Origin of the sequence: Pseudomonas sp. SJZ103 (genome assembly GCF_007828335.1) — a bacterium.
Taxonomy (GTDB): domain Bacteria; phylum Pseudomonadota; class Gammaproteobacteria; order Pseudomonadales; family Pseudomonadaceae; genus Aquipseudomonas.
The window spans coordinates 57672-110209 of the sequence record NZ_VIUN01000001.1 but is presented as its reverse complement, the minus strand read 5'-3'; the positions used below and the strand labels follow the sequence as shown (position 1 = coordinate 110209).

Here is a 52538-nt window from a genome sequence, read left to right as displayed (position 1 = left end):
GAAGCATCGACCTGCCAGACGTGATTGGGATGCTTACTGGAAAGTGACACCGCAGGGGCGTCGTGCAGCAACTGCTCCGGGTGCAGCCTGTAGGTGCGTAAGGCGCGGCTGATGGCGCCATTAGTCAGTGGGTGAAACTCCCCCGAGACTTCATCCACACGGCCTGCCAGGATCAAATTGTTGCTGCGCAAGCGTTCAACAGCTCGCTCAATGGTGGATAACTGTTTGTTGTTGGCTCGGATGGACTCCAACAACACGGCTGAAATCATGCGAGCCTCATCCAAGGGTAAGGCGCTGTTGCCTGCATCACTGCGACGTTTACGGGGTTTACTCACCATGACCTCCTTCAGCTTACGCTGCAGCGTTTGAAGGGAAACACCCAGCTCGGCTGCACCAGCCTTGTAGATAGCGGTGCGCTGACCGTGCGGGGCATTGGCTGCCCGTTGGGCGATCTGAGCCAGTTGCTGGGTCTGTACCGGATTCATGAGTTACGCCTCTGCCCGACTCATCCACACAGGATCACTGCCCCGGTGTTGAGGCAGATGGAACTCGCTACGTACTGTGGCCAGGGTTGTTTCCAATTGGAGAACCAGATCTGCCATGTACGCGCGGTGGTCTTGACCGTTTTCGGCGGCATGCTCCGCCATCCGGGAAAAACCCTCGCGCAACTCACCTAGGATCTTGGCTTCCACTTCAAACTGAAGGGCGACGACCTCGGTACGCAGGTCTTTGATGACCTCGTCCGGTGTTGCGGTCTGGATGCGTTTGCGGTGTTTCTCTAGTTCCTGCTTGGTGCTGTCCAATTCTTTTGCTTTCTTCGCCATGACTTCGCCCTGGGCGTCGTAGTCGGCGTTAACCTCGTCCAAGCGCTGGGCGAGTTCGGCTTTCTCCTTGGCGTGTTTGGCAATTATCTCTTCTGCCAGGTCAACAAAGGCATCCTTGTCACCGGTCTTGGCGACTTCAATCAGGGCTGCTTGAGCGTCTTCAGGCAGGCGCCGGTACTGACGCATTTCGCGGTAGCCGATACCCATGCGGGACATGGACTCAAGGGCGTCCTCGCCAAACTGGCGCAGGTTGTTTATGTCTTCGTTTACCTTGGGTGCAGAAGTGCCGAGCAGGCTGCAAAACTCTTCCCAAGTGCCGCTCAAACCGCGACCGTCGCGGTCGTGCATTCCCGCTAAGCCCCGGTACAGCTTGTTTTCTTTCACGTAGGCCATCTTGGAAACCGCGACCGTCGCGGTGAACTTGCCTATGGAGTCGGCCATTTGGGCCTGGCCGAGCAACTGATTGACGATATCCCGCTCTTCGCTATGTGAGGTCATTGCGGTGGCCATCGAGTTTTGAGTGGCGGTCAGCATTTCGCTATCCAAAGCAGGCAATTCAATTGGGTCAGTAATTTGGGCTTTTGCACGTGCCATGGTTGTCTCCTTAGTTCATCGAGCCAGCGGCAATGCGCTGATTGATTTCTTGCATCCGTTGGGTCAGCCGCGCCATGTGTTCGGCGTGTGCCTGGGCGATCTGCAGCATTGCCACCGAATGGGCAAACCGTCCGTTGTCCAGCTTCACAGCCAACCCTTCTTCAATCAGGGTCTGCATCGCACGAGTGATGTTGCTCGGGCTGTCCTTGGTCAACTGGGCCAACTCGGTATTGCTGAGGCCGGTAACGGTGTGCCCCTTCAATGCTTTCAGCACGCCCAGCACGCGAGCGGCTCCTGAGGCGGTGCGGCTCATGACTGCCCCTCCAGTTCAAGTTGTGGGTGTTGGGATTGGCTGACGTTACCCCGGTGCCAGGCAAGTCCTTCCATAGCTGCCTGAATTGCGGCCAAGGTCTCGTCGGCTTCGCTGTTCTTGGCGTAGAAAGCCAACAGCTTTCCTGCGGCGGTCGTCAGCAGTTCCTGTAGGACCTGTGTGTCCTGGGCGGTGCAGTTACGCCCGGTGGGCATTTCTATAGTCAGTCGCCCTGCACTTGCCGCGATCCAGCGAGTGACGAAATCGCAGTTACAAACACGCTCATAGGGGCGAATTAAGTTGGCGGGCATGCGGCCAGTTTGTAACCATTTATAAAGTGCCCAATGATCAGGGAGGCCCATCTCATCAGCGATCCGCTGCACGCTTTTATTGTGAGCATCGATTGCAAAGTCCTTGCACAGCTCTAGAGCGTGGCGCAGCGATGTAGGACGAACGTTTTTCCAGCGGCGGCGATTCATTGGAAACCCTCCTGCAGACGGCCTTCCAAACAAATGGATTTTTTGCAACTAGCCAAACGGGTTGCGCCAGCTGCAAAGTTTTGCGGTACATTCGCAAACTGAGACATGGCTATGACCGACCGTATTGAGGCGCTTGAAGCGCAAATAAATGCTTTGGCGCAGGGCTGGTTACGCCTTGCGGCAGTTCTTGAAGTTGAAGGTCTTGTGACGGCTGATTGCCTTGAAAAGGCGCTGAGGCCGATTTGTTGGCCAGGCCAGTCAATTGAGGCTGAAGCAACGAAGACGCTTGGCTGGCTGTGCGATCAATTGGCTGAAGCCCGCGTGGCTCGCCAATCGACAACGCGGCAAGCCGGAAGCCGAAGCGGTCGATACCCATCTGCACGACAGCCATTACGCTGCCAACGCCGATGAAGGTTTAAGCCCAAGTTTCACCGCAATATCGTGAGCCTTGCCGTAATGGGCTTTGGCTTGGCCATTGAGTACGCGGTACACCTCATTACGGGTGTAGCCGTTCTCGGTAGCCCATTCAGTGATGGTTTTGCCAACCCGACGGAAGTTTTCTTTCACCTGGTCGGCGGATAGGGCTTTGGCATGGGTGGCCATGGTGGTGGCTCCTGTGATGCAAAGATGATTAGTGTTTGTGTGGATGATTTTGTGATCTATAGATCACATAGTCAAGGACTATTTGTGACGGATACATCACCTTTTTTGCGGCTGAAAGAAGAGCGCAAGCGGCTAAAACTGACTCAGGCTGCAGCAGGAGCAGTTGCGGGCGTAACGAGAGAGACTTGGAGTCGATACGAGTCGGGGTCGGTGTCGCCAGGCATGGAGGCCCTGGAAGCCTTTGCTTTGGAGGGGGCTGACGTTCAATACGTCCTGACTGGGTTGCGTGGGTCAATCCCTCCCTCAACCAGAGAACGCCTATTTCTTGATCAATTTCGACGCAGCTCTGAAGAACGTCAGGACGAGGCTCTTCGCGTACTACTTGGCGCTCAGCCTTCTACAAACGCGCAACAAACATTTCAAACTGTGGGCCAATACATCCACGGATCGGTAAACCAGTCGGGTCTGACCCTCAACGTTGGTGGAAGCAAAGGGAAGAAGTGACATGGGGCAAAATTTCCAGGGAGGTGTCGGCCAAGCCGCCGAGGGAGATATCAACAATTTCGGAATCAGCATCAGCCTTGCTGACGCGAACAAAGCTGAATCCCGAGGTTTGGTAACAGCCCAGCGCAAAGAACTTCACGAACTACGAGCAAAATGCGAAGAGCTGGGCGATGACCCTCGGGACGTTTGGCGTACCGTTCATGCTCAACTCGGAGTTACCACGATAAGCGAAATCACTGCCGAGCAATTTTTTGATGCACGGAATGTGATCAGAACAAGGTTGGAGTTTTTGCAAGAAGAGGCTGACAAACGTCGCTTGGTAGGCAAGGTCCTACGGGTAGTTGCGGAGAAGGACGCGAAGGCCGAAATGAACAATTTTTGTGAATTGAGCTTCGGCCGCACTCAACTGAATAACCTTCAGAAATCACAGCTTCAACAAACATTAGAATTTGTTCAACACTTTCAACCGATGAGGCAAGCTGAGGTAGCTCCAATCGTGCCCAAGGAAATTTCTATCAGGGAGTTTCTAGTTCTGCATAAACAAAGCGCTGCCGCTTTGTTTTGTTTTGGTGTACTGGTTGGGGGGATTTGGTTTTAAGAAAGGCTTCCGAATCTGGTCGAAAGCCATTAGGTAATTCGTGCAGGGAGCATGACTGTTGAAAACATTTCTAAGCGTGTTGGTATTGGCGATGGCTGTCACTGCTCATGCAGAGCCTTTCAAAGGGGCGAGCCCAGAATCGTTTGAGCATGCGACCAAGCAAATGAGTGCCTTGAGCAAAGCTATGAGCGATGGTGCCGCTATATTGAAAGGTGGTGATCTAACTGCCGTTGGCGCTCACAGTCAGTACATTTCATCGATGGTGGACTCAGCCAAAAAACAGTTCGGCAACACTGCCTTTGAACCGCTAGGAAGCTGCTTTGTGGCGAGTAACGCTTCCCGCACTTGGTGGAGTGCGCAAGTGGCTGCGGCCCACCACGGAGGTGTCGAAAAAAAAACGGGGGCAATCAAAGGCGCTCTTGATGAGTTTCATGAAAAACGAGATGACTGCCTTCGATCTGCCAATCCTGAGTCTTCAGCGAAGGTAAATGCAGGGCGCGATACTGATCTAAAGGAAAAAACTGGCGGGGACCGAGAGTGCCTCACTGTTTTTACCGTTGATCCCGAAACAAAGGAAGTAGTCGAAAAGCCCAAGCCGTCGCATTGCATGGGTTGATGGAATCACTAATTAGAAAGGAGCGTTGCAAAGAATGTTCGATGACCTGATGACTGATAAATGCTACGTAATTGATGAAAATGGCAAGCGAACTGGCCCTTTCAATACTCGATTCACAAATGGCGACCAGATCCGTACATTTGATCAAACTCTGGATGCCAAAGAAGGTGACACCCTTATTCAGCCCCTTCCGAATGGAAAGGAAGTAAGTTTCACAATCAAAGACGTCAAATATGTGTCTGGTATAGAGGAGGGAAGCTGGCTGATTTCTTACCTCAGAGGCAGCGCTAAGCCAAAAGAACCAAAGATTTCAAATCCTATCTATAACTTTCATGGTGCCAACAACGTTCAGATTGGTGATAACAACATCCAGAATATCCGAAGCGCAGTAGAAACCTTGGTACACGGCATCAATACAGCGCAGGCGACGCCTTCAGAAAAAGAGCATGCTAAAGGACTGTTGCGTACGTTTCTTGAAAACCCGACAACATCTGCGGTACTGGGTGCTGCGACATCCGGCTTAGTTGCGCTGCTTGGTTAACATCTCTTTAAACCCGATTAAAAGCCTTCCTGTACCACGCCGCCGATCATGGCGGCGTGTGTATTTCTGGCGCCTGAAACCTACGGCGCCTTTACAGGAGGCGTCCCATGCGACCCGAAACCCCTCGCGGTATCCGCAACTCCAACCCCGGCAATATCCGCCATGCCAAGGGCGTGCGCTGGCAAGGCATGGCCGTCGCCCAGGGCGATACAGCCTTCGTGCAGTTCACAGCCCCGCGCTGGGGTATCCGTGCGATCGCCCGCGTTTTGATCACCTACCAGGACAAACGCCTCGCAGCTGACGGGAGCCGCATCGACACCGTGCGCGAGTTCATTGAACGCTGGGCACCACCGTCCGAGAACAACACCAACGCTTACACCGCCACCGTGGCCCGTGCCCTTGGGCTTCACCCTGACCATGACAAAGTGGACGTGTATGACTTTGAAGTGATGCGCAACCTAGTAACCGCCATTGTTCGCCATGAAAACGGCCCTGGGCCATTGCCAGGCGGTCAATGGTATGGCGATGCAATCATTGCCGATGGGCTGGCACTCGCAGGCATTGAGCGCGGGGCGAAGCATGGGGTGGCGGCATGAAACCCATCTGCGACTGGCGTTGCTGCTATCGGCTCTACAGTGTCCAGATCACCATCCTGATCGCGCTGCTGGGGTTCGCTCAGCTTGAGTTGCTGCCTATGTGGCAGGCCCAGCTTTCGCCTCGTGCTTATGCCGCCCTCAACAGCGCTTTGGCGTTGGTAGGTTTCGTCGCTCGCCTGATCAAGCAAGGCCCTGATCAGGGGGCGTCATCATGAAACTGAACCTGTTTGGTCGGCTCTTTTCAGCGCTGCTTGCTGGTTTCGCCTGGGCGCCTCGCTGGCCCTTATCCAGTTCCGCAGTCGGCAGTTGGACCAGGGCGTCCGTCACCCCGTCGTATCGGCACGGCAAGACCGGCATCGTCGCGGCCAAACGTCGTGCACGTAAATCACGCAACCGCCAGAGGCATCATCATGGGCGCGCTTGAGCAGTTGGTTTGGCCTTTACCGGCTCGGCTCGCTGCTGTCGGGCTCACCTGCCTGCTAAGCGCCTCGGCTGCCGGTTCAATCGCCTATGGCTTCGGCTTTCGTTACGCCCAGTCCTTGGGCGCCACTGCTTTGTCAGACCTCAAATCCAAGCACGCGGAGCAAGCCCTGGAAGCAGAAAGCGCCAACCGCCTGCAGCTGCTGCAGCAGGTCGCCCGAGCCAGCGAAAGTGAGTCACTGCTGTTCAACCTGATGGATCAGTACGCGAAAGAAAAACAACTGCTCCAGGAGCGCATCCCCCATGTCACGACCCAATACCGCCCTGCGCCTGGCGCAGCTGCTCAGCCTATCCCTCGTTGCGTGTTCACTGCTGGCTGGCTGCGCGACTACAACACCGCCCTCGGTGTGCCTGCCCCAAGAGCAGGCGCCACTGCCACCCAATCTGCGCAAGCGCCCTGGGCAGCCCCCGGCACTGACGCCGAACTATTGGAAAGCGGCGTCACTCCCGCAGACATCCTTGCCCACGCCCAGGACTACGGCGTGTGGGCTCGCAACAACCTTGCCCAACTCAACGGCTTGCTGGATCTACAGAAAAAGGACTGACGCTCTATGGATGTAGCCGAACACGCTACAGAGCAGGACGACGATGAGTCGGAAGCACGAATCTACGCCTGTGGGCTGCAACGCCGATCCGGGCCTTCAGCCTACCGCTGTGACGCATGTGGCGATGCGATCCCGGAGGACCGCCGCCAGAACGAACCAGGCACCGAACACTGCAGCGACTGCGAAGGCGCTTTACAACACATGAACAGACGGGGTTTTCGATGAACCTGGAACAACTGAACTTCAGCTTCACCGCCATGCAGTGGGTAGTCCTCACGGTGATCGGCATTTACACCTGGCTCACCAATCGCCAGGCGGCCAGTACACAGGAGCTGCTTGTGCTGCGTACCAGGATTGTCGCCCTGGAAGAACATGTCCGGCACTTGCCTGACCAAACTGCTGTTACCGACCTGCTGGGAGATATGAAGGCGGTGCGGGCCGAACTTTCTGGAATGAAAGATGCGCTCGGCCCTTTAGCCCGTTCGCTGGACCGGATCAATGATTACCTGCTGAGAGAAAAGACATGACTCCATACTCCGACTTCATCCGCCAGGATGTCCGCTTAGTGTTGCTGCGCTTGCTCGTGGAAATGACCGCTTACCGTGCCAACAGCTCCGTGCTGACCATGGCCCTTGATAGCTACGGACACTCTCTCAGCCGCGACCAAGTCAAAACTGAGCTGCACTGGCTGGCCGAGCAAGGGGCGTTAAGCCTTCAGGATGTCGGTCCGGTGATGGTGGCCACGCTCTCCGAGCGGGGGCAGGACATTGCTGCAGGACGCGCTCGCGTGCCCGGTATCAAGCGGCCAGGAGCGTAACCATGGCGGGCAAGTCCTCCATCAGTCGTCTGCCGCCCTTGGTCAAGGCGCACATCCAGAAACTGCTGCGCGAAGATCGCATGACACTGGATGACATGCTGGCCGATATTCAGAGGCGATTTCCCAGCGAGAAAGCCCCCAGTCGTAGCGCCTTGGGCCGCTTCAAGTTGGGCTTCGACGAACTCACCGACAAGGTCCGCCAGCAGCGGGAGATGGCCGAAGCTTTTGTCGGTGCCTTTGGCGAGGATGCATCGGATAAAACCGGCGTGTTGCTGGTCGAGGCGATTTCGACCCTGACTTACCAGGCGGCGATGGGTGCCCATGAAAAGGACGAGGTCACCATCGCCGAAGTCTCCGCCTTGGCCCGTGCCGCCAAGGCCACCATGGAGGCGCGGACAATGAGCGTGAAAGAACGCCAGGTCATCGAAAAAGTGGCCCGCGAACGCCTGCTCCAGGAACAAGCGGCTGAGCTGGACAGCGCTGTGAAAGCCAAAGGCATGACCGAAGATCAGGCCATGTTCTGGCGTCAGAAATTCTTGGGCGTGAGGCAATGAAACCATCGTCTAGCACCGTCCGCGTCATCGAATGGGACGAGTTGCCCCCCAGCGTTCGCCAGATCCCCGAGGGCTATAACCCTTTGGCAGAAGGCATCCTGATGGCCCACCAGTCTGCCTGGTTGGCATTGGACGCTCAGATAAAACTCTGTGAAAAAGGACGTCGTACAGGCATCACCTTTGCTGAAGCGTTGGATTCAGTGATCACTGCCGCATCTCAAAATGTGGCCGGTGGCATGGATTGCTTCTACATCGGCGACACCAAGGAAAAAGGCCTGGAGTTCATCGGTTACTGCGCCAAGTTCAGCCGAGTGATCGCAGAAGCTCAAACCTCAGGAGTGAGTCAGATTGAGGAGTTCCTGTTCGATGACCAGGACGACGAAGGCAACACCCGTAAAATCAACGCTTACCGTATTCGCTATGCGTCAGGTTTTAAGATCGTTGCACTTTCGAGTAACCCCGCCGGTGTCCGTGGCTTGCAGGGCAAAGTGATCATCGACGAAGCAGCGTTTCACCGTGACGTGTCCGCTGTGCTGGATGCCGCTACTGCCTTGCTGATCTGGGGCGGTCGTATCGTCATCATCAGTACCCACAACGGCAAATCCAACCCTTTCAATCAGATGGTCAACGACATCCAGGACAAGCGTTATGGGGACAGTGCTGAGGTGTTTCGGGCAACGTTTGATGACGCGGTGGCCAACGGTTTGTACGAACGTGTGTGCTTCATGGCCGGGAAACCGGCCACAGCGGAAGGCAAGGAAGCCTGGTACAAGAAGATCCGCAATGCCTATGGCCCGCGCAAAGCACAGATGCGCGAAGAGCTGGACGCGATCCCACGGGACGGCAACGGTGTTTGTATTCCTGGCGTGTGGATCGACGACGCTATGCGAGCGGGCCGAGAAGTACTGCGCCTGGCTCTGCCGGACGACTTCACCCAGCAATCTGTCCAACGGCGCGACGCCTATGTTGAGGACTGGATAGAGCGGTACTTGGCTCCATTGGTAAAGCAGCTCCCACTCGATCTGCGCCACTACCTGGGCATGGACTACGCCCGCCATCGCGACTTCTCCATTGCCTGCCCGATGTCAGTCGACCAGTCACGCCACCGAGACGTGCCCTTTGTCATCGAGATGCATCGTGTCCCCGCGCGTCAGCAAAAACTCGTGTTGTTCTACACCCTGCGCGGATTACCCCGCTTCAGCGGCGCGGCGCTCGATGCGTCGGGTAACGGTGAAACGCTCGCCGAAGAGACCGCCGACGAGTTCGGCCACAACCTGATCAAACAAGTGAAAATCAGTCGAGCCTGGTACGGCGCCTGGATGCCGAAGTTCGTCGGCCTGTTTGAGGACAACACCATCACCATGCCCCAGGACGACAACCTGCACCAGGACGTGCGCGCCATCGAGCAAGTGGACGGTATTCCTATGATCGTCAAAGCTCGCTCCCAAGATCTAAAAGACCCGGACCTGTACCGCCACGGCGACTTCGCGGGCGCGGGCGCGCTCGCCAACTTTGCCACGCTGGAAGTCACCTCCGGCCCGGTCTCCGTCAAATCACGTCGCCGCCGTCAGGGCAAACGCATCACCCAGGGGTTCGCATGAACAAGAGAGGCTTGTGGGTCAGCCCCACCGAATTTGTCAGCTTTGCCGAAGCCAAGCGCAGCTCGACGCTCAATCAACATATCGCCACTCGTGGCCGATCCGACGCGGGCAGCTTTAGCGGCGCCAACCTGCCAAACCCTGACCCGATCCTCAAGGCTCAGGGCAAGGACATTACGGTCTATCGTGACTTGCGTAGCTCGGCTTTGGTTGGGGGCAATATCCGCCGCCGCAAAGCATCGGTACTTTCACTGGAACGCGGGATCAAACGCGGCGCTGCGCCCATCAAGGTTGAGCGCTTCATCCGCGACTGGCTGACGGATCTGGATCTTGACCGCATCATCCGCGAACTGCTCGACGCACCGCTGTTTGGATACCAGCCCGTCGAACTAATGTGGCGGCCATTGGGTATGAACCTAGTACCGGAAGACCTGCTCGGCAAACCTGCCGAATGGTTCTTCTATGACAAGGACAACGAACTGCGCTTTCGATCCAAAGAAGCAGGCCAGGACGGCGAGTTGTGCGACCCGCAGCGGTTTATCGTTGCCCGCCAGGACGCTACCTATGCGAACCCGTATGGCTTCCCTGACCTCAGCATGTGCTTCTGGCCCGCGACTTTTATGAAGGGAGGGTTGAAGTTCTGGGTGCAGTTCACCGAGAAGTACGGCAGCCCATGGGTTATCGGAAAACACCCGCGTGGTGCCACTGACGGCGAGACCGATCTGCTTCTCGATAGCTTGGAGGCCATGGTGCAGGACGCCGTCGCGGCGATCCCTGATGACTCCAGCGTGCAGATCATTGAAGCCGCTGGCAAGGCTGGCAGCGCTGAGGTTTACCGCGAGCTATTGGAATATTGCCGCAGTGAAATCAACGTGGCCATGCTTGGACAAAACCAGACCACAGAGAAAGACAGCACCCGTGCAAGCGCTACGGCGGGGGCTGAGGTCACTAAGGATATTCGTGACGGCGATGCCGGAATTGTTGCCGCATCACTGAATGCTGTGATTCGACGCATCGTTGATATTAACTTTGGCGAACAGGTGATCGCTCCCGTTTACGAGCTGTGGGAGCAGGAAGAGATTGATAAAGTACTGGCTGAGCGAGACAAAAGCCTCAGCGAGTCAGGCGTCACCTTCACCTCGCAATACTTCAAACGCACCTACAACCTGCAGGACGGCGATATCGTTGAAACGACGCCTTCCGATATCGGCCCAGAGTTCGCTGAATCCACGCTCAAACCGATCCTTGACCAAGTTGCACTCGACCAGGCCATAAACGGTCTGCCTGCGTCGTTGCTCCAGGAGCAAAGCGAACGGGCGATAGCGCCGCTGATTGAAGCACTGCAACGTGGCCGTGCCGACAGCGAAGCGCTCGGGCTGTTGGCCGAGGTTTATCCCCAGATGGATACCCAAGCCCTTGAGCAGACGCTGGCACGCTTGATGTTCATCGCGGACACCTGGGGCCGTTTGAGCGCCAGCGCCGACCGGGAGAACTGACATGGCCAGCGCCGCAAAACCAGTGAACCCGGCTGACCTCAAGGCCATTTTCGGCCTGGAGCCAGAAAAGGCTATGGAGTACCTGAAGTCCAAAGGGTATGCGATCACTTGGAACTGGCAGGAAATGCTCGATCAGGCACATGACCAGGCCTTCACTGTGGCCAAGGCCATGCGTCTCGATCTGCTGTCCGATATTCGTGGCGCACTGGAGAAGGCGCTCCAAGATGGGCAAACGCTTAAACAGTTCATTGCCGCACTGCAACCAACGCTGGAATCTCAAGGTTGGTGGGGCCAGCAGGTAATCGTTGATAGCCAAGGCGTGGGTGAGCTGGTGCAGCTCGGTAGTCCGCGCAGGCTTCGAACGATCTACCAGACCAATCTGCAGAGCGCCTACATGGCTGGCCGTAAGGCCGATATGGAAGAAACCACGGACACCCATCCGTATTGGATGTACGTCGCCATTCTGGATGGCAAAACAAGACCCAGCCATCGAGCGTTACATGGTCAGGTGTTCCGTCACGATGATCCGATCTGGGCGGCGATCTTTCCACCGAATGGTTTCAACTGCCGCTGTCGTGTCGTTGCGCTTACGGAGGCGGCGGTGAAGCGTCGTGGTCTGAGGATCGTTTCAAGTGAGGGCCGTATGTTCACCGAAACGGTTGAAACAGGCACGGATAAACGAACTGGCGAGATACGCACAGCCGAGGTTACGGGTTTACGCACCACAGATGCAGCAGGCAAGGCAATTACCTTCCGTACGGACCCAGGGTTCAATCATGCGCCAGGTGCTGGCCTCGCTGACATGCTGAAACGCAAGCAAACAGCTGCGTAGGGGATTTGAAATGATCACTGTTGAATTGGATCACGAACGTCTGCAGGCCGCCCTACGCCGAGTTGAGTGGGCCGTGGGGGATGTCGCGCCGCTGATGCGCGGCATCGCCGCTGAATTGGTTAGCCAGACTGAGGAGAACTTTGCGGAAGAGGGCCGGCCCGACTGGAAGGACCTTTCGGATACCACCACTGAGCGGCGTGCGAAGTCAGGCAATTGGCCTGGGCAGATCCTGCAGATAAGTTCGGCAGGCTTGGCTGCGTCGGTCACCAGTCATGCAGATGACAGTTCGGCGCTGGTTGGTAGCAACAAGACTTATGCCGCCATGATGCATTTCGGAGGTAGCAAATCGGCCTTCCCACATCTGTGGGGTGATATTCCTGGAAGACCGTTTCTTCCGATGGACACTGAGGGGCGATTGCAGCCCGAGGCAGAGCAAATGATTTTGGAGTTGGCGTTGAATTACATCCAAAACGCCACGCAGCTGTGAACGCTTCTGGAGCTTGTGCGTGCCTTGAGGCGTCTATGGTGTAGGTCTTGCCAGTAAAACCGCCATAAACGCTTTATAAAGCTGCGAGTCCGCTAAAGATGCAAGAGGCTCAACAGCAGTTAGTAATCCCACTCGTAATAGTCGTCGATGTCTGTTTCAAGCTGCCCGTCGATAACCCTGGTATCACTCCAGCTGTATTTGCTCGGTTTGATGTAATGCACCAGTAACGACTCGGGAACGAACTCAATGCTCGGTGTCGCATAAACCTCTTCCATTGGGTAAAAGCCGTGTTCATCCTCAACTGGCGGGAGTGGCTCAGTCGAGAGCACATGGGAGAACAACACAAGATTGAGACCGCCTTCGTGTTGGGCCGATGAAAAGATCACGCCATCAATACGGGGAAAATGTTGGGTGGCTAGGTACTCAGCGATCACCTGCGTTTGAAGATACTCATGCTCCTGCTTTGGAACTACAGGTTGGCTGATAATGCTGTGAAAACCTTTTAAAAACTGTCTACGTTCAATTTTTCGACGGTACTCTGGGTCGAAAAAACTGAGAGCTTTCTGCTCATAAGCGTCCTCAAGAGCTTTGAAGTCCAACACTCGAACGAATTTTGTGAGTTTAAACTCACCACTGATGACTACGCCGCCTGCAGGCGGTCTGAGTTCTGCAATGCAGGTCTCTCTCGTACCTAGCGCACCATAAAAGACGGGTACTCCTCTAGGGCTCATTCGTCCATCGCTGGCAAATTCTTTTGGTGGGGTTCCCAGTTGATTAATAGGGTCTGACAGAACGTCCGATCTGTCTTTTGGCAATGTGCAGTCGCGAGCACGAAAAATAATGTGGTTGTCGGAAGGATCTAAAACCCGGATGACCTCGTTTTTGTGTTTGCCAATTGCTTTGAAATCTTCAAGCCCTTTGAACAGCCAACGCAAAAACGTCTTCGCCTCCAGGTTAAAGAACCGACTTTTGTGCATGACTCCTGTACGGAACTCATTCCAGCTACGCTCAGCCGATAGTGGCGCCAGTTTCTTTCGTTGAAAAAGCTCGGAATCAAAAAAACCAGCATCTTCAGGAAAAATGCTCAACAGTTTGTCCTGCACCCTTTCTACAAGCGGAGCCACATTGTCGAGCTGAAGAACCTCACCTATGTAGAAGTCCAGTGTGTCTCCCTTTTGCTCATAGTGGTTAACGCGATCCCGGTCCTGATCCCAGATCCTTTCTTCTTCTCCTACTTTGATATTTTGTTCAAGAATTCGCGATATTTCGTCTACGAGTACTTCCAGATCAATAGATTTTCGCTTCTTTCCACAGATTGAGCACTCGACGCTGACGCCCGTTTTTTTGATGCGCGCCTGTAGGTAGCGATCTCCAACGCATCCAAAGCAGACAGCCTCCATTTCTACAGTCATTGAGCTTTCCTTTAGTTTGTCAGTGTCATCCGCAAGATCGACTCATCATCTCACCCTCTATTGGCACGTCCAAGTAGAGAGCAAGCACTCTTTAAACCCGATTAAAAGTCTTCGGCCACCCACTGGCCCAAGCTGTGCGCATCACCTCCACGCAGCGCACAGTCATGAAACCACTGCACATCTTCAAACCCGGAAAACACACCGCAATGAGCGGCGCCAGCTTCGACTTCAGCGAGTCGGATCTGGCTGCCACCGTGCGTGCGTATGACCCGGCCCTGCACGAAGCGCCGATGGTTATCGGCCATCCGAAACACGACGCCCCGGCTTCCGGTTGGATTCAATCACTCGCAGCGACCCCGGAAGGTCTGATCGCAGTTCCTGCACAGGTGGACGCTGACTTTGCCGAGCAAGTGGCCAAGGGCAGCTACAAGAAAATTTCCGCGTCTTTCTACCACCCCGACGCTGCCAACAACCCTGTGCCAGGCGTGTACTACCTACGCCACGTTGGCTTCCTGGGCGCTCAACCACCATCGGTAAAAGGGTTGCGCCCCATCGAACTGGCCGACGGTGAGCAAGGCGTCGTCGAGTTCGGCGACTACGGGCACGAAGTCAGCTCTGATCTGTGGCGCCGCTTTCGCGAGTGGCTCATTGGCAAGTTCGACAAAGAAACCGCCGACCAGGTCGCGCCATCCTGGGCAATCGACAGCCTCGCCGAAACTTCACGCCAACCAGATCAACCCCTTCAAACCGCCTTTTCCGAACCCACTCGCGCCACTGAGGTAACCAACATGTCCGAGCAAGACAGCGCCGCCCTGGAGGCGGAAAACAAACGCCTGCAAGCAGTCATCACCAAACGCGACAAAGCAGACCGCGCCGCCGCCCAGGCTGCCATTCACACATCGAACGTTGAATACGCCGAACAGCTCGTTGCAGCGGGCATGAAGCCCATTCATGCATCGGCGGTGATCGCGGCGCTGGACTACGCCGACTCCAGCGAGACCCCACTGGAGTTCGGTGAAGAGGACGAACGTGAGCCGTTGAGCAATGGCTTGAAAGCCATCTTCAACGACTTAGCGGGCGGCGTCAGCTTCGCCGAAGTGGCCACCAAAACTCGCGTTGGAAAGACCGTCAACCAATCCACCAACCCCTTGCTGGCAGACGCTGAAGCCCGCGCTCAACGATAGGAGGCCCCATGGCCACGTTCAATCAGCCCAAAGACCTGGGCGACTTGCTGCTGGTAGAGGTCGCTCCTGGCTGGACCAAAGAAAAAGCCACCTTGCTGGGGGGCGTCAATTACGCGTTCGGCCAGGTGCTGGCCAAGGTGGCTGGCAAGTTCCAGGTGCTCGACCTTGCAGGCACCGGTACCGCAAAAAAGGCAGCTGCGGTACTTGGCGAACACATCGACGCAACGGCAGGTGACACGACAGGTGTCGCGATTGCTCGCGGTGCTGTTGTTGCCACCGCCGAATTGGTTTGGCCGGAAGGCATTACCGAAGCCCAAAAATCGACCGCCCTGGACGAACTCAATGCCTTGGGCGTTGTGGCTCGTGCGGCCCTTTGACTAGGAAGTACTCCATGAATCTGCAAGACATGTTCAGCGTTGCCAACCTCACGGCGGCCATCAACAAACTCCCGGCCATTCCGGGAAAAGTCGGCGCCATGGGCTTGTTCGACGAGAAAGGCGTCAACAGCACCAGCGTAGTGATCGACGAGCGCGAGGGGCGTCTGGTCCTGGTGCCCAACACGTCACGTAATGAAGATCCTGCGCCGGTGAAAGCAGGTAAACGCAAACGCCGCAGCTTTGAAACCCTGCACCTGCCGATATCTCGGCCTCTTTTGCCAAGCCAACTGCAAGGGGTTGCCGCGTTTGGTCAGGAAGGTGCTGCTGCGCCAGTTGCGACCGTGATCAATGACAACCTGCAGGAGCTGAAAAACAGCATTGAGGCCACCCGCGAGTTCCAACGTGTCGGCGCGCTGCGCGGCAAGCTGCTGGATGCGGACGGCGAAACCATGTTCGACCTGTACAAGGAATTTGAAGTCACTCAGAAGAAAGTGACTGTGGCCCTGAGCAATGCCAGCACCAACGTGCGCAAGGCATGCCTCGACGCCAAGCGCCATTCCGAGTCGAAGCTCGGCGGTGTGATGGTCACCGGTTTTCGTGCGTTGTGCGGGCCGGATTGGTTCGATGCACTGATTGACCATGAGAAGGTCAAGGCCGCATTTGCCAATTATCAGGAAGCCCAGGATCGACTCGGTGGTGATGTGCGCTCTGGGTTCACGTTCGGCGGCATCGAATTTATCGAATACGACGTTACGGTCAGTAGCCAACGGTTTATTCCAACGGATATCGCCCAGGTCTTCCCGTTGGCCCGTGGCGTGTTCCGCATGTTTAACGCACCAGCCAACTACAACGAGACCGTGAACACCCTCGGCCAACCGTTCTACAGCAAGGCCGAGCCACGTCGGTTGGGTAAAGGCTGGGACCTGGAAGCTCAGGGCAACCCATTGGCCATGTGCTTGTTCCCTGAAGCCTTGGTCGAGATGAAGTTGGGCTGACCTATGCGCTACTGCACTCGCACTGACGTCAGCAACGCCATTCCTGAGCGCACGCTGATTCAGCTATCCAATGATGATCCGGCGGCTGAAACCCCCAACGAGTCTGTCATCGAGGACGGCGTACGCCAGGCAGAGGAGTTGGTCGACGGTTACCTACGTGGCCGCTACAACCTGCCCCTTGATCCGGTGCCGACGGTGTTGCGGGATGCGGCGGTGTACCTGGCACGGCACTGGCTGTATCAGCGTCGGCCCGAAGGCATGGTGCCAGATGCGGTCAAGGACAGCCGCAAGGACACCATTAAGCTGCTGGAAAGCATCCGCGACGGCGTAGTGACCCTGGGTATGCCGACCGGCCAAGCCGCGCCAGAGCCTGGTGAGATCAGGGTCCGGGCGCGTCGCCCTCAATTCACGAATGACCACTGGGAACGTTACTGATGAGCCAGCCCAGGGCAAAAACACAAACCGAGCAGCTGCTGGACGCTTTTGTAGCGCGGTTGAAAAAGGACTTTGACCGCGAGTTGGCCATTGAGCTGTTCCCCGAGAACCCGGCCCAGTACCGACTCAACCATGCGTGTGGCGCGATCCTGGTGGCCTATGGCAAATCAACGTTCGCGGCTTCGGAGTCCACTGACGCGGTGTTCCAGGCGCGCAGCATGAGCTTTCAACTGACGCTGGTGTTTCGCCAGCTGCATGGCACCAGCGGCGCGATCAGCTACCTGGACCGGATTCGTGAATGCCTGACTGGCTGGAAACCGCCGCACTGCGACATGACGTGTCGGCCAACCGCCGAGAACTTTATCGGCCAGGTGCAGGGACTTTGGCAATACGGCCTGAGCATCGCCACTCGCGCCGTGCAACTACAAAGTATGGGCCTTGAAGACGGCCCGCCACTTAGAAAAATCCGCTTCGAGGAACTCCCATGACATTGACCCGATACCGCTACACCGGTCCCCAGAGCTGCGCCTCATTGCGCGTTGGCGAATCGCGTGAGCTGCTCGAGGTGCAACTGTTACCCGGCCAACAGGTTGAGCTGCCCGATGATCACGAATACACCTTGGTGCTGCTGGAGCTGAAGCACCTGGTGCTTCTGCCTACGACATCTGCCGAAAAGAAAGGAGCAAAAGCCAATGCCAGCTAACTATCTACACGGCATCGAGACTATCGAAGTCGAACGCGGCCCTCGGGCTATTCGCGTGGTCAAGTCTGCGGTCATCGCTTTGGTCGGTACCGCGCCAACTGGGCCGATCAACGAGCTGACGCTGTCGCAGACCGAAGTGGACGACGCCCAGTTTGGTGCGGATCTGGAAGGTTTCAGCATTGCTGAAGCGCTTGCAGGCATCCATGCGTTCGGCGCCGGGACTGTGCTGGTAGTCAACGTGCTTGATCCGGCCATCCATCGCACTAATGTCGCAGGCCAGGCTCGCCAGTTCGGTGACAACGACCTGCTGCAACTGCAGCACGGTGCGTTGCAAACACTGGTGTTGAAGTCCGAAGACGGCGCCACCTCCTATGTGCCTGATACCGATTACTCTGTAGACCTCATGGTGGGTCACGTCTCACGGTTGCCGTCGGGTGCCATTCCTGCCGCTGCCAAGGTCAAGGCTGACTACACCCATACTGACCCGAGCAAGGTCACTCCGGCTGATATCATCGGTTCGGTGACCCTGGCCGGTCGGCGCACGGGTCTGAAGGCGTTCCCGGACAGCTACAACTTGTTTGGCTTCTTCCCCAAAGTCTTCATCGCTCCAGGGTTCAGTACTTTGAGTTCAGTGGGCGCGGAGCTGATCGCCTCTGCAACACAACTGGGCGGCGTTGCCTACATTGATGCTCCCATCGGCAGCACCGTACAGCAAGTCATCGCGGGGCGCGGGCCACTTGGCGTGATCAACTTCAACACCAGCAGCGACCGAGCGCGCCTGTGTTATCCCCACGTGAAAGTCTATAACGCACGTACCAACAGTGACCGACTGCAGCCTCTGTCGATCCGTGCCGCAGGGCTTCGGGCAAAGGTCGATAACGACAAGGGCTACTGGTGGTCCAGCTCCAACCAGGAGCTGGTTGGGGTCATCGGTCTGGAGCGACCACTGACAGCACGGGTCGATGATGCAAACAGCGAAGTCAACTTGCTCAATGAAAACGGCGTGACGACCGTGTTCAATTCGTTCGGTACCGGCCTGCGTCTCTGGGGCAACCGAACGGCGGCATGGCCCACCGTGACCCATATGCGCAACTTCGAAAACGTGCGCCGGACCAAGGACGTGGCCGACGAATCGATTCGCTATAGCTCATTGCAGTTCGTTGATATGCCGATCACCAACTCGCTGATCGACAGCCTGACTGAAAGCGTCAACCAGTTCTTCCGCAAGCTGATCGGCGACGAAGCCCTGCTCGGCGGCGAGTGCTGGTATGACCCGACACGCAACCCGCAAACGCAGATCGAACTGGGCAACCTGTTGCTCAACTACAAGCTCACCGTGCCGGTGCCTTTTGAACGCGGCACCTTCGAAACCGAAATCACCGGGGAATACCTGGTCAAACTGGGAGCCGAATAAATGGCAGGCTTTAGCGCGCACCGGATCGCCAATGCGAACGTGTACCTGGACGGCAACAGCTTCTTCGCCAAGTGCGAGGAGATTGACCTAGGTACGGTCAAGTCCGTGATGTCGGACTTCCAGGGGCTGGGCCTGGTCGGCCTTATTGAGTTGCCCGATGGCATCGACAAACTTGAAGGGAAAATCGTCTGGAACAGCCTTTATTACGACGCTGCGAAGAAGCTGGCCACCCCGTTCAAGAGTGTTCAGTTGCAGTGCCGTTCGAACGTCCAGGTGTTCAACAGCGCGGGCATGGTAGATGAAATTCCGCTGGTCACTTTGATGACGGTGACATTTAAGGAATATGCCCTGGGCAGCTACAAGCCACGTGATCCGAGCAAATTTGAAACACCGTTTTCGGCCACTTACGTGCGCCAGTTGCTGAACGGTGAAGAAATTGTGCTGCTGGACTACCTGTCCAATATCTTCCGCGTTGGCGGTGAGGATCAGTTCTCTAAATTCCGAAAAAATATTGGTCAGGCGTAGCTACGACTTTGCGAAATCCATGGCGGCTTTTGCGCCAAACACTACGGCCTTGCTCAACAACTCACCGGCTAGCTCTTTGACCTTTCCTTTGACACTGTCCTTGGTGGCACTGACCAATTGGTCGCCCAAGGACGGGCTTTTAATTTCTAGGTTGGCAGGCATGGCGTTGAGAATTTCCAAGGTGCTTGCGGTCAAAACACAGTCCCGAACTGTACCTCCGCTCAGCGTGCTGCCTTTCCTGAGGTATCCGTGGTAGTCCAGCCACGAAATGGTCGACGTGAAAAACTTAACATATCCGCCCTTCATGAATTCGCTGTCGTCGACCTGCTCGTCGTCATCCACCAACTGTTCAGCGAAATCCTGAACAGACAACTCCACCGGAACAGGGAACGTCTCGTAGAGTTTTGCAAAAACAACCCCGACCAGAACGTTGAAGCGCTCGATATTCGTCATCGACATAGTTTATCCCTCAGTTTTTTTGGTGATGCCTCTGACGTACGCGCGTAGGTGAGTACGAGCAGCACTTTCTTCGACTATGCCCCCAGTAAGCGCTGTTGATCGTTGCTCACCATTGGGCAAAAAAACCGTAATCATTTCGCTTGTCACGATGTAAGGCGCGGAATACTCAACGCCCTCGTGTTCAATTGTTACTTCGTCTTCCATCAGGGTCACCATTCGCTGCTATTGCTGTTGCCCGAATCCTCTCTTTAAACCCGATTAAAAGCCAGCGCCTCGGTCAGGAGCGACACTCAGGGCTCTCATAGAGCAACCGATCATTCGATCAACCTGGAGTATCAAACGTGGCCGACCAAATCAGTTTCACCCTCAAATACCCATTCAAATCAGGCACGGGCGATCAGCTCAAATCCTTGCCAATCAAACGCCTCAAACGCAAAGACATTAGTGCAGCCCAGGCGGTAGCTAAGGACGAAGGCGCCATGGAAGACATGCTCTGCGCGAAGATGCTCGGCATCACCCTGGAAGACCTACTGGAATTTGATATCGCTGACTCCAAGTCAGCCACTGAGGTGTTGCGGGAAATGTCCCATGGCCGAGACATTGCTGCATTCCTGGGACGAGGCGCTGCTACTGGTACTGAGGATGCAGCCGTCTGAGATCGACGAGCTGGAGATGGAGCGGTACTGGTTTTGGGTTGATGTCTGTCAGCGGGAGATCAACCGCCGGATTGAGCTTTCCGAGCAAATGAACCGCTGATCAACGCCACCAGGCCAACCACCACTCCCGCCAGCAAGGCGCCGCCCGCTGCAATAGGGGCGGCTGCCAGGGCCAGCAACGGCAAGCCCAGGCAGAACATCAGTACCGCCGCCCACACGGGCAGGTTTGCCAGGCAGAGCCAGGCAAGCCAGATCACACCGACGCCGATGGCCAGTGCATAGAGGGTTTTGGCGGTGAGCAGAGCGGCTTTTTCAAACATGCTTGCAGCGTAGCAAATTATGGCGAATGAAGTCCTGGTCGGGTTAAAGATTGGTGCTGTGGTATCCGGCAGCCTGCACGCCGCGTTTGGCTCGGCTAAGTCCACTGTGCAGCAGCTGGGCCGCGCTACCGATGGCTTGACCACCAAACAGAAGCTGATGGGCACAGAACTGGCGGCGTCCATCGCCAGGGGCGGTACTGGTGTCGAGCGGCTTCGCCGACAATACGACCAAGTCGGCCGCATCATTGAGCAGCTCAAGACCAAGCAGGAGCGCCTCAATACCAGTATTGCCCGTGGCGAAACGCTGAAGAACAAACGCGGGGATCTGCGTGGCCAGGCGATGGAGACCATCGGTACTGGGGTTGCCCTGGGCGCACCTGTAGTGCAGTCGATGCGTACGGCTATCGATTTTCAAGACCAGACTCGTGACATCGCCATTACAGGCGGCTTCGACGAGGCTGAGGAAAAGCGCCTTAGCGATGTAATGCGTGGGGCTGCGTTGAGGTGGAATCAAACTCAAACTGACGTAGCCAAAGGGACTGGCGTCTTGATCGCGGGGGGCATATCAAACGCAAAGGAACTCGCAAATTACGCTCCAGTAATGGCCAAGACCGCAACCGCGACCCGAGCCAGCATGGACGACCTCGGCTCTGTAGCTATCGCACTGAACGATAACCTGGGTATTGGCGCCGCTGGCTTAGAGCGTTCAATGAACATGCTGGCGTTTGCCGGAAAAAGCGGCCAGTTTGAACTTGCGGACATGGCAAAATGGTTGCCACAGTTGACACCTCAGTTCGCTGCGCTGGGGGTTACAGGCGAACGAGCTGTTGCTGAAATCGGGGCGTCACTGCAAATAGCCCGGCGTGGAGCAGGCACGAATGATGAGGCCGCTAACAACTTCAAAAACTTCCTTTCGAAGATAACCGCCCCCGACTCGATTAAGGCCTTTGAAAAGGCGGGCATTGATCTTAAAAGCAGTATGAAAAACTTAGTCAGCGAAGGTTTTTCACCCGCTGAAGCAATGATCAAGATATTGACGGTACATCTCGGAAAGAAAGCGCCCGCAGCTGCTGCAGAATATGGAAAGGCGCTTGATCTAAAGGACGATCAGGAAAAGCAGGTCGCCCTAGCTCGGTTGGATGAAGCCTACAAACTCGGAGAACTGTTTGCTGATCAACAGGTGCTTTCGTTTGTTCGTCCTGCCCTCGCAAACCAAAAAGACCTTGGCAGTATCAAGGCTGGTAGTAAGGATGCTGCGGATAAAGGTGTACTGGATGAGGACTGGAATAAGCGAATGGGCAGCTCTAAAGAGCAGCTGAAAAGCTTAAGGAACAATCTCTCAGACATAGGTATTTCGGTAGGTAATGCGTTGTTACCTGCCTTGGTAGATGTTACCAAGGCTCTGGTGCCGTTGATGGCATCGTTCTCCACTTGGGCAACCGAAAACCCCGGCATCATCAAGGGGGTTGTCGGCCTCGTCGGCGGTCTGCTTGTGGGCAAACTGGCCTTTATTGGTCTCGCCTACGGCGCCAACCTGGTGATGTCGCCATTCGTGGCCATGTCCACCACCATCACCACGGTATCTGCCAAATGGACCTTGCTGCGTGGCATGTGGCAGATGGGCAAGTTCGCGCCCCTGGTCAGCGGCCTGACCCGTATTGGCAGCGGCTTGCTCACAGTTGCCCGGTACAGCGGCCTGTTCTTGCGTGGCGTCACTATGGCCCTCGGCGCACCGTTGATGATGGTGGCGCGTGGTGGTTTGTTCCTGGGCAAGATCCTCGGCGGAACATTGCTGTTCGGTTTGAAGCTCGCCGGGCAAGCCGTCCTCTGGTTGGGCCGAGCCTTGCTGATGAACCCAATCGGCTTGTTGATCACCGGCATTGCCCTCGGAGCTTATTTGATTTACCGCTACTGGGAGCCCATAAAGGGCTTCTTCAGCGGCTTGTGGACCGAGATCAAAGCTGGCTTCAACGGCGGACTGTCCGGCATCACCAGTTTGATCTTGGACTTCTCTCCGCTCGGGCTGTTCTACCGCGCCTTTGCTGGCGTGATGAGCTACTTCGGGATTGAGCTACCCGGCAAGTTCAGTGAGTTCGGCGGCATGCTGGTGACAGGGCTGGTCAGCGGCATCAGCAATATGGCCGGGGCGCTGAAGGATAGCGTGGTAGGCATCGGATCCTCGGTGAAAGGCTGGTTTACCGAAACCCTCGGCATCCAGTCGCCCAGCCGTGTGTTCATGGGGTATGGGGCGAACATCAGCGAAGGCGCCGCCATTGGCATCACCTCGCAATCCGACCTGGTGCGCAGGGCCGCCTTGGGAATGGCAACACAGTCTAAGGTCGACATGCTGCCGCCCAACCCGGCTGATGTGTCCAGGGCGAGCATGATGGGAGGCTTTGCAGGAGCGGGTCAAGGGACTGCACCTGGTGCGAGTGTTCAGCCTACTTACCACTTCTCTCCGCAGATCAACGTGCCCGGTGGTTCTGATGTACGCGACCAGGTAGGACTGGCTCTGCAGGCAGGTTATGCCGATTGGGTCAAATTTATGGAGCGCTACAACCACGATAAACGTCGCCGCAGCTACGGCTCACCTGATGAGGGCTTCGCCTGATGTTCGCGATCCTGGGAGACATTGAGTTCACCGTTGCAGGCGGCATCAGTGGCCTGGAGCAAAGCGGCACCGCTGACTGGGCGGAACATGCTCGTATCCAGGGCAAGCCCTTACTGGAGTGGATTGGCGAAGGCCTGGACGCTTGCAACCTTACGATGGTTTTGCATCCGATGCTGGGTGATCCCGAGGAGCGGCTACGGGCACTGCGTCAGGCCAAGAGCAAGCATGAGCCGCTGGCATTAGTGATGGGCAGCGGCGAGTACTTGGGCGCCTACGTCATCACCGACATCAGTAACACAATGCGACGTGGGACTGCTGTGGGCCAGATCGCCGCCGCAACAGTCCAGGTCAGCCTGAAGGAGTACACCGGAGCGTTTAACCGCAACGTACTCCGACCGGGACTGCTTGACCCTGCGTTGAGTGGAACAGCTGCAGCAGCCATGGGATCGCCGGGGCTGATTTCTAAATTGACTCCGCCAGCCAGCCCCACACAGATGGCTATTGCTCATGCGAAAACGGTGGGCAACGTCTTGCGTGCGGGGATGAACGTGTACGACTCCGTCAAAAGCGGCAGCCCGTCCATGATCCTTGGGCAGGTGCCGCAACTGCTCGGCATCACCGCTCGGGCGATTGAGCCGCTCCAGGGCTTCAAGGGCGCTGCCGGTCTGCTCGATGACGGCGCCGATCTGTCACGGCTGAGCGACAACGTGCTGGGGAGCGTGATGGGCGCTCAATCCAGCCTCAACCCGGTTGACCTGGGCAACATCGCCGACCGCTTCGCCAGCTCCCGCGAGTCTCTTGGACAGGCGGCGGCCACCCTGAATAGCGCCAGCACTCGCCTTGCAGGCCTGGCAGCTCAAGTCCTGACCCGGAGAGCCTGATGTTTATCGCCCATGTAACCACCGAGGGAGAGCGCTGGGATCAGTTAGCCTGGCGCTACTACGGTGACGCTCACCGCTATTTGCCCATTGTCGAAGCAAACGCCCATGTGCCCATCACCGCTGCGCTTCCAGCTGGATTGACACTGGCAATCCCTATGCTGGAACCCGTGACGTCGACCGAGGATCTCCCACCATGGATGCGTTGATTCCCAAGTTGGTACCCGAGGCACGCTTTGTACTCACCTACCAGCAGCGCAATATCACACGTGATGTTAGCGAGCACTTATTATCGTTGACCTACGACGACTTCCTGACGGGGGAAGCTGACAGCCTGGAGGTAGAACTGGAGGATACCGAGGGCAAATGGCGGGACGCCTGGTACCCAGGGCACGGCGATACACTGAAACTGTCCATAGGCTGGGAAGGCGAGCCGTTGCGGGCGGTGGGCAGCTTTGAAATAGATGAGGTCGAATTGAACTGTCCACCGTCGACCATCAGCATTCGTGCCCTTGGCGCAGGCATTCAAACAGCGCTGCGCACCACTGAGCACAAAGCCTACGAAAACATGACGCTGGACGCTGTCGCCAAGCAGATCGCCACCCGTCAAGGGCTGGAGCTTATAGGTCGTATCGAACCGATCAAGCTGGATCGCCTGACTCAACAGGAGTCGGACTTGGCCTTCCTGCGTAACCTGGCTGGCGAGTACGACTATGCCTTCAAGGTGACCGGCAGACGCATGGTGTTCCACGCAATCAGCGACCTGGCCAAGGGCGTGTCGGTGGCCAGTCTGGTGTTAAAAGACCTTGCCAGTGTCCGACTGCGTGACCAGATCACTGTGGTGCCTAAGGCCGTCGAGGTGAAGCACAAAGACCCGGCCAAAAAGCAGTTGATCGCCTACAAGATGGAAAACGGAGAAACCGTAGCCGTGCCCAGCAGCTCCAGCAAGACCACCACCAGTGCCGATACGAAGAAGCAGCATAAGCGCAGCGCCTCGGCAGAAGTCTCCAAAGCGAAGGCTAAAGCTGAGCTGGCCAAAACCAACAGGGAACGCACCACCGGCAGTTGGAGCTGCATTGGACGACCGGACCTGGTGAGCGGCAATGTCGTTACTCTGGTTGCGGCGGGCATGCTCGGTGGTAACTACTTGATCACCGCATCACACCACCGGGTGACCCGCTCTGGTTATACCGTGGATAAAGAGGTCTGCCGCATCTCGGCACCCTTGATCAATCTGACCCTGGCCAATACCAAGCCTGACCTGGCGTTGTCGACCTACGGCATGCAGCATGAAGTGGTGGCCTGATGGGCATTGAGCAGAATACGGTGAGGTCAGTGCCGTGGACTATCCATCCTGCCGCGTGCGGGTCCGCCTGGATGACCGTGATGGCATTGAGAGCTATTGGCTCCACGTGCCCCAGCGCAATACGCAGGGTACAAAGCGCCGTCCGCTGATGCCCGAACTAGGGGAGCAGGTCGCGGTGCTGCTTGATGCCGATGGTGTTGGTGGTGTGTACCTGGGCGGGATCTACTCGACTGCTGAGCCGCCGCCAGTCGTAGACGAAGATACTGATTATGTCCGCTTTAGTGACGGGACGGTTTCAACCTACGACCGTGCAGCTGGGGTCATGACGCTGGATTGTGTGGGGGCATTGCTCGTGAAGTGTGGACGAAACATCACGGTTGAAGCTGGCGGGTCTGTGGTAGTGAAGGCACCTTCCGCGACGTTGAATATTCCGCAGGTCACGTTGAATGGCAACCTGCAGGTTGATGGTGACATTAAGGCAACAGGAGTAATCATGGATGTGGGTGGAAACTCCAGCAACCATAGCCATTAAATGGATCTGCGTTTCCCAGGAGGAGTTAGGTCACGGATTTTCTGAAGCTCGATTTCCTCTGTTATGCAATAGCGGACTGCCATATTCAGTATTCTGAAAAGCGAAAGTGCGACTTCTGGTTCTTCGCTTAAGTTAACGGTTCCTGGGTGTACTGATTCGTTTCCAAAAACGCGAATCGTGTCAAATGCGGTCAATGCCCGCTTGGGAAACCCTAAATCAACCAGCTCTCCTATCTGACTGTGAATACTTCCCTCCTTTTGCAAAAGCCGCTGACACAGTTTCTGTACGCACAACCGTAGTAAGGCAGCAGCGGCACGAGGTGATTGATTGAACACCTGCCGCGCCTCTTCGTAGTCCACTTTTATATCTGCTGGCATATCTGCTTCAGCCGCTGGAGCAGTTGAGATGTTCGGATATGCAAGCACATAGTTCATTTTTAGCTCAGAAAATGGGCTTTCGTCCTCGCCTGTTTCCGAAACCCAGAGGCTGTACAGCTCACAACCCTGACATACAGCCCTTATGGTGAACTTTGTAGGGTATGACTCCGATGTTAGATATTCCCATGTCATTGAGGAGTAGGCGCTGCAATGTGGGCAACTGAAGCTAGGAGCCTCGAAAATAGCTGGTTGGTAATGTTGGCTCATGGACAGGGCTCACTGAATTGAGGATTTATTTGTGGATCCTTTATAACTGAGCGCCTCTTTAAACTCGATTAAAAGCTACGGGTCGCTGATTTACTCATCATGGGCTCATGACGACGCCCACTCCCTACACCAGCATCACCGCCGCTCACTGGCAGCCCGCCCTCGGTACATCCGGCGAGGTGGTCGAGGGCCTGCGCGACATTGACCAGGCTATCCGTATCATCCTCACCACGCCCAAGGGCAGTGACGCCCACCGACCTGAGTTCGGTAGCGATCTTCACCTATATATCGACTGGCCCACAAACCGAGTCACCCCGCACCTGGTGCGTGAAGGCGTCGATGCCATTCGCCGTTGGGAAACCCGCGTTACTGTCGTCCAGGTACAGGTCAGCATCGACGCCGAACATGTCACCTTGCGAGTGCAATGGCGAGTGGCCGACGGTGTACCTCAGCTGACCGAGGTGCCTTATGCGCGAGCTGCCTAAACCCGAATTCGTCAAGATCGACCCTGCGGCTACTGAGGCCGAGTTGATTGCCAGCTACGAGCTGGAGTCCGGCAAGTCGCTGTTTCCTGCCCAGATCGAGCGCCTTTTCCTTAACCAGGTGGCCTATTCGGAAACCCGCATTAAGGCTGCGATCCAAAATGCTGGGGAGAAGCTCCTCGTGCGCTTCAGCGGTGGGCCAATCCTTGATTACCTGGGCGACCTGGTTGGTACTCCACGCCTGTTGGCCGTTGGCGCAGTCTGCTCCTTCCTGTTCGTTGCATCGCAGGCTCAGTCGCAGGATCGCTTGATCCCGACAGGCACCCGGATCACCACCCAGAACGGTGCCGTGGCTTTCCTCACTCGTCAGGACGCAGTAATCAAGGCTGGAACACTGTCCGTGCAAGTACGTGCTATCTGCGAAACAGTGGGCGTGATTGGTAATGGCTGGGCTATCGGCCAGATAAACACCCTGGTCGGCCAGCCTTTCCCAGGGCTTGCCGCGAACAACGACACCGTCCCTGCAGACGGAGTAGAGGACGAGTCTGATGATCACTACAAAGAGCGCATCATCCTTGCACCTGAGGCTTACACCACAGCAGGCAGTCGCGGTGCCTACCGGTACCACGCACTGTCAGTTCACCAGTCCATAATTGATGTGGCAGTGCGTGGTCCCGACGACGGCCTGCCAGATGGTGAGGTTGCGATTCACCCGCTGACTGAAACAGGTATGCCCACGGCGAACCTCCTGGAACAGGTCGAAAGCTATCTGAGTGGCGAAAAGCTACGCCCTTTGTGTGACACGGTACGAGTACAGATGCCGGACCGGATCGACTGGCGTATCAGATCGTATATCACCCTGTACTCCTGGGCCGACAAGGAACCGACACTGGCGGCGGTGAAAAAGGCTGCCGAGACTTACGCCCAGGAGCTGCGTGTGGGGCTCGGCATCGACATCGTACCTGAGCAGCTCAACGCCAGACTTCAAGTCATGGGCGTATACCGCTCGGCTCTGGAGCTACCGGCTAACACGCTGGACCTGCAGCGTCATGGATGGGCGGATTGCTCCGGCGTAGAGATCCTTTATGCGGGCTCCGTTGATGGCTGACCTAACTTTACCGCCCGCCCTGGCAGGTGATGAGCGCTTTGCGCTGCTATGCAAGATGCTTGCAGAGCGCCATGCCAGCATTGATCTGACTCCGATGCTGGTCTACCTCGTCGACCTGGTCAAGGCACCCTTGCTGCCTGTGTTGGCCGACCAGTTCAGCCTGCTCGATGAGGCGGTTTGGATGCTGGCTGAGTCGGAGGATGCTCGCAGGAACCTGATCAAAAACGCGGTCGAGCTGCATCGCTACAAGGGTACGCCCTGGGCGATTCGGGAAATCATTCGCTTGCTGGGTTTCGGTGAGGTCCAACTGCAGGAAGGGCTCGGCGGACGCACTTACGACGGCAGCATCACCTTCGACGGGCTTTATGTATATGGCGACTCCCGTGCTTGGGCTGCCTATCGCGTGATCTTCAATGACCCGATCACCAATGACCAGGCGGACCTTATCCGCCGCATGTTGTCCTCCATCGCGCCCGCAGGGCGCCGTCTTGCCTCGCTTGAATATCAAGCTGTGGCCATCCGCTACAACGGCGCCGCTCGCTACGACGGGCTGTATAACCATGGGAGCAGTGTTTGATGGCTAACTTGCCTGAAGCAGAAGATTTTTCAGAAGGCACGTATCAGATCGAGACTTCTGATCGCGTAATTGGTGGCCCTGGCGGAACTGCTAACAAACAAGCAGAGCAGCTAGGTAATCGAACTGCTTGGCTGAGAGCCGCGCTGGATAAAATTGTCAGCGGTACGACCTCTGTGGGTAAGGCCACGCAATTAGCCAACTCAAGGGTCTTGAAGTTCAAGGGGGCACTCAGCGGTAGCGGCTCATATGACGGCAGCGCCGACACCGAGATAACGCTGACACTTGCAGACAGCGGCTTTGCTGCAGGTAGCTACACCAAGGTGACTACCAATGCCAAAGGGTTGGTTGTAAGCGGAGAAAATCCGACAACTCTCGACGGTATTGGGATTACTGATGCTGTCCGTTCAAGCGCTACGGAGGTCTTCGGAAAGGTATCCGATTTGGCTGATAGCTGTTTTGTAATCCTGACCGACAAGACCACCGACAAGCCAGCAGCCATTTCTTATGGCGCTGGTCTGCATATCAAATATCCCGGCTTTAAACAGGGGTTTGAACTGGTCAGCGGCATTACTAACGAGTGGTTCGGTGTTCGGCGCGTGCTTGAGGATGGCACGGGAGTCTATCGAAAGGTTTGGACCGACGCGGACTTCAGCCCACAGACTTATGCCCCTCTCGCTAGTCCGGACCTGTCAGGAACACCACGGGCCCCCACCGCCACTGTTGGGACGAATACAGAGCAAATTGCGAATACCGCATTTGTGCAGGCCGCCATTGCTGCATTGGTCAATGCTGCTCCGGGCGCACTGAATGACCTCAATGAACTGGCGACTGCGATTGGCAACGACCCTAATTTTGCAGCCACCATAATGAACGCGCTTTCAACTAAAGCGCCGCTGGCGAGCCCTCTGCTTTCTGGAAAGCCAAAAGCACCTACACCGGGTGCTGACGCCGACAGCGACCAGATTGCCAACGTGGAATATGCCAAGGGCATTCGCTCGGCTGTAGAGGGTGGAGTATCCGAGGCTCTGAACACACTCGCCAAGCTGGCTGGTGCTCTCGCGCTAAAAGCACCGCTGGACAGCGCTTTGCTGTCAGGCAAACCGAAAGCCCCAACCGCTCCTTTGTTCGGTGAGGGGTCCAACAATGAGCAAATCGCCAACACCCGGTTTGTTCAAAGCTTGTTGGCGGCCCTATTTCCAAAGCGCGTTTTTTTGGCAAATGACTTCATTCGTATTCCCGATACGCCGGGAGGGTTCATTATTCAGTTCGGCAGTGCAGTGGTAGCTCCCGAGGGTACTACTGACGTGACACTGCCTATTTCCTTCAACAATATCCGGGGGGCTATCGCAGGGATGGGTGTATCGGGATGGAACACCAATGGTAACTACAGCGCGTATGCGGGTCTTAAATCTCAATCAGTCATCACTCTAACTCAAGACGTTTCCAGCACCAGTGGCGCGGGTAATCAGACTCTGTATTACTTGGCATGGGGTAATTGAAGATGCGCTTTTTTTACTGCTACGAGTCAGCGGGTTGGTTTAGCCCTGAGTACAACGAAGTCATTCCAGCCGATGCTGTCGAGGTTGATCAGGACGAGCGTCAAGCCTTGTTCGCGGGGATTGAGACGGGCCTCATCGTTGTGAAGGGCCAAGGCGGAAGGCCAGAGCTTGCTGAGCGCCCTGGCCCATCCGATGAACAGCTTAAGGCGCGTGAGCGGGTCTGGCGTGACGCGCAACTGGTCAAGACTGATCCGTTGGTGATGCGCCATCGAGATGAACTGGAAATGGGAGTTGCTACCACTCTGTCAACCGAACACTACGGCCAGTTGCTGACTTATCGTAACGAGCTGCGTAAATGGCCGGAGTTGCAGAGGTTTCCGACCACTGATAATCGGCCTCAAAACCCAGGCTGGTTGAAGTGATATGGGAGTGGACTAAGAGAACACTAGGGCGCGAATTTCGCGCTCTGCGGCACTGAAGCAGAGATGCAAAGTTGAAAGGAGGGCAGTCGGCCAAGGTGTTACAGCACTTCAGCCAACTGCCAACTCGCAGAACCAGCCTGCAAGCCAGCCAAGGCCCTCCCGCTCACGTGAGCGACGGGGAGCCTACCAGAAGCGCAAAGGTTTTGCAGATGATGCAAGAAATACGTTGTGGCCATTGCGGCCGAAAGCTCGCCGCCGTGTGCGGATTCACAGAATTACAGATCAAGTGCCCGCGTTGCCGGACACTCAACCACTTGAAGGCCGAGAGCCTCCTGACACCGCCGTTGAGCGCCCCAAGCCTTCAGGAGGCAACATGTCTGCGCAACCGATCATCCCCTGGATAGGCGGCAAACGCCGTCTCGCCGACCGCATCTTCCCGCTGTTTCCGGCACACAGTTGCTACGTTGAACCGTTCGCAGGCGGCGCCGCATTGTTCTTCCTCCGGCCTGTACCGGCAGAGGTGGAGGTGCTGAACGACGTCAACGGTGACCTGATCAACCTCTATCGAGTGGTGCAAAATCACTTGGAAGAGTTTGTCAGGCAGTTCAAATGGGCCTTGTCGAGCCGCCAGGTCTTCAAGTGGTTGCAGATGACCAGGCCAGAGACCCTAACCGATATCCAGCGGGCTGCCAGGTTCTATTACCTGCAGCAGTCCGCCTTCGGGGGGCGCGTCGATGGCCAGACATACGGAACGGCTACCACGACACCACCAGGGCTCAACCTGCTACGTCTGGAGGAAGCCTTGTCCGCCGCCCACCTGCGGCTGAGCAGCACTTATATAGAGCACTTGGGCTGGCAAGAGGTGATGAAGAAGTACGATCGTGAACACACATTGTTCTACTGTGACCCACCGTACTGGCAGACGGAGGGATATGGTGTCCCGTTCGGGCTGGAGCAATACGAAGCCATGGCCAAGCTCCTGGGCGAACTCAGGGGCAAAGCGATCATCAGCCTAAACGACCACCCAGATATCCGCAGGGTGTTTGCAGGCTTTCACATGGAAACCACCGACATCAAATACACGGTCGGTGGTGGCAAGGGGAGTGACGCGAGGGAGGTCTTGATCTTCAGCTGGGACATTCAGGCCGAACCTGCCGGTCTGTTTTGATATTCTGTTGCAACAGGTGCAAAAAAATCTGAAGTTGTTTATCTCAGATTAGAGCGCGAGTTTTTCGCGCTCGGCATCAGCTCAACTCATCGAACGGCTCATGGCCAAACACATCCTCCACGGGCTCCCCCGCCTCATATTCCGAATAATGGGGCGCTGCAAACTCTTCGTCCATGGACGTGTCCTCGATAGAAGTAAGGGTCAGGCACAAAAGACCAGTGGCATCGTCAATGCAGCCATGTAGCCGCTGCTTTCCAACCTGTATGTAGCCGCTGCCCTGGGCTTGAAAAAAGGTCTGCTCAAGCACCAGCACATCACCGGTACGCAGGCTACGAGCCTGTGCAATCGGTAACTGCAAACGCCCAAGGGTCACGGCAATAGCCAATTGGAACCGCGTCGGCATCGGCCCGGCAGCGGTGCGCCACGGCCCGGCGTCACACAACGCCAGGAAAGTTTCAGGGGCCAGCCACAGATAGCCCACGACCCGCGACGCCCCCAAGGTTACGCTGAGCCGACAACCAAACCCCTTGGGCCGATCGGTCTCCAGCAATCGCATATACCCCAATAACGCACTCACCTGCGGGCTCAGGTGATGCTGGAACAAAGCCCAGAACCAGGACTCCGGATCGTTGCCGGACGGGGCCAATGTCACCGGGCATTCGCCCAGCAGGCTGAGCAACGGCCCCGCTTCCGCGAGCGCCAGGACACCACACACGGTTTCGAAGCAGAACGCCTCGGCCCCTGCTGGGGCCCGTCCAGGTTCCAGTCGCAGCTCGCCGTCCTCGCCGGCGACCTGAAACGCCAGGCACAAGCCGCGCCCCAGCCGACGGCGTGCGGCAACCGTGTTGCTCTTGATCAAGGGAAAGCTCAAGTGCGGCACTCTCATGCGCAGCCGGTACTAGGCACAAGCAGGTTGACCGGCAACCCCAGCACTGCCGAGAACCGGTCCTCACACTGTTGCCGCACGCCGCTGAGCCAACGTGCCGTGGCGTCATGTTCCGCTTCCAGCTCGATGCTCCAGGCACTCTGCTCACGGCGAACGCTGGCGTTGATCCGCCCCAGCCGAGGCAAGTACAACACCGCCTGCAGCGGCCATTGGGAACCGGCCTGTATACGAGGGGCCAATTGTTCGGTGAGGGCCTCGACCATGGAGGCACCGGCCGACGCCTTGATTCCCGATAAGGAAGCTCCCGATCCAGTGCCTTCATCGTTATCGGCAAACAGTTGAGTGAACAGTCGCACTTGGTCCCAAGGCACTACGCCCTTAGCGCCCGGCTCCCGCTCCTCGCGCACCTCACGCGGACGTGGCCGCTCAAGGGGTTTATTTGAAACCTGGGTCATGTCGGCTCCTGAGCCAGAAGTAGGGATAACTCCTGAAGTTTCTCCACCTGCCGCAGACACTCGGTGACGTGCCTCTGAGCACTCCCGACGCGGCTTTCCTTTTCGTCCTGCTGGCCTTGTAATTGCGCCAGTTGGCCTTGGTCCCGCCGGGTACCGGCAGATAATGTTCGCTCCTGTGCGCCCCACGATTTCAAGGCCTTCAGGCTCAGCACCTGACCCTGATGCTGACTGAGCAATTCAGCACTTTGCCGAGCCTCCTCCTGCCGAGTCTGCTCAAGCGCATTCTTAGCCTGCTGGATATGTGCGAGCAGGGCCTGCTGGGCACGCTTGGCCTCACGCAGGGCGCGCTCGGCGCGGTCAGCCCTATGCCTGCGCAGGCGCCGCAGCGTCTCGACTTCGCCGAGAAGCACATCAGAATGGGACATGGGCGGTCAGATCCTTAAGCAGCTCCAGCGTCGTCAACATCGGCGTAGGCTCGCGCAAGTCCTGGCGCAGGAACCCGTCGACCGCCTGACGGCTGTCCACCGCCAAATCGGTCAGGGCATCGCTGCCAGGTTGATACTCCCCCAGCTTGAGCATCAGCTCGATCTGTTGGTACGCCGACAACAACCGTCGCAATGCCGTACCCGCCTGGATGTCCTCCGGCTCTGCGACGTTGCTCAAGATCCGTGAAAGGCTTGCCAACACATCCACCGCCGGGTAGTGCCCACGCTCGGCAAGCTTGCGGGACAACACGATATGCCCATCGAGCAGCGAGCGAACTTCATCGGCCACCGGATCGTTCATGGAGTCCTGCTCAATCAGCACCGTATAGATCGCGGTGATCACACCGTCACGCGTCAACCCGGCACGCTCCACCAGCCGTGGCAGCAGGCTGTATACCGAGGGAGGCAAACCTCCGCGCCCCAGGGGTTCGCCGGCAGCCAGGCCGATTTCACGCTGGGCCCGGGCGAAACGGGTCAAGGAGTCAATCAGCAGCAATACCCGTTGCCCCTTGCGCCGAAACCCTTCGGCCAATGCCGTGGCCGTGAACGCGGCCCGCGCGCGCTCCATGCTGGAACGATCGGAGGTGGCGCACACCAGTACCGCCTTGGCACGCAACTGGTCATCGAGCTCATGGTCAAGAAATTCACGCAGCTCCCGCCCCCGCTCGCCGATCAGCCCGAATACGATGACATCGCACTCGACGTTACGCGCGATCTCGGCCAGCAAGGTGGTCTTGCCACAACCGGCCCCGGCGAACAGGCCTACACGCTGGCCCTCGCCAATCGTCATCAGGCCATCGATCGAGCGCACTCCGGTGGCCAGTGCACGGTTAATCCTCGGCCGCTCGGTGGGCAACGGCGCTTCACACAACACCGCACTGGTATCCGGTAAGTCAGCCTCGACAAACGCACTCACGCCCTGCCCCGTAATCGGCCGTCCGAAACCATCCAGCACCTGGCCCAACAGGGCCTCGCTGACCTGGACTCGATGGGATACCCCAAGGCGCTCCACTCCAGCCCCTACCCGCACGCCTTCCAAATTACCCAAGGCACTGAGCACCGCATCCTGCTGATCGAAGCCGATGATCTCGGCGAGCATATAGTCGCCCGGACTTTTTTCCACCTGGCACAAGTCACCGATACGCGCCTGGGGTAGCCGGCACTGCAGCAGCATGCCGTTGACGCGCTGGATTCGGCCACGCATCGTCACCGGCGCAAAGCTGCTCAATGACTGGGACTGGCGCTGCTGCCAGGCTTCAAGACGCGCTTGCAGATCTGCACTCACCAGCGCACCTCGTAACGCTGCGCGCCGTCGAAGACCACCTTGCTGTTGTCGATCAGCACCAATCGCAACCCTTCCACTTCGTCGCCCACAAACAGTCGGCCGCCCTCCTCCAGGACCACGTGACCGTTCGGCCCGCCGACGATCTGCACAATCCTGAATGGCAGCGTGCTATCACGCACACGCACACGGCTGATCACCGGCACCGAGCTGTCGAATTGCTCACCAAAACGGCTGAGCATGCGCGCTACCAGCTCCACGTCGTCCTGAGAAACATCTCCGCTGAGCGCCACCTGGCCATTGATCACTTGCAAGATGACCCGCTGACTCAACTCACGCTCGCTGAGCATCTTCAACAGCTGCTGGCGTACTTCAAAAGACGAGGCCAATTCCTGCTTCTGAACCACGGGCTGCATCAGCGAAGCCTGTGCCTCACGCTCCCCTGTGGAGACCATGCCCACTGCCACGATAATTACCGTCACCACCAACACCAGGCTGATCAGGCGCTTTTGCTGCGAGTGCGAGATTGACGATAACTTCATCCCTTGCGCAGGCTCATTGGCCGGTAGCGGCGCTACCGTCGCAGGGGCTGTGGGTTGGGGCCAGGGCTGCTCGGCCAAGGTGACGCACAGGCGCACCCCTCCCACTGAAAACGGCACATTCAGTTCCAGTTTGGCGATCTGCGCCAGTACCTGGCCTTCGGGGTCTCGCAACAGCCCGGCTTCGGCCTGCACCAACCAGTTGGCGTCGATAAACCGCAGGCGCGCATGCTGCTCGACGACGCCCGGGTCGTTCAGCATCAGGTCAGCGTCCGCGTGAGCGCCAATGCTCCACTGCTCCCCAAACAACGGCAACGCAGCGCCCTGACGCAGCCCGTCAAGCACCCTTAACTCAAACATCAGCGAGACCTCCACGCTGGCCATGGCCAAATACTCATGCCACCGCACCACGCATCAGCTCGTCCTGGCCAAGGTCAATGCGCCCCCGCACTTTGACCTTGGAGGTGCTCCCCAACTCGGCGAATGAGAGCACCGGGACATGGTTGAACTCTTCCAGCAGCAAGGTACGCAAAGGACTACGCAGGTCCTGCGCCACCAACAGCACACTCTTGCTCTTGGCCCTTAAGGTAAAGGCCTGGCTGAGCAGGGTGATCAACACAGCGCTATGGTCGTCGTCCAGCGCGAAAAAAACCCCGGTCTGGGTCTGGCGCAATGCCTCGCGCAGGATGTTTTCAGAGTGCGGTGAAAGCAGCCAGGCATGCAGGCCGTCGGCCTCGCTGTACTGGTGAAAAATCTGCGCCTTGAGCGCAATACGCGCGTAGTCGGCCAATGCTTCCGGCTCACGCTCATGCTGGCCATACTCGATCAGCGATTCGACAATCAACCGTACGGCCCGCAGCGGTACACCTTCGCTGGCCAGACGTTGCAGCACTGATGAAAACCGCGATAGCGGCATGATTCGCTGCAGTTCCTGCACCAACTCCGGCTGGTTGTGCTCCAGCCAGCTGAGGATCGACTTGCTCTCCTGGATCCCCAGGAACTGCGGTCCACTGAGCATCATGGCCTGCTTCATGCGTTCGATAATCAGACTGGTCGCAGTAAAGCGTTCCAATTGCGGGTCATCGAGCAGTGGATCATCCGGTGCCAGCCAGACCCAGTCCTGTTCATCACGCTCAGCCAGCCCGGGTATTCCATGCTCAGGCTCGACCGTCAAGGCGTTACGCTCGACGGCCAGATAGTTGACAACCGAGGCCTTGACCATCGGCACTTCATGCACACAGAAACGCATTTCGTCGGCGGCCAGCGAGTCATCGAGTTCGACTTCGAATGGCGGCAGGGTCAGGCCAATATTGGCAACCAGTGCATTTCGGGACTGGCGAATCCCATGAATAAGCTCCGCCACCTCAGGCGCCCCACGCAAAACCGGGGGGAACAGCAACAGGTAAGGGCGCGACGGATCGAACCCGCGCAAGTCCTCTTTTCCGTTCTCTTCGGGACGCACGGCTTCGGCGGCTGCGGCCGCAGGCTCTGCTTGTCGCTGACGCTGGCGCATCAGGTAATACCCCAGGGTGCCGGTTATCAGCGAAATAAGGATAAATACCCCGGTCGGCATACCGGGCACTATCGCAAACGCGAGCATGCCCACCGAAGCGATTATCCAGCTCTTGGGCTCGCTGGTCATTTGCCGGGCAATTTCGGCGCCCATGTTACTGATACCTTTGCGCCCCTCCGGCGCCACGCGGGTGATGATCATGCCGGCGGTCAGGGAGATCAGCAGCGCCGGAATTTGTGCAATCAGGCCATCGCCGATCGTCAGCACCGAATACAACGCCATTGAATCAGCAGCGCTCAAGCCGTGCTGGAACATGCCCGTAGAGAAGCCGCCCAACAGGTTGACCACGACGATGATCAACCCCGCGATAGCGTCGCCCTTGACGAACTTCATGGCCCCATCCATCGCGCCGAACAACTGGCTCTCACGGGACAATTGCTCGCGCTTGTCCCGCGCTTGTGTGCCGTCAATCAGGCCAGCACGCAAGTCACTGTCGATGGACATCTGCTTACCCGGCATCGCGTCCAGGCTGAACCGCGCCGCGACCTCGGCAACCCGTTCCGAGCCCTTGGTAATCACCAGGAAGTTAACCAGGGTCAGGATCAGGAAAATCACCATCCCCACTGCCAGGTTGCCCCCCACCACGAAATTACCAAAGGCCTCGACGATGTCGCCGGCATCCTGCTCCAGCAGGATCAGACGCGTGGTTGCAATCGACAGGGCCAGTCGAAACATGGTGGTCAACAACAGGATCGACGGAAACGACGAAAACGCCAGGGGGCCCGGCAGGTAAAGCGCAAGCACGATCAACAGGCACGAAATGCAGATATTCAGGGCGATCAAAATGTCCACCAGCCAGGTGGGCAGCGGCACAATAAAGATGAATACGATGGCCATGACCACCACCGCGCCCAACACTTCGGCGCGCTGTGCCACTTTGAGCAATACACGGTTGATGGCCGACAGAGCGGTCACGTCATGGTCCTCGGCTCAGCGGCAAATCGTGTAGGCCCGCGCAAATGCCGGTCCAGTTCATCCACCACCACCACAAGCCGAGCCAAGGTATCCCGTCGTACATGACTGTCAGACCACAAGGCCAAGGGCAACTGCTGGAGCAACGGGTATAGCGTCTGGAGGGCTACCACTTGCCGGAGGGATGAGCTCCCTCCCAGATCATTCGCCAGTCGCAGGACCTCAGCAGCCTCAATGCCGCTGCCGGCGTAAGCCAACAGACGCTGCAACAAGCCTACCGCGTCATGTTCGATGCCCAAGCGCCCGATCAACGCATTGCACCCGGCCAACACGGAGCTCAACTGCCCGCAGTCCCGCAGGCCCAGCAGCAAAGTGCGCAACAGGGGCGTGGGCATTGACGACACCTTGGCCGCAATGTCATCCGCCAAAGCCTCACACATCACCTTGAGCCCGACGTGGAACTGCTCACCACCGTATACACCCAGCAAAGCCTGCATCATCGTCGACAGGGACTGGCGCGTGACCACACTGCTGTAGTAGAGCACACGCAGTGCCTGGCGCTCCTGAGGGTCGAGCCCGGCAGACTGCAATGCCAAGGCGATGTTCAGGCCTGCCTGGATCTCCCCTTTGAAACGGGCTTCAAGCTTGGCAATGGCATCGCGCGCCAACGTAGCCTCGGACTGACGGACCTCGCTGCCTGCCTCGGTCACCATATGCTTGAGCACCACGAACGCGCGCGCCGGGTCCCCGTCCGCAAGCTTCAGCAATTTTTCGAGAGTAGGTTTGTCCTGCAATTGCTGTCTGAAGAGTGCTAAAAGGAAAGGCAGCTTCTTCTTGGCCGGATGGCCCAACTGGTCATAAAGTTGCGCAAGCTGCGCGGCTGGGGGCACGCGCACCGTCATCTTCCGCTCGCTCAGCGCTCGGCTGTTGAGCTCCACCTCCTGGCCGAACAGATGTGCAAGCTCATCGATGCCCTTCGCGGGTGCGGGCACTGAGGCATGGCTGATAGCCGCCTGATCCAGGGGGCGGATTGTTTGCACATCGTTGTTGGATTCGACTTTCATGGACACGCCAGTACAGGAAGAGTGTTTCCCTGTGTGGCAATGTCTCCCCATGCAGTTCCATCGAAATCCTCTCTCAATACGAATTTGATAAAACTTGCAAAAGCCTTCAGCGCTCCGTGCAAATCATTGCAAAAAAAACCTTTTATTCAGAATATTTATATATATAAATCATAAAGTTACGATTTTTTTCCGATTGGCACAGGGAGTGCTAAAGGGACCTGTCGACACCCGCTCGACTGCGTCTACCCTAAGGAAAAAAAACATGAATCTCCCCATTGAAGCTTTAGCTCACCTCGTTGGCAGCTCGCCTCAATTCATGCATCACCTGACAGACGACCAGCAGAAAAAGCTCAGGCGCTTCATTCACAAACGCGTACTCAACCCGGAAGATGCGGATGATCTTCTGCAACTGACGTACCTGGAAGCCTGGCGCAACCGCGAGCGTTTCTGCGGCAACGCCTCGCTCAGCACCTGGATGTGCGGCATCGCACAGAACCTGATTCGCAACCACTTCAGGCGCATGTATGCCAAACCCGTGCATTGCGAATTTGATGAGTCGTTGTGGCATGGACAGGAAGAAAACAACAACCTGGATTGGGAATTTGAGATCAACCGCCGCCTTGAGAACACCCTGAGCGCCATTGACCACCTGCCGGCGGAAATGCGCAGGACGATGTACGCCTCGCTGGAAACCGACGGCAGCTACCAGGACACAGCCGACGTATTGGACATCCCTATCGGCACCGTTCGCTCACGACTGTCGCGAGCACGCGAACAGCTCAAGCGCACCACCCAGAACCCGTTTCAATCGTAAATCCGGCTGACTGGCCAAGCGTTGGGCGACAGGGATATCTGCCCAACCGAATCAGACCTTTTTCGTGCGTGCCAGAAAGATCACCAATAGTCCTGACAGCGCCGCACTGATCCCGCCACGACCGAACATCAGCCCAACTGCCAGCAGGGTCAACGAGCTGGTTTGCCCGGCAGTCGAGGAATTGCTTGACGTCATGGGGGTCACTTCACAGCAGACGCGAATCAGCAACCACTCGTCGCCCAAGTCGCGCGTTTCCGATAAACAATTGAAAGCGTAGATAAAAACTCAAAATAAATGCTTGACGCATTCCCGTTCTACGCGAATAATGCGCGCCACTTGGCTACATAGCTCAGTTGGTTAGAGCATAGCATTCATAATGCTGGGGTCCGGGGTTCAAGTCCCTGTGTAGCCACCAAGTACCTGTTTATAGATGTCTACAGCAGTCTATAAACAACCCCAAGAAGCCCGCCTAGTGCGGGCTTTCTTGTTTCTGGCTGTTCACCTCTGTCTACCCCTATACCTTCCCACCGTGTATCCCCCTGTGTATCCTTGGTAAAAAATAGAACTCAGGGGATACATGCCCATGAAGCGTTCTGAAATCAAGCGCCGTCCCTTGTCTGACACCGTCCTGGCAAGCCTGGAGCCCGACACCAAGGAATACCGGGAACAGGACGGCAACGGTCTGTACTTCCGCGTAAAACCCGACGGTCAAAAGTCCTGGCAACTGCGCTACAAAACGCCAGCTGGTAAATGGAGCTGGTTAGGTCTCGGGGGTTATCCAGAGGTCAGTGGCGCATTTGCAAGGCAGAAGGCTTCCGTACTGCGCAGTGACGCAGCCGACGGCAAGAACCCAATGGCGACTAAACAGGCTCGCCTAGCTGCTGAGCTAGCGGCAAATAACAATACGTTCGAGCCACTCGCACGGGAGTGGCATAGCTCGCGGCTCAACTCCTGGGATACCGGTACCGCCAAACGGGTCTTAGGTGCGTTGGAGCGCCATGTGTTCCCCACCTTCGGCAATCGCCCATACACAGGCATTCTGTCGATGGAGTGGATGGAACTGCTACGCGGAATGGAACGACAAGGCATCCTTGAGCAGATGAGCCGAGTCAGAGCCTACTGCAAAGACATCTATGACCTGGCTCGGGTAACCGGCCGAGCGATAAACAACCCACTTGATGGCGTGCATAAATTCCTTTCGGCAGGTAAGCCCGAAAACTATGCCCACGTCAGCATTGAGGAACTACCCGCCCTCCTCCGCGCCATTCGCTCCTACCCTCACGCCAAAGATGTGCAACTGGGCTTGCGCTTGCTGACACTCCTCGCTGTTCGCCCCAGTGAACTACGTGAAGCGTGCTGGGACGAGTTCGACCTTGATAAAAAACTTTGGACAATCCCAGTGGAACGCAAAGGCCGTAAGAAAGGCCTCGAGCACTTAGTACCACTTAGCCGTCAGGCCGTTGAAGCCCTCAAAGAGCTGCACGTCCTGACCGGCGCTTACCCATTACTCTTTCCTGGCAGAAGCGACCGCACCAAACCTCGAAGCGACACGGTATTTCTTATGGCTCTACGCCGTCTCGGGTATGAAGGTCAACAGACAGGCCATGGGTTTCGGCACATCGCTAGCACCGCCCTAAATGAACACCGATTTGATGCTGACCACATCGAGGCTCAACTCAGCCACAAGGCACCAGGTGTGCGCGGAATTTACAACAAGGCCCAGTACCTGGGGCCACGTACAACCATGATGCAGTGGTATGCCGATTACCTTGATCGACTGGAGAAAGGTAACGTGATCGAAGGGCATTTTGGCAGGGTCGAATAATGATGCGTTTCCGTACCCCCTCAAAAAACGGTGTTCCAGGTGTTCCAGGTGTTCCGCAAACGCTGAAAGCCACGTATTACGTGGCCTCCAGACGTGGAACACCTTTTTGTTTTAGCTGGAACACCTGGTGTTCCACACAAAAAAGGTGTTCCACCCATAAAGCGCCAAAAATGGAACACCTCACACCCTCCATACCCGGCTGTAGGCCGCTCGCACTGCGGTTCTTGAGGGATTTGTGTATCACGCGGTCATCAAGTTATCTGAGGGGTGCGGGGGTGATCAGTGCCTTATAGGGAGCTTCTTGGGCATCCGTTGGAGATAGATCCTGACGACCTTCCAAGTCGACTTACGGAGTGCGCTCTGTATCCAGAGTTCGCGGAGCGCTTCGCAGATGCTTTTGATCTGATCGATGAGGGGCGGTATCTCTGGAAAGAATTTTACGTCAGTGATCAAGGCTGGCATCCAGTTGCGAGCCTGGTTGCCTCTAGAGTGAGCTACATGGCTTTCAACATCCGACAGAGCTTCAACAGCTATCCCAGCCATGGATTGGCGAAAGCTATAAGGGATAGCCGCCTCGGTGTCGATACTAAGGGCTTTTCCGACACCCAGCTTGTGGCCGCCCTCGCGATAGATCGCGCTTGTCGATCAATCCAAATCCTTTGGGAATGGATTAACCGGATTGAAGACGATGTACGCAGGAGAGATCCGGTGCATGCCGCTCGACAGTTGATGAGATGGCCACATATTTACCTGGAAGCGGTCAACGATCATCGGCAGAGCTGCCCCCATTTAGAGATTGAAGCTAGAGAATCCGCCGCCATTTACATGGGTGACGCTCGGAACTACATGACTATCGCAATCGCATATCTGAACCCGGACCTCACCGAAGAGGAAAGGGTGGCAGTTAGTCGCGGCGCGGTGACTGCGGATCGCTATGCCAGATCGCGAAAAGGCACTCTTAAATCTGCCGAGGTCAGAAAATACGTGCATGCAGATCGGGACGCGGCCATCTGCAAAAAAGGCGAAGAGAGAAAAAATTCAACCGGAACGGAGCATGGTGTTGCGCCCTGGATGGTCAAGTATGGTTTCGGCGCCGGGCTTGGCGCAAAACAGGTCTACAACATCTTGGTCGCTGGCCGCGTCCTGACTCGGAAGAAAAAAAAGAAGAAGTGAGCTAAGCACATTTCCCATTGAGTAAATAGATTCGCTCTTGTTGATCACAGAGACAACAGGAGTCAGCCATGAACACCCGTGTCGCACATGTTTCAATTACCGTAACTACCAAAACCGAGCTCCCCCCTTCGCACTTAACAAGTGCTTCTGACGACCTTCTCTCGGCGGGCCAATTGGCATATGCCCTCCGTATACCTGGTCGTACCCTCGCAGAGTGGCGACATCGCGAACACTGGATTCCCTTTACTAGGGTTGAGGGTCGTCCACTTTATAGCCGCAAAAAAGTGTTGGCCTGGCTCGAAATGAGAAGGCGTGATGTCTTGGCGCTTGAGCAATTGGAGCTCGACGATGTGAGGGCAGGCAAATGACCAAAGCTCAAGACAGCCACGTTGTTGCAACGCCTTGCAGACTAGACCCACTCACGACGTTGATTCGAATAAATGAAGTCGTAGCAATGGTGGGCTTGGCAAGGCCCACGATTTACAAACTTATGCGCCAACCGGAAAGCGGCTTTCCTCTCCCCGTCAAACTCAGCGAAAGCACCGCCCGTGGAGCGCCGGTAGCCTGGGTTTTGAGTGAGGTTCAAAGCTGGGTGCGAGCACGCATCGCGCTACGCGCCAAGGAGGCCGCATGAGAGCGTCTGTAGCCCAAAAGGCGGCGTTACATCCATTCTCCCTACTCCGGCAAATCGGCCTATCTCCGGCGACCATGCAACGCCTCATCCGGTATCGAAATAAGCACGAAAGCCTGGGCCGGGCTGTCGTCGTCATGACCTGGCCTGACGGCACTTGGGGCGTACTCGCTATGCACACCGAGAAGTTCAGCCTCGTCGCTATCGACAGTGACCAAAAAGCAGCGGCCTATGAGGATGCTCGCTCGATGAATGAGGGCGGTTATCTACCGCTGCTTAACCTGCGCTGGGAATTTCATGCTTGAAATGAAAACGCCCCCGGCTGCAACCGGGGGCGTTGGAGGTAAATCTAGATGCCCAATCAATGTATTTCGCCCCCAGCAAATCTGCAAGATTCGCTTGTGGTTGCACGTCGGAAAACTGAGCGCTATGCTCTGGCCGTCGCTGCAAATTCAGCGACCGGGTTTAGCGGCCCGAGTTTAAGAAGGCGCACAGGCGCCACCATTTCGATTGCAGGCGCTTTTTTTGTGCCCGCACTCCTGCGTTATGGCGGCTGTGCACGGGAGACCTTCGGGTCTGCCGGGTTCCTTCTTACCCGGTCCGCTAACCCGTGCATAGCTGCCACCCATATTCGTTTAGCGGCGATTCGTGGCAGCTTCTACTTAAGAAGGAGCTCCACCATGCACGCCCTCAATCCGTCCAAAATCCGTGCTGCTGCCCACCGGGCAATGGCTCGCGCCGCTCTACATGCAAACTCCAGCCTCCGTTCTCGCCTCGCCCGTTACAACTCTCACATGGAAAAAGCACGCGCCCTGGAAGCCACAGGGGGTGTGAAATGAAATCGAAATGCCTCGCTCTGCCAGAAGAGCTTTTGACCGTCTCCGGCGACGTCGAAGCAGGCATACCAATCGATGCGATCAGCTGCGCCATCATTCGCGCCGACTCAGTCTTGGCCTTGCTTGAGGAACACTTCATAGAGGGCAGACCGCCGCTCCCATCAGCGATAGTGGCGGGCACTCTTTGGGATGTACGCGGCGCACTGGCTCTCATAAAAACACTGGCCGAACACGGCCATGATTCCACTCGCAAAATGCCTCGTGATGGAGGTGCCCAATGACCTCGCCAGCCGAACACAAAACACCGGGCCATACCCAGTTCACCAAGGTGAATAAAGAAGGTCGGATGCTGTTTCGCGTCAACGCAGGCATATCAATCGATGAGGCTTTAGAGGTCGCATCACACCTGCAATTTTTCGCCAATCAATTCGCGTTCGACGCCGCCATGACCGATAACTGCGAGCGGTTAAGTTGGGCGTCTTATTACCTCGGCGAGATGGCAAAAGCACTCATCGATGACGTCACGGACGGGCTATTTCTTGCGAGGCCTGACCAATGACCGAGCGCCGCGCTAAAACAGGCAAACGCCCCAGTTTCGCCCAGGTGAAAGCCGCCTCCCTTAAGGCTATTGACCGAGTGTTGGCTCACTGGCTACCCAACGGGAAACGCGAAGACGGCGGCAAGGAATATTCAGCGCCGAATCCAACTCGCGCCGACAAGCACGCCGGATCGTTCAAGGTGAATTTAGCCAAGGGCACCTGGGCGGATTTTGCCACCGGCGACAAGGGCGGCGACCTGATTGATTTGGTCCGTTATCTGGATGGTGGAACAGAGGTCGAGGCGTGCAACAAACTCGCCGAGTTTTTGGGTGTAACCAACGACTCAAATAGCGTCTCAACAGCTGCGAAATCGGCGCCAAGCAAAACACCGGATTGGGTGGCGATCCGCCCCATTCCTGATGAGGCCATGGCGAAAATTTTGGTCAAGCATCGCCAGCATGGAACGCCCTCAAAGGTTTGGATTTATCGAGACGCCGACGCCCTGCCGTTGATGGTGCTCTATCGCTTTGACCTGCCTCCAGATGACAGCGGCAATCCGCGTAAGGTGTTTGCACCTCTGACCTGGTGCAAAGGCAAAAATGGTGTCCTCCAGTGGCGCTGGCAAGGTTTGCCGGAACCGCGTCCGCTGTTGCATCTCGACCACCTCAAGCAACGCGACGTGGCACCCGTCGTGGTGACCGAGGGCGAGAAATCTGCCGACGCCGCCGCACACCTAATGCCCGGGTACGTGGCCACCTGCTGGCTCAACGGAACGAACTCTTGGCGCAAGTCTGATTTTAGTCCGTTGATTGGGCGCGATGTGCTGCTGTGGCCTGATAACGATGCGCCAGGGCTCAAGTGCATGGATGAGCTGGCCGAGCACCTGCGCACGCTGGGAGCGGCCTCTGTGCGCGTTCTGGCGCTCGCGGTGTTCAGTCAGCGACCCGGCCTCAATGGAGAGGCACCGACCTTTGCCAAGGGCGGTGTGTGGGCCGACGGCGATGATGCTGCCGATGCACAGGCAAAGGGTTGGACGCCCGCCCACTTTGCCGAGCTGGAGCGCACAGGAGAGCTTTTCTCTCTGCCCCTCACGACGCCTCGCGACAAGCCGTCCAAAGCCAAGCAGACCAACAGTAAACAACCCGCTAGGAAACCCAAAACCAATACGCTGCCAGGTGGCTTTCGGCTCACATCCGAAGGCGTATTTTATGCCGGCGATGATGGTGAAGCTCGGCCAGTCTGCTCTCGCCTGGAAATTCTCGCCCGCACCCGGGACGAAAAGGGCAATAACTGGGGCTTACTGGTCGAGCTGGATGATCCCGATGGGGATAAAAAACGCTGGAACATCCCCGCTCGCAACATGGCCGGTGACTTCGGCAAGGAAGTGTTGGGGCCTCTGGTGGATATGGGCTTGCGGTTGGCGGGAAGTCGGTCAGGGCGTAACGCTCGCAACGATTTGCAGGGCTACCTGCAAAGCTATGACAGTGACAAACGCGCCCGAGTGGTTAACCGACTCGGTTGGCATGACGATGCCTATCTGCTCCCAGAGCAACAGATTGGCGTCAGCAAAGAGCAGCTGCATTTCTATGATGCGGGTGCTCAACTTCCGCCCATCAGTCAGGCCGGAACACTCGCACAATGGCAACGCCATATTGGTTCCCTATGCATTGGCAACCACCGCCTGACGTTCGTTGTGTGTGCCGCTTTCGCAGGGCCAGTACTGCATATGCTCGGGCATGAGTCAGGGGGCTTTCACCTTTACGGCGATAGCTCCGGTGGGAAAACCACCCATTTGCAGGTGGCCGCATCGGTCTACGGTAGCCCACGTTGCGTACGCTCCTGGCGCTCTACTGACAACGCCCTCGAGTCCATCGCCGCCGCGCACTCAGATGGCTTATTGGTGCTCGATGAAATCGGCATGTGTGATCCGCGCATCATTGGCGAAACGGTTTACATGCTGGGTAATGGCAGTGGCAAAGCACGCGCCAATGATCGAGGCCAGGCCGGTCGTCACGTTCAGGAATGGCGTTTGTTGTTTCTCTCGACCGGGGAAAAGACGTTAGCGCAGCACATGGCAGAGGCAAACAAGGATCTTAAAGCGGGCATGGAAGTACGCATGCTCGCAGTACCTGCCGATGCCAGCAAAGGGCTTGGAATGTTCGATGCCCTCAATGGTTTTGAGGATGCTGCTGCGCTTTCAGACGCTCTAAAAGCGCGGGTGACCAAATACTACGGCACCCCGCTAACCGCCTTCCTATCGGCCCTGTGTGAGCCCGGAAAGATGCTGGGGTGGTCGACCATTTTGCGCCACACCATTGAGCGGTTTGTCTCGACGTCACTACCCAAATCAGCGAGCGGACAGGCCCAACGTGCTGCCACTCGCTTTGGATTAGCGGCTGCTGCTGGAGAGTTGGCCACCGCCCTGGGGATAACTGGCTGGCCAGAGGGGGGGGCGACCACGGCGGCAAAGGTTTGTCTCAATGCCTGGCTGAATGAGCGAGGCGGCGCCGGAAACTTCGAGAGTGATGCCATCGTGGCGCGGCTTCGCCAAGTGATCGAGCGTTTTGGGGAGAGCCGTTTCACTCGCTGGGAATCCGCCGCGGCCAAGATCGATGAGCACGGCCCTCGCACCATTGACCGGCTGGGCTTTCGCAAGACGCTGGAGCACGGCCTGGGTGATGCGCTGCACACCACCACGACCTACTACGTACTACCCGAGGCTTGGTGTTCCGAAGTTTTCAAAGGCATGAACCTGAACGCCGTTAACAAAGAGCTATTGAGCCGCGCCATTTTAGAGCCCGGCAGCGATGGCAAAGCGGCTCAATCCGTAAGGCTGCCGGGCATGCCCAAAGCCCGTGCCTACGTTTTTAACTCGTCCGCACTCATGGCGGATGACAGCGGGCACTCCTTCGAGGCCGCATAAATTAGTTATCCATTTTGGCCTGCCATTCCGGCAAGCCTTTCGCAGCACCATATGTAAATGGAGATACCCCCATGTTTAAAAGAAACACGCTTTCAACCCCTGAAATCAAAGCGGCTCAAACCAAACACGCAGCTCACCAAAAAACGCGCCAAGAACTGGAAAGGACCAAGGAACAACTAGCCCGCAAATTAGCGTCCTTGGTCGCTGAGGACGCTCTGGACAAGGAAGCCAAAGCATCCGCGCATGACAAAGCACTTAAAGCCTACAGTGCGGCCATTGCTGCTGGCGATACGACTGCTGAGGCCGAAGCAGATACAGCGCTGCAATCAATCCTCAGCGAGTCGGACAGAAGCCGTGGCAAGCACCTGGCTCGGACTGCTGCCATCGCTAAACTTGAACAGGAAGTGGGTGAGATCGACCAACGACTCGAAGAGTGCGGCCAAGCATTGGAGACCTCACACAAAGAGCTGTTGAGGGCAATCCTGTACAAACGAGCGGAGCAAATAAGAAGCAGCGCTAATGAGTTGGTGGCAGTAGCCAAACGATACCAGCAGGTCGCGTATCTCATGGGTCTGCAAGGCTCTTTGCAGGACATTCGGATTCCCTTACCCCCCACTCACCGGGAGGACCGGTTTGACTACGTCGGCCCTCATACAATTAGGACAGGCCCAGAGAGACCGCCGGTTGAGGAACTGCTGTTGGACTGAATCGACACACCATCAACGTGGAACACCTTTTTCCGTTGGAACACCCGGTGTTCCAACTAAAATAAAAAGGTGTTCCGGCCTGAAAGCCACGAGATACGTGGCTTTCAGCTTTAGTGGAACACCTGGAACACCTGGAACACCGTTTTTTGAGGGGTATTGGTTTTTAACCTCCGTCACCCCGTCTCATTCGGCGCCGTCAGCGAGGTTCTGTACGAAAAGTCCGTATGGTTAGAATCGCGCCATGATTGGCTGGAGGCCCGCATGTCAAAGCGTTACGAACTCTCCGATGCATCTTGGGAATTGATCAAGGATCTGGTTTCTCCCGAGCAGAGGATGGGTCGACATCGAACACGCCTTTACGCGCTGCTTACAGCCGATCAGACTCTTCCTCCGACACCAAATACTCAACAAAATCCAAGTAGGAACCCCATACTTCAGGTGCTGTCATCAATGCTTCTTTACCAATGCGGTTAACATCAATCGCATCACACCAGAACACCTGCCCCAACTGGGAGTTGCAGTCCATCACGATTAGACCTTCAGCAGGCTCCCCCAACACAAGATAATTTGAAGAAAGTGGGCCACTGCTTCTCAAACGCTTCGTTTCAACAAGAACATTAGTTGGAGATTCCCAACCGATCTGGTGCAGCGGTAAAACATAAATACCACTTCCGTCAAAAAACTCCCCCACCAATTTGAAGCTACTGGGAAGTGATACTTTCAACTCATGCTCCAGCTTTTCAATAAAATCCGGGGCCACTGCGCGAATACCATTCAACGACTCAAATCGACTCCTTACCATCTCTAAGCTTGACATACCAACCTCACTGTTTTTTACACGCCACTGCCAATATTCTTTAGGTTTTGTACGAAAAGTATTGCCGTATACAACGTGGGCAGCAGCGGGGTTTGCCACGCACATGCCAGACCGAATCTACTACATCTATCCTCACACAAATCACTCCTGACGCAACCTTGCCGACCGTTGAGGAGCGGCTCTCGGACTGAATCAACAGACTATCAACGTGGAACACCTTTTGCCGCTGGAACACCTAGTGTTCCAGCTCAAATAAAAAGGTGTTCCACTCTGCAAGCCCCGTAACTCGTGGCTTTCAGCCTTAGTGGAACACCTGGAACACCTGGAACACCGTTTTTTGAGAGGTATCGGTTTTTAACCCCCATCACCCCATCGCATTGCGCGCCTTCAGCGAGCATCAGAGGGTCGCCACACGCCTGCCGCCAAGCGTCTAGACAGCAGGCAAAACAACACCTTTCCGCGCTGTTCATGGGTCCTTTGGGAGGTTATTTGGATTGGGGTAATTCGAACCCCGATGTTTTTACAGATTCAAGTGGCTATAGGGGGTTCCGTCTCCGGTTGGGTAGCGAACTCAGTAGGTGACCAACACAGCGTATGCGGTATTAGGGCTGCTTGCATCGGACATAGTGAAAAGACTTCGCTCACATGCTGGGTTACCTGCTGACGAACCTTTGCCAGGCGAATGGGATCGGGATAAGAACATGACTGAAGTGATAGTGCATCTAGATGAGCTTGCAAGGAAAAGTCTGTTGCGAAAATCTCCTGGCGAAGTAGCGTAAGCTCGCAGCTGGGGACTCAAATCCCCATAAAAGGAAAAGAGGAGCAAGACACATGAGCAATACCGATGCAGTGGATTACCTGGTACGTGTAGTAAAGGAAAGTTCGCGATGTAGCGCCGCGCAACTCGCGGCTCTAGAGGGGCTGGGTGAAGCAGGTGGCAATGCGGCGATTGATTGCCTGATCGCGTATGCCAATGATGCGAGCGGTGGAAGTTCAGGGCATTTGGCTGCATTGAGAGCGCTAGGGCGAGCCGCTCGTAATGCATAACTAACAGCATTACGGATACCGCCGCTTCTGTAAAACGGGGCGACACTGAGCCAGGGTGTGGCCCCTTTTTTATTGCCTACGGTTACCACTCCCAACTGGACCTGCACACCACCCGTCCCTAGACTGGTTTTACGCAGTTCTTGCCTCTCACCTGAAAAGGAATCAGCCCCATGGATAAGAGTATTGCCGGCAGCCAAGAATGGGAAAGCCCAGCACCGGTTCACAACGCTAAGGGCCTGCATAAGCGAGACCTGAAACTGGGTTGGGATAGAATCCTGGGCGAACTTGAACAAGCGGGGAATTGGGAGGCATTGGCCGATCGGTACGGGCGTGCAGGCGGATTCGTTGACGCCTTGTATTGGGCTGACCAGATTGACCAAGAAAACGCGGATGTTTTGAAGGCGGCGCGAGATAAAGCTCACAAGCTGGCCACCGAGCGCCTGAGTGGCGGCTCACAATGAGTGCGCGTGACCGTAACGCAACCAGATACCTACTGGACGATAGCTTGAATGCCTGGTCCACCAAATGGGTGCTAGACGCAAATATGTTGCTGTGCGCCGGCTGTGCTGTTGGGCAGTGCATTCGGGACGCAGACCAACCGTTCATCCACCGAGACAGCTGCCGCTGGGCCAGCAACTCTACCATCTACCCCTGGCGCGAGCTGGCCGAGTTACTGCGTGAACTGCCAACGATGCAGACATAAGCGCAGGGTTTTCATTGAACGGAGTTCATCTGCCAGACTTGATCCATATCCAACTGGCCCACCACCTGGCGTGCATACTGAAGGCCAAAGATTTGTATGGCGTGGAGCTAGCCCAAATACGTGCGAAGAGATTTGTGGATGGCGTTGAGGTCGAGTGCGCTGTAGTCGAGGCACTGTTTATGGCGGTCGACCTGGCCGCTGACAAACGCCGCAAGGCACCTACATCATTATTGAGGAGGCGATCCAGTCATCCCAGCGGCCAACACACCATCCTGAATTGAACATGCCAATGGAGCTTGGCGTTTGGTCGTAGAATCTATAACGCTAAGACCAGGAAAAAGCATGCTGTAATCAAGAGTCCGCTTCAGAATAATGCCCACCATAATAAATGCTATCTCCAGTTGTTCCGTGGAGTTTAAAGGTTAAGTTCTCAACCATCTTGCGAAGCCTAGAGTTCTCATTTTTTAATTTTTCATTTTCTTGAGATTTTTCTTTTGCTTCTAGTATTGCTTTGCGCAAAATCTCTCTTATCTCGAAATGCCTTTTCCCGCCCTCTATAAAGTCTTGGCTTTGCTGGAGTGCTGCCAGTCTCGATATCAGCTCGGAGTTTTTGTCGCGAGCTATTTTTAAATAATTCTCTAGTGCTTTAATTGTGGTTCTTTCAGAGGGGCTTTCTTTTTCTTTTTTTTCTTCTTTTCGTTTTTTTGATTTTTCCCGCTTCGAGAGTAATTCAACTTTTACTCTGGCACGGTTTACTTGAGTCGAGGTTACTAGTTCTTTAGGAGAAGAGCGCTTAGGGATTGATAGCGTCCTGGACTGAGGAGCTAAAGCACCCAACTCAGCCTCTGTTCTATTTTCGGGTGCTGGGTCTGTTGGGGTTTTTATAGCTGATGATTTGCTCTTTCCGTTTTCTAAAGCGGATCGAAGTGTTTCACCAAAGACTGAAAAAACCTTGTGGTTTTTTGACGGAGTAGGTTCACTCATGTAATTCCTCTCATCCTTGACTGTCTCATCAACCTAGATATGTCTTGCATCATCAGTTAAGTGATAGCACTTTGACTGATGTTGCTGACAGAAGCAATAAGGTCGTTTGGAGGACGAATGGCTTTAGATCAACCTGGAGCGAGGGTTGTTGCTGAGGACAAA

68 protein-coding genes, 1 tRNA gene and 2 pseudogenes (1 of these 71 only partly in view) are annotated in these 52538 nt (G+C 56.4%); 51 read left to right on the top strand and 20 right to left on the bottom strand.

All coding sequences use genetic code 11. From position 1 onward, the window contains the following. The 4 genes in view from FBY10_RS00605 to FBY10_RS00590 are tightly spaced (at most 10 nt apart) and all read right to left on the bottom strand, a layout consistent with a single transcriptional unit that may run on beyond the window. Positions 1-485, bottom strand: partial view of a DDE-type integrase/transposase/recombinase gene (locus FBY10_RS00605; protein ID WP_145335469.1) — the 5' end (the start) only. Its footprint begins 1291 nt before the window's first position; the window shows 485 of its 1776 coding nt (coding positions 1-485); its start codon is at positions 483-485; the stop codon falls past the left edge of the window. A gap of 3 nt (positions 486-488) precedes the next feature. After that, a complete protein-coding gene (locus FBY10_RS00600; protein ID WP_145335472.1) occupies positions 489-1418 on the bottom strand; it encodes a hypothetical protein in 930 nt (309 codons plus the stop codon). 10 nt (positions 1419-1428) lie between these two features. Next, positions 1429-1731, bottom strand: a complete 303-nt coding sequence (locus FBY10_RS00595; RefSeq protein ID WP_069672605.1) for a helix-turn-helix domain-containing protein — start codon at positions 1729-1731, stop codon at positions 1429-1431. Further along, positions 1728-2207, bottom strand: coding sequence for a hypothetical protein (locus FBY10_RS00590; protein ID WP_145335474.1), 480 nt, complete (start codon positions 2205-2207; stop codon positions 1728-1730). Before FBY10_RS00590 ends, FBY10_RS00595 begins: the two co-directional genes overlap by 4 nt. Positions 2208-2318: 111 nt before the next feature. On the opposite strand from FBY10_RS00590, the gene FBY10_RS00585 reads away from it, so the two are divergent. Then, positions 2319-2618, top strand: a complete 300-nt coding sequence (locus tag FBY10_RS00585; RefSeq protein ID WP_145335476.1) for a hypothetical protein — start codon at positions 2319-2321, stop codon at positions 2616-2618. Here FBY10_RS00585 and FBY10_RS00580 read toward each other — a convergent pair. Next, positions 2598-2810, bottom strand: coding sequence for a DNA-binding protein (locus FBY10_RS00580; protein WP_005789410.1), 213 nt, complete (start codon positions 2808-2810; stop codon positions 2598-2600). The two genes, FBY10_RS00585 and FBY10_RS00580, sit on opposite strands and share 21 nt — an antisense overlap. On the opposite strand from FBY10_RS00580, the gene FBY10_RS00575 reads away from it, so the two are divergent. The 16 genes from FBY10_RS00575 (at position 2799) to FBY10_RS00500 (ending at position 12474) form a co-directional block, all read left to right on the top strand. Further along, positions 2799-3314: a helix-turn-helix domain-containing protein gene (locus FBY10_RS00575; protein ID WP_145335478.1), complete on the top strand. Its 516-nt coding sequence runs from the start codon at positions 2799-2801 to the stop codon at positions 3312-3314. The genes FBY10_RS00580 and FBY10_RS00575 overlap by 12 nt on opposite strands. 1 nt (position 3315) lies before the next feature. After that, entirely contained in the window at positions 3316-3912 is a 597-nt protein-coding gene (locus FBY10_RS00570) for a hypothetical protein (protein WP_145335480.1), read from the top strand. 58 nt (positions 3913-3970) lie between these two features. Continuing rightward, the gene (locus tag FBY10_RS00565) at positions 3971-4528 is read left to right on the top strand and encodes a hypothetical protein (protein WP_145335482.1); all 558 of its coding nucleotides are present in this window, start codon (positions 3971-3973) and stop codon (positions 4526-4528) included. 34 nt (positions 4529-4562) lie between these two features. Further along, on the top strand, positions 4563-5069 hold the full coding sequence (locus FBY10_RS00560) for a hypothetical protein (RefSeq protein WP_145335484.1): 507 nt from the start codon (positions 4563-4565) through the stop codon (positions 5067-5069). Between the two features lie 107 nt (positions 5070-5176). Further along, complete coding sequence (locus tag FBY10_RS00555) at positions 5177-5665, top strand: structural protein (protein ID WP_145335487.1); 489 nt, start codon at positions 5177-5179, stop codon at positions 5663-5665. After that, positions 5662-5880, top strand: coding sequence for a hypothetical protein (locus FBY10_RS00550; protein ID WP_094066611.1), 219 nt, complete (start codon positions 5662-5664; stop codon positions 5878-5880). Before FBY10_RS00555 ends, FBY10_RS00550 begins: the two co-directional genes overlap by 4 nt. Continuing rightward, complete coding sequence (locus tag FBY10_RS00545) at positions 5877-6089, top strand: hypothetical protein (protein ID WP_145335489.1); 213 nt, start codon at positions 5877-5879, stop codon at positions 6087-6089. Before FBY10_RS00550 ends, FBY10_RS00545 begins: the two co-directional genes overlap by 4 nt. Continuing rightward, complete coding sequence (locus FBY10_RS00540) at positions 6076-6690, top strand: lysis protein (RefSeq protein WP_145335491.1); 615 nt, start codon at positions 6076-6078, stop codon at positions 6688-6690. Before FBY10_RS00545 ends, FBY10_RS00540 begins: the two co-directional genes overlap by 14 nt. 6 nt (positions 6691-6696) lie before the next feature. After that, positions 6697-6915: a TraR/DksA C4-type zinc finger protein gene (locus tag FBY10_RS00535; protein WP_145335493.1), complete on the top strand. Its 219-nt coding sequence runs from the start codon at positions 6697-6699 to the stop codon at positions 6913-6915. Then, the gene (locus FBY10_RS00530; RefSeq protein ID WP_094066614.1) at positions 6912-7217 is read left to right on the top strand and encodes a DUF2730 domain-containing protein; all 306 of its coding nucleotides are present in this window, start codon (positions 6912-6914) and stop codon (positions 7215-7217) included. The genes FBY10_RS00535 and FBY10_RS00530 overlap by 4 nt, the downstream gene beginning before the upstream one ends. Continuing rightward, positions 7214-7507, top strand: a complete 294-nt coding sequence (locus tag FBY10_RS00525; RefSeq protein ID WP_145335495.1) for an ArsR family transcriptional regulator — start codon at positions 7214-7216, stop codon at positions 7505-7507. Before FBY10_RS00530 ends, FBY10_RS00525 begins: the two co-directional genes overlap by 4 nt. A 2-nt stretch (positions 7508-7509) precedes the next feature. Continuing rightward, entirely contained in the window at positions 7510-8061 is a 552-nt protein-coding gene (locus FBY10_RS00520; RefSeq protein WP_145335497.1) for a phage protein Gp27 family protein, read from the top strand. Then, positions 8058-9662: a hypothetical protein gene (locus FBY10_RS00515; protein WP_145335499.1), complete on the top strand. Its 1605-nt coding sequence runs from the start codon at positions 8058-8060 to the stop codon at positions 9660-9662. The genes FBY10_RS00520 and FBY10_RS00515 overlap by 4 nt, the downstream gene beginning before the upstream one ends. Next, complete coding sequence (locus FBY10_RS00510) at positions 9659-11155, top strand: DUF935 domain-containing protein (protein WP_145335501.1); 1497 nt, start codon at positions 9659-9661, stop codon at positions 11153-11155. Before FBY10_RS00515 ends, FBY10_RS00510 begins: the two co-directional genes overlap by 4 nt. 1 nt (position 11156) lies before the next feature. Then, the gene (locus FBY10_RS00505) at positions 11157-11987 is read left to right on the top strand and encodes a phage minor head protein (RefSeq protein WP_145335504.1); all 831 of its coding nucleotides are present in this window, start codon (positions 11157-11159) and stop codon (positions 11985-11987) included. A gap of 10 nt (positions 11988-11997) precedes the next feature. Continuing rightward, a complete protein-coding gene (locus FBY10_RS00500) occupies positions 11998-12474 on the top strand; it encodes a phage virion morphogenesis protein (RefSeq protein ID WP_145335507.1) in 477 nt (158 codons plus the stop codon). Positions 12475-12593: 119 nt separating this feature from the next. Here the strand turns inward: FBY10_RS00500 and FBY10_RS00495 are convergent, their stop codons facing one another. Continuing rightward, positions 12594-13886, bottom strand: a complete 1293-nt coding sequence (locus FBY10_RS00495) for an RES domain-containing protein (RefSeq protein WP_145335509.1) — start codon at positions 13884-13886, stop codon at positions 12594-12596. 164 nt (positions 13887-14050) lie between these two features. Here FBY10_RS00495 and FBY10_RS00490 point away from each other — a divergent pair, with 164 nt between their 5' ends. Genes FBY10_RS00490 through FBY10_RS00455 form a run of 8 tightly spaced genes read left to right on the top strand, consistent with a single transcriptional unit; the run spans position 14051 to position 19519 of the window. After that, positions 14051-15070 carry a phage protease gene (locus tag FBY10_RS00490; protein WP_145335511.1) on the top strand — a complete coding sequence of 340 codons (1020 nt, stop codon included), beginning with the start codon at positions 14051-14053 and terminating at the stop codon, positions 15068-15070. A gap of 8 nt (positions 15071-15078) precedes the next feature. Then, positions 15079-15447, top strand: coding sequence for a head decoration protein (locus FBY10_RS00485; RefSeq protein ID WP_145335513.1), 369 nt, complete (start codon positions 15079-15081; stop codon positions 15445-15447). A gap of 14 nt (positions 15448-15461) precedes the next feature. Beyond that, positions 15462-16442 carry a major capsid protein gene (locus FBY10_RS00480; RefSeq protein WP_145335516.1) on the top strand — a complete coding sequence of 327 codons (981 nt, stop codon included), beginning with the start codon at positions 15462-15464 and terminating at the stop codon, positions 16440-16442. Between the two features lie 3 nt (positions 16443-16445). Then, positions 16446-16877: a gp436 family protein gene (locus tag FBY10_RS00475; RefSeq protein ID WP_145335518.1), complete on the top strand. Its 432-nt coding sequence runs from the start codon at positions 16446-16448 to the stop codon at positions 16875-16877. Beyond that, a complete protein-coding gene (locus tag FBY10_RS00470; RefSeq protein ID WP_145335520.1) occupies positions 16877-17365 on the top strand; it encodes a Gp37 family protein in 489 nt (162 codons plus the stop codon). Before FBY10_RS00475 ends, FBY10_RS00470 begins: the two co-directional genes overlap by 1 nt. Beyond that, positions 17362-17580: a hypothetical protein gene (locus FBY10_RS00465; protein WP_145335522.1), complete on the top strand. Its 219-nt coding sequence runs from the start codon at positions 17362-17364 to the stop codon at positions 17578-17580. Before FBY10_RS00470 ends, FBY10_RS00465 begins: the two co-directional genes overlap by 4 nt. After that, complete coding sequence (locus FBY10_RS00460; protein ID WP_145335524.1) at positions 17570-18994, top strand: phage tail sheath subtilisin-like domain-containing protein; 1425 nt, start codon at positions 17570-17572, stop codon at positions 18992-18994. The genes FBY10_RS00465 and FBY10_RS00460 overlap by 11 nt, the downstream gene beginning before the upstream one ends. After that, positions 18995-19519, top strand: a complete 525-nt coding sequence (locus tag FBY10_RS00455; RefSeq protein ID WP_145335526.1) for a phage major tail tube protein — start codon at positions 18995-18997, stop codon at positions 19517-19519. It abuts the gene before it with no gap. Here FBY10_RS00455 and FBY10_RS00450 read toward each other — a convergent pair whose 3' ends face one another. Then, positions 19520-19978 carry a hypothetical protein gene (locus FBY10_RS00450; protein WP_145335528.1) on the bottom strand — a complete coding sequence of 153 codons (459 nt, stop codon included), beginning with the start codon at positions 19976-19978 and terminating at the stop codon, positions 19520-19522. It abuts the gene before it with no gap. A 3-nt stretch (positions 19979-19981) separates the two neighbouring features. Continuing rightward, entirely contained in the window at positions 19982-20182 is a 201-nt protein-coding gene (locus FBY10_RS00445; RefSeq protein ID WP_145335530.1) for a hypothetical protein, read from the bottom strand. 137 nt (positions 20183-20319) lie between these two features. Here FBY10_RS00445 and FBY10_RS00440 point away from each other — a divergent pair, with 137 nt between their 5' ends. Then, on the top strand, positions 20320-20634 hold the full coding sequence (locus FBY10_RS00440) for a phage tail assembly protein (RefSeq protein WP_145335532.1): 315 nt from the start codon (positions 20320-20322) through the stop codon (positions 20632-20634). 59 nt (positions 20635-20693) lie between these two features. Here the strand turns inward: FBY10_RS00440 and FBY10_RS00435 are convergent, their stop codons facing one another. Beyond that, positions 20694-20954, bottom strand: a complete 261-nt coding sequence (locus tag FBY10_RS00435; RefSeq protein WP_145335534.1) for a hypothetical protein — start codon at positions 20952-20954, stop codon at positions 20694-20696. Between the two features lie 19 nt (positions 20955-20973). On the opposite strand from FBY10_RS00435, the gene FBY10_RS00430 reads away from it, so the two are divergent. From FBY10_RS00430 to FBY10_RS00410, 5 genes are read left to right on the top strand one after another with little or no spacing between them, the layout of a single operon-like run. Beyond that, positions 20974-23565 carry a phage tail tape measure protein gene (locus tag FBY10_RS00430; RefSeq protein ID WP_145335536.1) on the top strand — a complete coding sequence of 864 codons (2592 nt, stop codon included), beginning with the start codon at positions 20974-20976 and terminating at the stop codon, positions 23563-23565. Continuing rightward, the gene (locus FBY10_RS00425) at positions 23565-24446 is read left to right on the top strand and encodes a phage tail protein (RefSeq protein ID WP_145335538.1); all 882 of its coding nucleotides are present in this window, start codon (positions 23565-23567) and stop codon (positions 24444-24446) included. The genes FBY10_RS00430 and FBY10_RS00425 overlap by 1 nt, the downstream gene beginning before the upstream one ends. Continuing rightward, positions 24446-24652 carry a tail protein X gene (locus FBY10_RS00420; protein WP_145335540.1) on the top strand — a complete coding sequence of 69 codons (207 nt, stop codon included), beginning with the start codon at positions 24446-24448 and terminating at the stop codon, positions 24650-24652. The genes FBY10_RS00425 and FBY10_RS00420 overlap by 1 nt, the downstream gene beginning before the upstream one ends. Further along, positions 24640-25749: a phage late control D family protein gene (locus FBY10_RS00415; protein ID WP_145335543.1), complete on the top strand. Its 1110-nt coding sequence runs from the start codon at positions 24640-24642 to the stop codon at positions 25747-25749. The genes FBY10_RS00420 and FBY10_RS00415 overlap by 13 nt, the downstream gene beginning before the upstream one ends. Positions 25750-25783: 34 nt before the next feature. Then, positions 25784-26281, top strand: coding sequence for a phage baseplate assembly protein V (locus FBY10_RS00410; protein ID WP_145335545.1), 498 nt, complete (start codon positions 25784-25786; stop codon positions 26279-26281). Here the strand turns inward: FBY10_RS00410 and FBY10_RS00405 are convergent. Next, positions 26278-26715: a DUF4145 domain-containing protein gene (locus FBY10_RS00405; protein WP_178116708.1), complete on the bottom strand. Its 438-nt coding sequence runs from the start codon at positions 26713-26715 to the stop codon at positions 26278-26280. The two genes, FBY10_RS00410 and FBY10_RS00405, sit on opposite strands and share 4 nt — an antisense overlap. A gap of 317 nt (positions 26716-27032) precedes the next feature. Here FBY10_RS00405 and FBY10_RS00400 point away from each other — a divergent pair, with 317 nt between their 5' ends. The 7 genes from FBY10_RS00400 to FBY10_RS00370 all read left to right on the top strand — a co-directional run bounded on the left by FBY10_RS00400 (position 27033) and on the right by FBY10_RS00370 (position 32181). Next, complete coding sequence (locus FBY10_RS00400) at positions 27033-27410, top strand: GPW/gp25 family protein (protein ID WP_145335549.1); 378 nt, start codon at positions 27033-27035, stop codon at positions 27408-27410. Next, a complete protein-coding gene (locus FBY10_RS00395; protein WP_145335551.1) occupies positions 27394-28515 on the top strand; it encodes a baseplate J/gp47 family protein in 1122 nt (373 codons plus the stop codon). Before FBY10_RS00400 ends, FBY10_RS00395 begins: the two co-directional genes overlap by 17 nt. Further along, positions 28508-29092, top strand: coding sequence for a phage tail protein (locus FBY10_RS00390; RefSeq protein ID WP_145335553.1), 585 nt, complete (start codon positions 28508-28510; stop codon positions 29090-29092). Before FBY10_RS00395 ends, FBY10_RS00390 begins: the two co-directional genes overlap by 8 nt. Beyond that, positions 29092-30591 carry a hypothetical protein gene (locus FBY10_RS00385; protein WP_145335555.1) on the top strand — a complete coding sequence of 500 codons (1500 nt, stop codon included), beginning with the start codon at positions 29092-29094 and terminating at the stop codon, positions 30589-30591. The genes FBY10_RS00390 and FBY10_RS00385 overlap by 1 nt, the downstream gene beginning before the upstream one ends. Continuing rightward, positions 30588-31013, top strand: a complete 426-nt coding sequence (locus FBY10_RS00380) for a phage tail protein (protein ID WP_371920952.1) — start codon at positions 30588-30590, stop codon at positions 31011-31013. Before FBY10_RS00385 ends, FBY10_RS00380 begins: the two co-directional genes overlap by 4 nt. A gap of 209 nt (positions 31014-31222) precedes the next feature. Further along, positions 31223-31417 (top strand): Com family DNA-binding transcriptional regulator, encoded by a 195-nt coding sequence (locus tag FBY10_RS00375; protein ID WP_371920951.1) that lies wholly within the window; start codon positions 31223-31225, stop codon positions 31415-31417. Next, positions 31387-32181 (top strand): DNA adenine methylase, encoded by a 795-nt coding sequence (locus FBY10_RS00370; protein ID WP_145335557.1) that lies wholly within the window; start codon positions 31387-31389, stop codon positions 32179-32181. The genes FBY10_RS00375 and FBY10_RS00370 overlap by 31 nt, the downstream gene beginning before the upstream one ends. Before the next feature lie 79 nt (positions 32182-32260). Here FBY10_RS00370 and FBY10_RS00365 read toward each other — a convergent pair. The 7 genes and pseudogenes from FBY10_RS00365 to sctW all read right to left on the bottom strand — a co-directional run. Then, a pseudogene (locus FBY10_RS00365) lies at positions 32261-33067 on the bottom strand (YscQ/HrcQ family type III secretion apparatus protein); the annotation flags it as partial. Then, complete coding sequence (locus FBY10_RS00360) at positions 33064-33522, bottom strand: type III secretion system HrpP C-terminal domain-containing protein (RefSeq protein WP_145335559.1); 459 nt, start codon at positions 33520-33522, stop codon at positions 33064-33066. The pseudogene FBY10_RS00365 and the gene FBY10_RS00360, both read right to left, overlap by 4 nt. Next, positions 33519-33947, bottom strand: coding sequence for a YscO family type III secretion system apparatus protein (locus tag FBY10_RS00355; protein ID WP_131700418.1), 429 nt, complete (start codon positions 33945-33947; stop codon positions 33519-33521). Before FBY10_RS00355 ends, FBY10_RS00360 begins: the two co-directional genes overlap by 4 nt. After that, on the bottom strand, positions 33934-35292 hold the full coding sequence (locus FBY10_RS00350) for a FliI/YscN family ATPase (RefSeq protein ID WP_131700419.1): 1359 nt from the start codon (positions 35290-35292) through the stop codon (positions 33934-33936). The genes FBY10_RS00355 and FBY10_RS00350 overlap by 14 nt, the downstream gene beginning before the upstream one ends. Beyond that, positions 35289-36188: an FHA domain-containing protein gene (locus tag FBY10_RS00345; RefSeq protein ID WP_131700461.1), complete on the bottom strand. Its 900-nt coding sequence runs from the start codon at positions 36186-36188 to the stop codon at positions 35289-35291. Before FBY10_RS00345 ends, FBY10_RS00350 begins: the two co-directional genes overlap by 4 nt. 34 nt (positions 36189-36222) lie before the next feature. After that, positions 36223-38316 carry a type III secretion system export apparatus subunit SctV gene (sctV, locus tag FBY10_RS00340; protein WP_145335561.1) on the bottom strand — a complete coding sequence of 698 codons (2094 nt, stop codon included), beginning with the start codon at positions 38314-38316 and terminating at the stop codon, positions 36223-36225. Then, positions 38313-39377 (bottom strand): type III secretion system gatekeeper subunit SctW, encoded by a 1065-nt coding sequence (sctW, locus tag FBY10_RS00335; protein ID WP_145335563.1) that lies wholly within the window; start codon positions 39375-39377, stop codon positions 38313-38315. Before sctW ends, sctV begins: the two co-directional genes overlap by 4 nt. 262 nt (positions 39378-39639) lie before the next feature. Between sctW and FBY10_RS00330 the strand changes: the two genes are divergently transcribed. Beyond that, entirely contained in the window at positions 39640-40191 is a 552-nt protein-coding gene (locus tag FBY10_RS00330; RefSeq protein ID WP_131700422.1) for an RNA polymerase sigma factor, read from the top strand. A gap of 51 nt (positions 40192-40242) precedes the next feature. On the opposite strand, the gene FBY10_RS31420 is transcribed toward FBY10_RS00330, so the two are convergent. Further along, complete coding sequence (locus FBY10_RS31420; RefSeq protein WP_178116706.1) at positions 40243-40386, bottom strand: hypothetical protein; 144 nt, start codon at positions 40384-40386, stop codon at positions 40243-40245. 143 nt (positions 40387-40529) lie between these two features. Between FBY10_RS31420 and FBY10_RS00325 the strand changes: the two genes are divergently transcribed. The 10 genes and pseudogenes from FBY10_RS00325 to FBY10_RS32085 all read left to right on the top strand — a co-directional run. Next, positions 40530-40606: transfer RNA gene (locus FBY10_RS00325), tRNA-Met, on the top strand. Between the two features lie 168 nt (positions 40607-40774). Then, complete coding sequence (locus tag FBY10_RS00320) at positions 40775-42016, top strand: tyrosine-type recombinase/integrase (protein WP_145335565.1); 1242 nt, start codon at positions 40775-40777, stop codon at positions 42014-42016. A 498-nt stretch (positions 42017-42514) separates the two neighbouring features. Then, positions 42515-43189, top strand: a complete 675-nt coding sequence (locus tag FBY10_RS00315; protein ID WP_145335567.1) for a hypothetical protein — start codon at positions 42515-42517, stop codon at positions 43187-43189. 364 nt (positions 43190-43553) lie between these two features. Further along, entirely contained in the window at positions 43554-43823 is a 270-nt protein-coding gene (locus FBY10_RS00310) for an AlpA family transcriptional regulator (RefSeq protein WP_108573852.1), read from the top strand. Beyond that, entirely contained in the window at positions 43820-44125 is a 306-nt protein-coding gene (locus FBY10_RS00305) for a hypothetical protein (protein ID WP_065941049.1), read from the top strand. The genes FBY10_RS00310 and FBY10_RS00305 overlap by 4 nt, the downstream gene beginning before the upstream one ends. Positions 44126-44655: 530 nt before the next feature. Further along, positions 44656-44937 carry a hypothetical protein gene (locus tag FBY10_RS00300; protein ID WP_092358861.1) on the top strand — a complete coding sequence of 94 codons (282 nt, stop codon included), beginning with the start codon at positions 44656-44658 and terminating at the stop codon, positions 44935-44937. Then, a complete protein-coding gene (locus FBY10_RS00295; RefSeq protein WP_145335570.1) occupies positions 44934-45215 on the top strand; it encodes a DUF3077 domain-containing protein in 282 nt (93 codons plus the stop codon). The genes FBY10_RS00300 and FBY10_RS00295 overlap by 4 nt, the downstream gene beginning before the upstream one ends. Next, the gene (locus FBY10_RS00290) at positions 45212-48118 is read left to right on the top strand and encodes a DUF927 domain-containing protein (protein ID WP_145335572.1); all 2907 of its coding nucleotides are present in this window, start codon (positions 45212-45214) and stop codon (positions 48116-48118) included. Before FBY10_RS00295 ends, FBY10_RS00290 begins: the two co-directional genes overlap by 4 nt. 71 nt (positions 48119-48189) lie before the next feature. Continuing rightward, the gene (locus FBY10_RS00285; protein WP_145335573.1) at positions 48190-48825 is read left to right on the top strand and encodes a hypothetical protein; all 636 of its coding nucleotides are present in this window, start codon (positions 48190-48192) and stop codon (positions 48823-48825) included. 261 nt (positions 48826-49086) lie between these two features. Beyond that, positions 49087-49176 (top strand): annotated as a pseudogene (locus FBY10_RS32085) (IS5/IS1182 family transposase); the annotation flags it as partial. A 16-nt stretch (positions 49177-49192) separates the two neighbouring features. On the opposite strand, the gene FBY10_RS00275 reads toward FBY10_RS32085, so the two are convergent. After that, a complete protein-coding gene (locus FBY10_RS00275) occupies positions 49193-49741 on the bottom strand; it encodes an SMI1/KNR4 family protein (protein ID WP_256663396.1) in 549 nt (182 codons plus the stop codon). Positions 49742-50473: 732 nt separating this feature from the next. On the opposite strand from FBY10_RS00275, the gene FBY10_RS00270 reads away from it, so the two are divergent. Continuing rightward, complete coding sequence (locus FBY10_RS00270; protein WP_145335576.1) at positions 50474-50689, top strand: hypothetical protein; 216 nt, start codon at positions 50474-50476, stop codon at positions 50687-50689. A gap of 170 nt (positions 50690-50859) precedes the next feature. Further along, on the top strand, positions 50860-51150 hold the full coding sequence (locus FBY10_RS00265) for a hypothetical protein (protein ID WP_145335578.1): 291 nt from the start codon (positions 50860-50862) through the stop codon (positions 51148-51150). A gap of 593 nt (positions 51151-51743) precedes the next feature. On the opposite strand, the gene FBY10_RS00260 is transcribed toward FBY10_RS00265, so the two are convergent. Then, positions 51744-52376: a hypothetical protein gene (locus FBY10_RS00260; RefSeq protein WP_145335580.1), complete on the bottom strand. Its 633-nt coding sequence runs from the start codon at positions 52374-52376 to the stop codon at positions 51744-51746. Positions 52377-52538 lie beyond the last annotated feature (162 nt).

What these genes read in the sequence shown, in the direction of transcription:
- FBY10_RS00600 (WP_145335472.1), bottom strand. Translation starts at nt 1,418, where the DNA reads ATGGCACGTGCAAAAGCCCAAATTACTGACCCAATTGAATTGCCTGCT.
- FBY10_RS00595 (WP_069672605.1), bottom strand. Translation starts at nt 1,731, where the DNA reads ATGAGCCGCACCGCCTCAGGAGCCGCTCGCGTGCTGGGCGTGCTGAAA.
- FBY10_RS00590 (WP_145335474.1), bottom strand. Translation starts at nt 2,207, where the DNA reads ATGAATCGCCGCCGCTGGAAAAACGTTCGTCCTACATCGCTGCGCCAC.
- FBY10_RS00585 (WP_145335476.1), top strand. Translation starts at nt 2,319, where the DNA reads ATGACCGACCGTATTGAGGCGCTTGAAGCGCAAATAAATGCTTTGGCG.
- FBY10_RS00575 (WP_145335478.1), top strand. Translation starts at nt 2,799, where the DNA reads ATGGGTGGCCATGGTGGTGGCTCCTGTGATGCAAAGATGATTAGTGTT.
- FBY10_RS00580 (WP_005789410.1), bottom strand. Translation starts at nt 2,810, where the DNA reads ATGGCCACCCATGCCAAAGCCCTATCCGCCGACCAGGTGAAAGAAAAC.
- FBY10_RS00570 (WP_145335480.1), top strand. Translation starts at nt 3,316, where the DNA reads ATGGGGCAAAATTTCCAGGGAGGTGTCGGCCAAGCCGCCGAGGGAGAT.
- FBY10_RS00560 (WP_145335484.1), top strand. Translation starts at nt 4,563, where the DNA reads ATGTTCGATGACCTGATGACTGATAAATGCTACGTAATTGATGAAAAT.
- FBY10_RS00555 (WP_145335487.1), top strand. Translation starts at nt 5,177, where the DNA reads ATGCGACCCGAAACCCCTCGCGGTATCCGCAACTCCAACCCCGGCAAT.
- FBY10_RS00550 (WP_094066611.1), top strand. Translation starts at nt 5,662, where the DNA reads ATGAAACCCATCTGCGACTGGCGTTGCTGCTATCGGCTCTACAGTGTC.
- FBY10_RS00545 (WP_145335489.1), top strand. Translation starts at nt 5,877, where the DNA reads ATGAAACTGAACCTGTTTGGTCGGCTCTTTTCAGCGCTGCTTGCTGGT.
- FBY10_RS00540 (WP_145335491.1), top strand. Translation starts at nt 6,076, where the DNA reads ATGGGCGCGCTTGAGCAGTTGGTTTGGCCTTTACCGGCTCGGCTCGCT.
- FBY10_RS00535 (WP_145335493.1), top strand. Translation starts at nt 6,697, where the DNA reads ATGGATGTAGCCGAACACGCTACAGAGCAGGACGACGATGAGTCGGAA.
- FBY10_RS00530 (WP_094066614.1), top strand. Translation starts at nt 6,912, where the DNA reads ATGAACCTGGAACAACTGAACTTCAGCTTCACCGCCATGCAGTGGGTA.
- FBY10_RS00525 (WP_145335495.1), top strand. Translation starts at nt 7,214, where the DNA reads ATGACTCCATACTCCGACTTCATCCGCCAGGATGTCCGCTTAGTGTTG.
- FBY10_RS00520 (WP_145335497.1), top strand. Translation starts at nt 7,510, where the DNA reads ATGGCGGGCAAGTCCTCCATCAGTCGTCTGCCGCCCTTGGTCAAGGCG.
- FBY10_RS00515 (WP_145335499.1), top strand. Translation starts at nt 8,058, where the DNA reads ATGAAACCATCGTCTAGCACCGTCCGCGTCATCGAATGGGACGAGTTG.
- FBY10_RS00510 (WP_145335501.1), top strand. Translation starts at nt 9,659, where the DNA reads ATGAACAAGAGAGGCTTGTGGGTCAGCCCCACCGAATTTGTCAGCTTT.
- FBY10_RS00505 (WP_145335504.1), top strand. Translation starts at nt 11,157, where the DNA reads ATGGCCAGCGCCGCAAAACCAGTGAACCCGGCTGACCTCAAGGCCATT.
- FBY10_RS00500 (WP_145335507.1), top strand. Translation starts at nt 11,998, where the DNA reads ATGATCACTGTTGAATTGGATCACGAACGTCTGCAGGCCGCCCTACGC.
- FBY10_RS00495 (WP_145335509.1), bottom strand. Translation starts at nt 13,886, where the DNA reads ATGACTGTAGAAATGGAGGCTGTCTGCTTTGGATGCGTTGGAGATCGC.
- FBY10_RS00490 (WP_145335511.1), top strand. Translation starts at nt 14,051, where the DNA reads ATGAAACCACTGCACATCTTCAAACCCGGAAAACACACCGCAATGAGC.
- FBY10_RS00485 (WP_145335513.1), top strand. Translation starts at nt 15,079, where the DNA reads ATGGCCACGTTCAATCAGCCCAAAGACCTGGGCGACTTGCTGCTGGTA.
- FBY10_RS00480 (WP_145335516.1), top strand. Translation starts at nt 15,462, where the DNA reads ATGAATCTGCAAGACATGTTCAGCGTTGCCAACCTCACGGCGGCCATC.
- FBY10_RS00475 (WP_145335518.1), top strand. Translation starts at nt 16,446, where the DNA reads ATGCGCTACTGCACTCGCACTGACGTCAGCAACGCCATTCCTGAGCGC.
- FBY10_RS00470 (WP_145335520.1), top strand. Translation starts at nt 16,877, where the DNA reads ATGAGCCAGCCCAGGGCAAAAACACAAACCGAGCAGCTGCTGGACGCT.
- FBY10_RS00465 (WP_145335522.1), top strand. Translation starts at nt 17,362, where the DNA reads ATGACATTGACCCGATACCGCTACACCGGTCCCCAGAGCTGCGCCTCA.
- FBY10_RS00460 (WP_145335524.1), top strand. Translation starts at nt 17,570, where the DNA reads ATGCCAGCTAACTATCTACACGGCATCGAGACTATCGAAGTCGAACGC.
- FBY10_RS00455 (WP_145335526.1), top strand. Translation starts at nt 18,995, where the DNA reads ATGGCAGGCTTTAGCGCGCACCGGATCGCCAATGCGAACGTGTACCTG.
- FBY10_RS00450 (WP_145335528.1), bottom strand. Translation starts at nt 19,978, where the DNA reads ATGTCGATGACGAATATCGAGCGCTTCAACGTTCTGGTCGGGGTTGTT.
- FBY10_RS00445 (WP_145335530.1), bottom strand. Translation starts at nt 20,182, where the DNA reads ATGGAAGACGAAGTAACAATTGAACACGAGGGCGTTGAGTATTCCGCG.
- FBY10_RS00435 (WP_145335534.1), bottom strand. Translation starts at nt 20,954, where the DNA reads ATGTTTGAAAAAGCCGCTCTGCTCACCGCCAAAACCCTCTATGCACTG.
- FBY10_RS00430 (WP_145335536.1), top strand. Translation starts at nt 20,974, where the DNA reads ATGGCGAATGAAGTCCTGGTCGGGTTAAAGATTGGTGCTGTGGTATCC.
- FBY10_RS00425 (WP_145335538.1), top strand. Translation starts at nt 23,565, where the DNA reads ATGTTCGCGATCCTGGGAGACATTGAGTTCACCGTTGCAGGCGGCATC.
- FBY10_RS00420 (WP_145335540.1), top strand. Translation starts at nt 24,446, where the DNA reads ATGTTTATCGCCCATGTAACCACCGAGGGAGAGCGCTGGGATCAGTTA.
- FBY10_RS00415 (WP_145335543.1), top strand. Translation starts at nt 24,640, where the DNA reads ATGGATGCGTTGATTCCCAAGTTGGTACCCGAGGCACGCTTTGTACTC.
- FBY10_RS00405 (WP_178116708.1), bottom strand. Translation starts at nt 26,715, where the DNA reads ATGAACTATGTGCTTGCATATCCGAACATCTCAACTGCTCCAGCGGCT.
- FBY10_RS00400 (WP_145335549.1), top strand. Translation starts at nt 27,033, where the DNA reads ATGACGACGCCCACTCCCTACACCAGCATCACCGCCGCTCACTGGCAG.
- FBY10_RS00395 (WP_145335551.1), top strand. Translation starts at nt 27,394, where the DNA reads ATGCGCGAGCTGCCTAAACCCGAATTCGTCAAGATCGACCCTGCGGCT.
- FBY10_RS00390 (WP_145335553.1), top strand. Translation starts at nt 28,508, where the DNA reads ATGGCTGACCTAACTTTACCGCCCGCCCTGGCAGGTGATGAGCGCTTT.
- FBY10_RS00385 (WP_145335555.1), top strand. Translation starts at nt 29,092, where the DNA reads ATGGCTAACTTGCCTGAAGCAGAAGATTTTTCAGAAGGCACGTATCAG.
- FBY10_RS00375 (WP_371920951.1), top strand. Translation starts at nt 31,223, where the DNA reads ATGATGCAAGAAATACGTTGTGGCCATTGCGGCCGAAAGCTCGCCGCC.
- FBY10_RS00370 (WP_145335557.1), top strand. Translation starts at nt 31,387, where the DNA reads ATGTCTGCGCAACCGATCATCCCCTGGATAGGCGGCAAACGCCGTCTC.
- FBY10_RS00360 (WP_145335559.1), bottom strand. Translation starts at nt 33,522, where the DNA reads ATGACCCAGGTTTCAAATAAACCCCTTGAGCGGCCACGTCCGCGTGAG.
- FBY10_RS00355 (WP_131700418.1), bottom strand. Translation starts at nt 33,947, where the DNA reads ATGTCCCATTCTGATGTGCTTCTCGGCGAAGTCGAGACGCTGCGGCGC.
- FBY10_RS00345 (WP_131700461.1), bottom strand. Translation starts at nt 36,188, where the DNA reads ATGTTTGAGTTAAGGGTGCTTGACGGGCTGCGTCAGGGCGCTGCGTTG.
- sctW (WP_145335563.1), bottom strand. Translation starts at nt 39,377, where the DNA reads ATGAAAGTCGAATCCAACAACGATGTGCAAACAATCCGCCCCCTGGAT.
- FBY10_RS00330 (WP_131700422.1), top strand. Translation starts at nt 39,640, where the DNA reads ATGAATCTCCCCATTGAAGCTTTAGCTCACCTCGTTGGCAGCTCGCCT.
- FBY10_RS31420 (WP_178116706.1), bottom strand. Translation starts at nt 40,386, where the DNA reads ATGACGTCAAGCAATTCCTCGACTGCCGGGCAAACCAGCTCGTTGACC.
- FBY10_RS00320 (WP_145335565.1), top strand. Translation starts at nt 40,775, where the DNA reads ATGAAGCGTTCTGAAATCAAGCGCCGTCCCTTGTCTGACACCGTCCTG.
- FBY10_RS00315 (WP_145335567.1), top strand. Translation starts at nt 42,515, where the DNA reads ATGGCTTTCAACATCCGACAGAGCTTCAACAGCTATCCCAGCCATGGA.
- FBY10_RS00310 (WP_108573852.1), top strand. Translation starts at nt 43,554, where the DNA reads ATGACCAAAGCTCAAGACAGCCACGTTGTTGCAACGCCTTGCAGACTA.
- FBY10_RS00305 (WP_065941049.1), top strand. Translation starts at nt 43,820, where the DNA reads ATGAGAGCGTCTGTAGCCCAAAAGGCGGCGTTACATCCATTCTCCCTA.
- FBY10_RS00300 (WP_092358861.1), top strand. Translation starts at nt 44,656, where the DNA reads ATGAAATCGAAATGCCTCGCTCTGCCAGAAGAGCTTTTGACCGTCTCC.
- FBY10_RS00295 (WP_145335570.1), top strand. Translation starts at nt 44,934, where the DNA reads ATGACCTCGCCAGCCGAACACAAAACACCGGGCCATACCCAGTTCACC.
- FBY10_RS00290 (WP_145335572.1), top strand. Translation starts at nt 45,212, where the DNA reads ATGACCGAGCGCCGCGCTAAAACAGGCAAACGCCCCAGTTTCGCCCAG.
- FBY10_RS00285 (WP_145335573.1), top strand. Translation starts at nt 48,190, where the DNA reads ATGTTTAAAAGAAACACGCTTTCAACCCCTGAAATCAAAGCGGCTCAA.
- FBY10_RS00270 (WP_145335576.1), top strand. Translation starts at nt 50,474, where the DNA reads ATGAGCAATACCGATGCAGTGGATTACCTGGTACGTGTAGTAAAGGAA.
- FBY10_RS00265 (WP_145335578.1), top strand. Translation starts at nt 50,860, where the DNA reads ATGGATAAGAGTATTGCCGGCAGCCAAGAATGGGAAAGCCCAGCACCG.
- FBY10_RS00260 (WP_145335580.1), bottom strand. Translation starts at nt 52,376, where the DNA reads ATGAGTGAACCTACTCCGTCAAAAAACCACAAGGTTTTTTCAGTCTTT.